The organism is Flavobacterium sp., assembly GCF_039930565.1.
Lineage (GTDB): Bacteria > Bacteroidota > Bacteroidia > Flavobacteriales > Flavobacteriaceae > Flavobacterium.
The window spans coordinates 57,672-115,342 of sequence record NZ_JBDTTP010000005.1; the positions used below are offsets into that span (position 1 = coordinate 57,672).

The 57,671-nt window shown below is 33.8% G+C and carries 45 protein-coding genes and 1 tRNA gene (2 of these 46 cut by a window edge); 28 read left to right on the forward strand and 18 right to left on the reverse strand.

Going from position 1 to position 57,671, the window contains the following annotated elements; all coding sequences use genetic code 11:
* From ABI657_RS02800 to ABI657_RS02860, 13 genes are all read left to right on the forward strand, one after another.
* On the forward strand, positions 1-334 hold the 3' portion of the coding sequence (locus tag ABI657_RS02800) for a SusC/RagA family TonB-linked outer membrane protein (protein WP_348095718.1). It extends 3,233 nt beyond the left edge of the window; only the last 334 of its 3,567 coding nucleotides appear in the window; its start codon lies off the left edge, out of view; it ends in the stop codon at positions 332-334.
* Between the two features lie 17 nt (positions 335-351).
* Positions 352-1,707, forward strand: coding sequence for a RagB/SusD family nutrient uptake outer membrane protein (locus ABI657_RS02805; RefSeq protein WP_348095719.1), 1,356 nt, complete (start codon positions 352-354; stop codon positions 1,705-1,707).
* A 10-nt stretch (positions 1,708-1,717) separates the two neighbouring features.
* The gene (locus ABI657_RS02810) at positions 1,718-3,700 is read left to right on the forward strand and encodes a TlpA disulfide reductase family protein (RefSeq protein ID WP_348095720.1); all 1,983 of its coding nucleotides are present in this window, start codon (positions 1,718-1,720) and stop codon (positions 3,698-3,700) included.
* 22 nt (positions 3,701-3,722) lie between these two features.
* Positions 3,723-6,317 (forward strand): prolyl oligopeptidase family serine peptidase, encoded by a 2,595-nt coding sequence (locus ABI657_RS02815; protein WP_348095721.1) that lies wholly within the window; start codon positions 3,723-3,725, stop codon positions 6,315-6,317.
* A 282-nt stretch (positions 6,318-6,599) separates the two neighbouring features.
* On the forward strand, positions 6,600-9,416 hold the full coding sequence (locus ABI657_RS02820) for an insulinase family protein (RefSeq protein WP_348095722.1): 2,817 nt from the start codon (positions 6,600-6,602) through the stop codon (positions 9,414-9,416).
* 1,175 nt (positions 9,417-10,591) lie between these two features.
* Complete coding sequence (locus ABI657_RS02825; protein WP_348095723.1) at positions 10,592-13,303, forward strand: substrate-binding domain-containing protein; 2,712 nt, start codon at positions 10,592-10,594, stop codon at positions 13,301-13,303.
* Between the two features lie 230 nt (positions 13,304-13,533).
* On the forward strand, positions 13,534-14,892 hold the full coding sequence (locus ABI657_RS02830) for a sugar porter family MFS transporter (protein ID WP_348095724.1): 1,359 nt from the start codon (positions 13,534-13,536) through the stop codon (positions 14,890-14,892).
* Positions 14,864-16,462, forward strand: coding sequence for a glycoside hydrolase family 32 protein (locus ABI657_RS02835; protein WP_348095725.1), 1,599 nt, complete (start codon positions 14,864-14,866; stop codon positions 16,460-16,462). The genes ABI657_RS02830 and ABI657_RS02835 overlap by 29 nt, the downstream gene beginning before the upstream one ends.
* Before the next feature lie 37 nt (positions 16,463-16,499).
* A complete protein-coding gene (locus ABI657_RS02840; protein ID WP_348095726.1) occupies positions 16,500-19,601 on the forward strand; it encodes a TonB-dependent receptor in 3,102 nt (1,033 codons plus the stop codon).
* Positions 19,602-19,618: 17 nt separating this feature from the next.
* A complete protein-coding gene (locus tag ABI657_RS02845) occupies positions 19,619-21,310 on the forward strand; it encodes a RagB/SusD family nutrient uptake outer membrane protein (protein ID WP_348095727.1) in 1,692 nt (563 codons plus the stop codon).
* 21 nt (positions 21,311-21,331) lie between these two features.
* Positions 21,332-22,729 carry a DUF4960 domain-containing protein gene (locus tag ABI657_RS02850; protein ID WP_348095728.1) on the forward strand — a complete coding sequence of 466 codons (1,398 nt, stop codon included), beginning with the start codon at positions 21,332-21,334 and terminating at the stop codon, positions 22,727-22,729.
* Between the two features lie 19 nt (positions 22,730-22,748).
* Complete coding sequence (locus ABI657_RS02855) at positions 22,749-24,305, forward strand: glycoside hydrolase family 32 protein (protein ID WP_348095729.1); 1,557 nt, start codon at positions 22,749-22,751, stop codon at positions 24,303-24,305.
* A 23-nt stretch (positions 24,306-24,328) separates the two neighbouring features.
* Complete coding sequence (locus tag ABI657_RS02860) at positions 24,329-25,234, forward strand: carbohydrate kinase (protein WP_348095730.1); 906 nt, start codon at positions 24,329-24,331, stop codon at positions 25,232-25,234.
* 527 nt (positions 25,235-25,761) lie between these two features.
* Here ABI657_RS02860 and ABI657_RS02865 read toward each other — a convergent pair.
* Positions 25,762-25,835 (reverse strand) — tRNA-Met (locus ABI657_RS02865).
* A gap of 153 nt (positions 25,836-25,988) precedes the next feature.
* Between ABI657_RS02865 and ABI657_RS02870 the strand changes: the two genes are divergently transcribed.
* Both ABI657_RS02870 and ABI657_RS02875 read left to right on the forward strand, forming a co-directional pair.
* Positions 25,989-26,381, forward strand: coding sequence for an START-like domain-containing protein (locus tag ABI657_RS02870; protein ID WP_348095731.1), 393 nt, complete (start codon positions 25,989-25,991; stop codon positions 26,379-26,381).
* 55 nt (positions 26,382-26,436) lie between these two features.
* Complete coding sequence (locus tag ABI657_RS02875; protein WP_348095732.1) at positions 26,437-27,279, forward strand: aminotransferase class IV; 843 nt, start codon at positions 26,437-26,439, stop codon at positions 27,277-27,279.
* Here ABI657_RS02875 and ABI657_RS02880 read toward each other — a convergent pair.
* The 5 genes from ABI657_RS02880 to ABI657_RS02900 form a co-directional block, all read right to left on the reverse strand.
* Entirely contained in the window at positions 27,276-27,836 is a 561-nt protein-coding gene (locus tag ABI657_RS02880; RefSeq protein WP_007804468.1) for a YqgE/AlgH family protein, read from the reverse strand. The two genes, ABI657_RS02875 and ABI657_RS02880, sit on opposite strands and share 4 nt — an antisense overlap.
* 128 nt (positions 27,837-27,964) lie before the next feature.
* Positions 27,965-28,237, reverse strand: a complete 273-nt coding sequence (locus tag ABI657_RS02885; RefSeq protein WP_310282683.1) for an HU family DNA-binding protein — start codon at positions 28,235-28,237, stop codon at positions 27,965-27,967.
* Between the two features lie 181 nt (positions 28,238-28,418).
* Complete coding sequence (fmt, locus tag ABI657_RS02890; protein ID WP_348095733.1) at positions 28,419-29,366, reverse strand: methionyl-tRNA formyltransferase; 948 nt, start codon at positions 29,364-29,366, stop codon at positions 28,419-28,421.
* Positions 29,366-31,261 carry an ATP-dependent DNA helicase RecQ gene (locus ABI657_RS02895; protein ID WP_348095734.1) on the reverse strand — a complete coding sequence of 632 codons (1,896 nt, stop codon included), beginning with the start codon at positions 31,259-31,261 and terminating at the stop codon, positions 29,366-29,368. The genes fmt and ABI657_RS02895 overlap by 1 nt, the downstream gene beginning before the upstream one ends.
* A gap of 64 nt (positions 31,262-31,325) precedes the next feature.
* Complete coding sequence (locus ABI657_RS02900; RefSeq protein WP_348095735.1) at positions 31,326-31,859, reverse strand: ATP-binding protein; 534 nt, start codon at positions 31,857-31,859, stop codon at positions 31,326-31,328.
* Between the two features lie 415 nt (positions 31,860-32,274).
* Between ABI657_RS02900 and ABI657_RS02905 the strand changes: the two genes are divergently transcribed.
* From ABI657_RS02905 to ABI657_RS02920, 4 genes are all read left to right on the forward strand, one after another.
* Positions 32,275-32,571 (forward strand): DUF493 family protein, encoded by a 297-nt coding sequence (locus tag ABI657_RS02905; protein WP_348095736.1) that lies wholly within the window; start codon positions 32,275-32,277, stop codon positions 32,569-32,571.
* Between the two features lie 2 nt (positions 32,572-32,573).
* Positions 32,574-33,296 (forward strand): DUF4290 domain-containing protein, encoded by a 723-nt coding sequence (locus ABI657_RS02910; RefSeq protein WP_348095737.1) that lies wholly within the window; start codon positions 32,574-32,576, stop codon positions 33,294-33,296.
* A gap of 99 nt (positions 33,297-33,395) precedes the next feature.
* Positions 33,396-34,709: a UDP-N-acetylglucosamine 1-carboxyvinyltransferase gene (murA, locus tag ABI657_RS02915; protein ID WP_348095738.1), complete on the forward strand. Its 1,314-nt coding sequence runs from the start codon at positions 33,396-33,398 to the stop codon at positions 34,707-34,709.
* A 16-nt stretch (positions 34,710-34,725) separates the two neighbouring features.
* Positions 34,726-35,601, forward strand: a complete 876-nt coding sequence (locus tag ABI657_RS02920) for a cation diffusion facilitator family transporter (RefSeq protein WP_348095739.1) — start codon at positions 34,726-34,728, stop codon at positions 35,599-35,601.
* A gap of 240 nt (positions 35,602-35,841) precedes the next feature.
* Here ABI657_RS02920 and ABI657_RS02925 read toward each other — a convergent pair whose 3' ends face one another.
* The 4 genes from ABI657_RS02925 to ABI657_RS02940 all read right to left on the reverse strand — a co-directional run bounded on the left by ABI657_RS02925 (position 35,842) and on the right by ABI657_RS02940 (position 39,885).
* Entirely contained in the window at positions 35,842-36,117 is a 276-nt protein-coding gene (locus ABI657_RS02925) for a GIY-YIG nuclease family protein (RefSeq protein ID WP_348095740.1), read from the reverse strand.
* A gap of 162 nt (positions 36,118-36,279) precedes the next feature.
* Positions 36,280-38,769 (reverse strand): DUF5686 and carboxypeptidase regulatory-like domain-containing protein, encoded by a 2,490-nt coding sequence (locus ABI657_RS02930; protein ID WP_348095741.1) that lies wholly within the window; start codon positions 38,767-38,769, stop codon positions 36,280-36,282.
* A gap of 69 nt (positions 38,770-38,838) precedes the next feature.
* A complete protein-coding gene (gene aroQ / locus ABI657_RS02935; RefSeq protein ID WP_348095742.1) occupies positions 38,839-39,252 on the reverse strand; it encodes a type II 3-dehydroquinate dehydratase in 414 nt (137 codons plus the stop codon).
* 75 nt (positions 39,253-39,327) lie between these two features.
* A complete protein-coding gene (locus tag ABI657_RS02940) occupies positions 39,328-39,885 on the reverse strand; it encodes a porin family protein (RefSeq protein ID WP_348095743.1) in 558 nt (185 codons plus the stop codon).
* A 347-nt stretch (positions 39,886-40,232) separates the two neighbouring features.
* On the opposite strand from ABI657_RS02940, the gene ABI657_RS02945 reads away from it, so the two are divergent.
* Positions 40,233-40,826 (forward strand): outer membrane beta-barrel protein, encoded by a 594-nt coding sequence (locus ABI657_RS02945; RefSeq protein WP_348095744.1) that lies wholly within the window; start codon positions 40,233-40,235, stop codon positions 40,824-40,826.
* A 78-nt stretch (positions 40,827-40,904) separates the two neighbouring features.
* Positions 40,905-41,801: a site-specific tyrosine recombinase XerD gene (gene xerD, locus ABI657_RS02950; protein ID WP_348095761.1), complete on the forward strand. Its 897-nt coding sequence runs from the start codon at positions 40,905-40,907 to the stop codon at positions 41,799-41,801.
* A 148-nt stretch (positions 41,802-41,949) separates the two neighbouring features.
* Here xerD and rny read toward each other — a convergent pair whose 3' ends face one another.
* From rny to ABI657_RS02965, 3 genes are all read right to left on the reverse strand, one after another.
* Positions 41,950-43,512: a ribonuclease Y gene (gene rny, locus ABI657_RS02955; protein ID WP_348095745.1), complete on the reverse strand. Its 1,563-nt coding sequence runs from the start codon at positions 43,510-43,512 to the stop codon at positions 41,950-41,952.
* Positions 43,513-43,721: 209 nt separating this feature from the next.
* Positions 43,722-44,015 (reverse strand): cell division protein ZapA, encoded by a 294-nt coding sequence (locus ABI657_RS02960; RefSeq protein WP_348095746.1) that lies wholly within the window; start codon positions 44,013-44,015, stop codon positions 43,722-43,724.
* 4 nt (positions 44,016-44,019) lie between these two features.
* Complete coding sequence (locus tag ABI657_RS02965) at positions 44,020-44,310, reverse strand: hypothetical protein (RefSeq protein ID WP_348095747.1); 291 nt, start codon at positions 44,308-44,310, stop codon at positions 44,020-44,022.
* Positions 44,311-44,488: 178 nt separating this feature from the next.
* On the opposite strand from ABI657_RS02965, the gene ABI657_RS02970 reads away from it, so the two are divergent.
* From ABI657_RS02970 to ABI657_RS02985, 4 genes are read left to right on the forward strand one after another with little or no spacing between them, the layout of a single operon-like run.
* The gene (locus ABI657_RS02970; RefSeq protein WP_348095748.1) at positions 44,489-46,183 is read left to right on the forward strand and encodes a M23 family metallopeptidase; all 1,695 of its coding nucleotides are present in this window, start codon (positions 44,489-44,491) and stop codon (positions 46,181-46,183) included.
* Between the two features lie 12 nt (positions 46,184-46,195).
* Positions 46,196-48,661, forward strand: a complete 2,466-nt coding sequence (locus ABI657_RS02975; RefSeq protein ID WP_348095749.1) for a TonB-dependent receptor plug domain-containing protein — start codon at positions 46,196-46,198, stop codon at positions 48,659-48,661.
* Between the two features lie 38 nt (positions 48,662-48,699).
* Entirely contained in the window at positions 48,700-49,287 is a 588-nt protein-coding gene (locus tag ABI657_RS02980) for a hypothetical protein (protein WP_348095750.1), read from the forward strand.
* Positions 49,288-49,333: 46 nt separating this feature from the next.
* Entirely contained in the window at positions 49,334-50,056 is a 723-nt protein-coding gene (locus ABI657_RS02985) for a hypothetical protein (RefSeq protein ID WP_348095751.1), read from the forward strand.
* 86 nt (positions 50,057-50,142) lie between these two features.
* On the opposite strand, the gene ABI657_RS02990 is transcribed toward ABI657_RS02985, so the two are convergent.
* The 5 genes from ABI657_RS02990 to ABI657_RS03010 all read right to left on the reverse strand — a co-directional run bounded on the left by ABI657_RS02990 (position 50,143) and on the right by ABI657_RS03010 (position 56,146).
* Entirely contained in the window at positions 50,143-50,844 is a 702-nt protein-coding gene (locus tag ABI657_RS02990; RefSeq protein ID WP_348095752.1) for a hypothetical protein, read from the reverse strand.
* A 34-nt stretch (positions 50,845-50,878) separates the two neighbouring features.
* Positions 50,879-52,708 (reverse strand): ABC transporter ATP-binding protein, encoded by a 1,830-nt coding sequence (locus ABI657_RS02995; protein WP_348095753.1) that lies wholly within the window; start codon positions 52,706-52,708, stop codon positions 50,879-50,881.
* A gap of 78 nt (positions 52,709-52,786) precedes the next feature.
* Positions 52,787-54,514 (reverse strand): phospho-sugar mutase, encoded by a 1,728-nt coding sequence (locus tag ABI657_RS03000; protein ID WP_348095754.1) that lies wholly within the window; start codon positions 54,512-54,514, stop codon positions 52,787-52,789.
* Positions 54,515-54,644: 130 nt separating this feature from the next.
* Complete coding sequence (locus ABI657_RS03005; protein WP_348095755.1) at positions 54,645-55,592, reverse strand: glycosyltransferase family 2 protein; 948 nt, start codon at positions 55,590-55,592, stop codon at positions 54,645-54,647.
* A 20-nt stretch (positions 55,593-55,612) separates the two neighbouring features.
* Positions 55,613-56,146 (reverse strand): DUF4199 domain-containing protein, encoded by a 534-nt coding sequence (locus ABI657_RS03010; protein WP_348095756.1) that lies wholly within the window; start codon positions 56,144-56,146, stop codon positions 55,613-55,615.
* Positions 56,147-56,391: 245 nt separating this feature from the next.
* Between ABI657_RS03010 and ABI657_RS03015 the strand changes: the two genes are divergently transcribed.
* From ABI657_RS03015 to ABI657_RS03025, 3 genes are all read left to right on the forward strand, one after another.
* Positions 56,392-56,643 carry a type B 50S ribosomal protein L31 gene (locus tag ABI657_RS03015; protein WP_348095757.1) on the forward strand — a complete coding sequence of 84 codons (252 nt, stop codon included), beginning with the start codon at positions 56,392-56,394 and terminating at the stop codon, positions 56,641-56,643.
* Positions 56,644-56,785: 142 nt separating this feature from the next.
* Entirely contained in the window at positions 56,786-57,361 is a 576-nt protein-coding gene (locus tag ABI657_RS03020; protein ID WP_348095758.1) for a Crp/Fnr family transcriptional regulator, read from the forward strand.
* 52 nt (positions 57,362-57,413) lie between these two features.
* Positions 57,414-57,671: the 5' portion of a hypothetical protein gene (locus ABI657_RS03025; protein ID WP_348095759.1), read on the forward strand. Its footprint extends 165 nt past the window's final position; 258 of the gene's 423 nt are visible here — the first part of the coding sequence; it begins with the start codon at positions 57,414-57,416; its stop codon lies off the right edge, out of view.

A 57,671-nucleotide genomic window follows, 5' to 3' on the forward strand; every position in this document is an offset into this window, starting at 1 on the left:
TTGGCAAGTAGCTGGAGACGAATCTAGTACAAATGTTCCTGGTTTATCCAACGTTAGTTTTAATAGCGTAAATCGTTTTCAGAATGCAGACATTAATGTATTGCCTGCAGACAATATTAGACTGCAGCAAATTTCTTTAGGCTATAACGTTCCTTCTAAATTTTTAGAAAGAACCTTTATAAAGTCTTTGACTTTCAATTTTGCAGCCAGAAATTTAGGATTATTGTGGGTTAAGAATGATTTAGGTATTGATCCGCAATTCTTGTCAACTAATAACTATAATACGCTTGCACCGCAACGCAATTACTCTTTACAATTAAATTGTAGTTTTTAATTTTAAAAAACAGACTTATGAAATTTCTAAAGTTCACACTATATATTTTCCTACCAATACTTTTATTAAACTCTTGTAGAGATTATGTTGAAGTAGAACAGGTTGGGAACAACAGAATATTAAAATATACTGCTGATTACAGAGGCTTGGCTAATAATTACACAACATTGAGCTCTTTTGGAGGAATTCATTTATTTGCCAATGCTGATACTGAATTTCCTATCGCATACCAAAATGGAGTTTCTACAATTTGGGCTAATAGTTATTCATGGCAAAAAATAATATATGATCCTTCTCAAAGCGATGCAGACTGGAATGGTTTGTATCTCTGTATTTACTACAGTAATACTATTATAGACGGGGTAATGAGTAGCCAGAGCGGATCAGATGCAGAAAAAAAAGAAATTTATGCCGAAGCATTAGTTCATAGAGCATTTGCTTATTTACAGCTAGTTAACACTTATGGGCCACAATTTGACCCTACAACTAATAATTCAGAAAAAGCGGTGCCTCTATTATTGGAACCACTCTTATTTTCTTCTTTAGAAAGAAATACAGTTGGGGAAGTGTACGACCAAATTATTTCTGATTTAAAGAATGCCTTGGCTAATGATATTCAAAATGTACCTCAATTTAATGTTTTACCATCAAAAACAGCAGTTTATGCTTTATTAGCCAGAACGTATCTTTATATGGGAGAATACCAATTGAGTTTGGATAATGCACAGAAAGCACTTGAACTACAAAAGGGTCTGATTGATTTAAAAACATTTACCACAGGTTTTAATTATCCAGCTTTAACAAAAAATCCAGAAATCATATTTTCTAAAACCTTATTATTTGGCTATAGAGGAGCTCCATTATCAAATGATTTACTAAACAGTTTTGAAAGTAATGATTTGCGTTACAATTATTACACCATGGCAGGAACTAGCTTTAGACCAGGTTTTGTAGGTAGAGGTTTTGGAATTGCAAATTATAGTCCGACAACTGGTATCAATATTGGAGTTTCGGTTCCAGAGATGTATTTAATTGCTGCGGAATGTAATGCAAGACTTAACAAAACTCAAGAGGCAGTTGATAATCTAAATATTTTAAGAGCTAAAAGGTACAGTGCAGGTTCAGCTTATCAAATCACTGCAGCAAACAGCACAGAGGCTTTGAATCTGGCATTAACAGAAAGACAAAAAGAATTGATAGGAAGAGGATTCCGTTGGTTTGACCAACGCAGATTAAATCTGGATCCTGTTTATAAAAAAACATATACCAGAGTTTTTAAAGGGGAGACCTATACATTAGAACCAAACAGCGCTGGATATGTATTCCCTATTAATCAAAATTACATCGATTTAAACCCTGAACTGGGAAAATAAAACACATATAATGTTAAAAAAAATATCAAATATCAAATTACTGGTATTGGCATTTTGCGCCTTTACCTTACAAGTTACAAGTCAGGAAACAAAGCTTAGATTAACCGGAATGGCTGATACGCCCATTCCGGGATCAGCTTTAAATATGACTTATGATGCAAAAGGTGGCCCACTAGAAAACATAAAAGATATAAACGGTTACGTGTATGTTTTTAATGATTACAAATGGGAAATTGAAGATCTTAAAATGAAGAAAAACGGCGCTTTCTGGAATGTAGAATATACCGTTCCCAAAAACTGTGCTTTTATGGCTTTCAAGTTCTATGGCAATACAGATAATGGTATTTTGACAGATACAGGACAAGACACAGGATACATTTTGGTGGTTTTTAAAGAACCAAAAGTGAAAATGCCAGGAGCCGATTTGGCTTGGGCAACCTTTAGAAATAAGGATTTTAATGGCCAGTTTGGTGATTATTTTAAAGATTTCACGATAAATGGAGATGCCACTGAATATTGGTTAAAAAAAGAAGTGTCCGATCACGGAAACAGGTTTCCTGAGTTTTTTGACACTTATTTTAAAGTGTTAAAGGTGCAAAAACCTGAAAAGTTTCAGGAGTTAGGTAGTCGTTTTTTAGGAGATTTTACAAAAAAAATAACTGGAATGCCAGAGGAAGTCTATCTAAAAGTGCACAACATATATTTAAACGAACTAAAAGACAAAACAAAAGCAGATTCACTAGAAAATGTAATTCAGAAACAATTTCCAAAAGGGGCCTTTTTACGTTTTAAAGCATATCAAAAAATTATGCCAATTGCAGATGCTGCAGAGAGAAATAAAGTTATAACGCAATTTTTAGCTGATTTTCCATATACTGTAGATGTGCCTGATTCTCAAAAGTATTTTTATGATAATATCGTAAAAACGCAATTTGGCTATTATTTTGAGACCACAGATTACAAGAGTATTTTGGCTATGATTCCAACAATGAATTTTGCTAACCTGAATGATGCTTATCATCAGAATATTTCTAAAGGATTGTATTTAAAAGTGGTTGATCCCGCAGTTATAGAAACTATGGCGGTTCCTGTCATTAAACAAATGCAGCAAAAAGTAAATGATTTGTCCTATATGCAGGGCATTTACTGGTCACCAAATCAAGCAACTGAAAATGCAAAAACACAGCTTAATAATGAGTTAGTGATCCAGATTCGCATGTATGATATGTTGAAAAAGTATAAAGAAGTTTTAGAAACTTTTGAATTACTACCCTTTCAAAAACGTTATGAAAAAGCAAGTATCAACGATATTCATGTAAGAGCGTTGGAAACTTTAAACAAGCCAATTATTGAGGTATTGAAAAATGCAGCAAGAGTAAATGCTTTATCTGAAGATTCAACAAATAAATTAAAAGAAGCTTATTTAAAAGAAGGGAAAAAAGAAACTGATTTCCCCGCTTATTTAGAAAAGTTAAAAAAAGAAAACAATTCACAAGAGAAAATCGTTCTAATGAATCCTGTTCCGGCACCAGCAATTAAAGTGGAGACAGCAGACGGAAAGCCAAAACAACTGGTTTTAGACAGCGGGAAAATTATCATAATTGATTTCTGGGCAACCTGGTGCGGACCATGCAAAAAAGCCTTTCCGGCGATGCAGCAATTGGTAAATAACTTCAAAGAAGACAAACAAGTTGAGGTATATTTTATCAGCACTCAGGAGACCAAAGAGGGATATAAAAAAGAAGCATTGGCTTACTTAAAAGAAAAAGAATTAAAACTGGATACTTATTTTGATTTAGTTAAAAAAGGCGGAGGAACCAATAACGAATCATTTGCAAAATATGCCGCTATTTTTAAATCAAGCGGAATTCCGAGAAAAGTAGTGATCAAAAACGGTCAAATCCGCTTTACATCAGAAGGTTTTTCGGGAAATCCGGGTCAGTTGGTAGATGAACTTACTGAAGTTATTAATGCTTTAAAAAATGAAAAATAGATTTTCAAAACCCAATAGCGTTATGAAAAAAACAATTATACTGTGTATACTCGGTTTGAGTATGCACAGTTTATCGGCACAGAAAAAAGCTGTTGATGAGTCTGCGTATCAAACATGGCAACGAATTAACAGTAAATCATTATCTTATAATGGAAAATGGATGTCGTACAGCACTGTTTTTCAGGATGAACAAAAAGAAAACAAAAAGCAAATCATTGTTCAGGGAGCTCCAAAGGGAAAACGTTTCGTATTTGACAATGTGAGCGATCTGAAATTCATCGGAAAAAAAGACTGGGTTCAGTACACTAAAAAGGATACTACGCTTTTGCAAAACCTAAAATCAGGTTTAAAAAGAGTATGGAAAAGCAAGCATTATACAACGATTCTTGAAGACACAGATATTTTATATTATACACGACCGGAAGCTGAAAAAGGAGCCTTTTTTCTACAGCGTTTGGTTTGTTATAATGTAGAAACCAACGACAGTTCATTTGTAAATAATATTAAGTCATTTCGTTTTTTAAAAAACAAATTCATTTTTTATCTTCAGATAGAAAAAGATCAGGCATTCCTGAAATACGGAATCCCAGGTGGAAAACAACAAACGGTTTATAGCGGAAAAGCAACAGATTTTGGAGATTTTCAATTGAACGGAAAAGAAGATGGGGGCAGTTTTACACTTCGTACCAATGAGAATTCAGGTTTTAATATGTTGTATTATTTTAGCCTGAAAACCAATTCAGTGAAACCCATTTTCAATTATGATGCTATTTCGATAGATGATCCTGATTATTCTATTTCAAAAGTAGCTTACGGACTCAATGAAAACACGAATCTCATTTCGTTAATGCTTAATGGCAAAAACCGTCCTGAAATTACCCAGATCCCAAGATCAGAAATTGAAATATGGAAATCAGGTCAGGGTACTATGGAACGCAGACAGGAATTGCTTAGGAATTCTAAAACGTTGCCAAGTGAACAGAAATATTTTTACGATATCAAAAATAAAAAATGCATTAAACTGGCTGCTGCCGGAGAGTTTGATCAGTTACTGGTTCCGGAATCCGGTAATTTTAAAGGTGTTTTTGCTATCGATAAAAAACCGTATACGGTAGAAGTAGACTGGACTTTTAACGAGCGTAACGATATTTATTGGATTGATGCTGCTACAGGAAAATCTACAAAAGTACTAACAGGAGTTTTTGGCGGTATATCCTGGAATCCGCAGGGAAGTTTTGCTGTTATGTATGATGAAAAACAAAAAGAATGGATGGTTTTTGATGCCGGTTCAATGCAGTTTAAAAACATAGGTTCACAAATTTCTTTTCCCGTTTTTGATGATAATGTAGATATGAAATCTTCTAATACGGCTTTCGGAATAGCAGGCTGGTTGAACAACGGAAATTCTGTAGTTATATACGACCAATTTGATATGTGGGCTATTGATCTTACGAATCAAAAAGCACCTTATTGTATTACTCAGGGTTATGGCAGAAAAAATAAAGTGGTTTTAAGATTGGATGGAGTAAGTTATGGTGGAGATCTAACAGACAGAAAAACAATAATCTTAACAGGTTTTGATGTAGAACATAAATCGAAAGGAATTTATAAACTAAGCAATAATACTGTTACCAAAGTATTTGCCAATCCTGATTATGATGTAAAAATAGAAGCCACTTCACAAGATAATTCAAGCGTTTTATTTTCAAAAGAAAGCTATACTGTTTTTAATGATCTTTGGTGGGCAACCTCAAATTTTGGATCCCAACTGCGACTTACAGATATTAATCCGCAGCAAAAAGAATATGCGTGGGGAACCTCAAAATTAGTGAACTGGAAAGCTTTTAACGGAAAAGAAAATCAAGGTAATCTGTATCTTCCAGAGAATTACGATCCTAAAAAAACATATCCGGTACTAGTTCATTTTTATGAAAAACATACCGAAGAGTTAAACCAATATCAATTGCCGGAAACCAGTACTTCGAATATTAATATTCCGTCGTATGTAAGCAGAGGTTATATCGTTTTTCAGCCGGATGTGCATTATACGTATGGCGATCCGGGAAACAGTGTTTATAATGATGTCATCAGCGGTGTTGAGTACTTAATAGCGCAAGGAATCACTGAAAAAGGTAAAATTGGGATTCAGGGACATAGTTTTGGAGGTTACGAAACCTCATTTCTTATTACTAAAACTGATGTTTTTAGCTGTGGAATTGTGGGTTCCGGAGTAAGTAATTTTACAGCAAATTATCCTGTTATGAGATCTAATGGTCTTTCGACGATGTTTAAATATGAAGTCGATCAATACCGTATGGGAAGTTCTTTATTTGATAATTTAGAAGGGTATATTAAAAACTCGCCACTTTTTTCGGTTAAGAATAGTACAACACCAACACTTATTTTTCATAACGATGGTGATCGTGCAGTACCGTATCAGGAAGGACAATCTTTGTTTTTTGCACTTCGGCGTTTAGGAAAACAAGCCTGGCTGGTCAATTACAAAAAAGAAGGACACACTTTAGATCAGGCGGGTAATAGAAGAGACTGGACCAATAAAATGCAGCAGTATTTTGATTTTTACTTAAAAGGTTCAGCACGCCCAAACTGGATGTAATTAATAAAATAATTGAAACACATAGAAACATAGTTTTTTCTTTAAAGATTAAATAACAATCCAGTCTCAAAAAAAATACCAAATCTCTATGAACTGATGTAAGAGAAAAGGGCTTTTTCAGCAGCTTTAAACTATGTTCTATGTGTTAAAAAAGACTGTCATTTGAAGATTTTTCATAAGTCTTCAAATCGACAGAAGGGACTTCTTACACTATTTGTAAAATTTATTTTTCAAAAACAAACTTTACAAATCAATCAAAAAAGAACATTAACTATCAAAAAAATGAAAATAAAATTATTTCTTGCGTATTTTATAATGCTGGGTTTAACGCAGGTTTCAGCGCAATTTAAAACAACAATTCCGTTACGGAAAGACGTTGTTCATGGGACTTTAAACAACGGAATGCACTATTTTATTCTGCATAACGAATGGCCAAAAGAAAGAGCCGATTTTTATTTTGTACAGAATGTTGGTGCAATTTTAGAAGACGACAATCAAAATGGTCTGGCCCACTTTTTAGAGCACATGGCTTTTAACGGAACAGAGCATTTTAAAGGAAAAGCGATGATCAATATGTTGGCAAAACATGGCGTTACTTTTGGACGTGACATTAACGCTTATACAGCACATGATGAAACGGTTTACAATTTAAGTAATGTACCGGTTAAAAATCCAGTTTTATTAGATTCCTGTTTATATGTTTTACACGATTGGTCTGGTTTTTTATCTTTAAAGGATGCGGAAATTGATGCCGAAAGAGGAGTAATTCACGAAGAATGGCGCACCAGAAGAAATGCCGATTTAAGAATTGGATCGCAGTTAGAACCGTTCATTTACAATGGTTCAAAATACGGAGAAAGAGATGTTCTGGGCAATATGGATCTTATCGACAATTTCAAATACAAACAATTAAGAGATTATTATAAAAAATGGTATCTGCCCAATCATCAGGCTGTAATTATTGTTGGAGATATTGATCCTGCAAAAATAGAACAGCAGGTAATGAAAATAATGGGTTCAATTCCAATGCCTTCCAATCCTGCAGAGCGTACTTATGAAGCAATTCCGGATAACGATAAATTGTTGTACAAACTGGCTTTGGATAAAGAAGCTCAGAAAACATCTATTTCATTAAACTTTAAAAAGAATAAACCGCTGGTTGAGGATTTTGCAGCATTTGAAAATAGTATTGCAGAACAATTGACTTTACAAATGATGAATAATCGTTTTAGAGAATATACTGTAAACAATGAAACGGCTTTGTTGGGTGCAGGTTTAAGTTATTCTGGTTTAACCCGTTTGACTTCCTTTTTTACTTTAACAGTAAATCCTAAAAACGGACGATTGCTGGAAGCTTTTCAGCAGGCATATACAGAATATGAGCGAGCAATTCAAAATGGTTTTACAAAAGAAGAACTGGATCGTGTAAAAGAAAATATGCGTACAGGTTATGAAAATCAGTTAAAAAACAAAGATAAAATTAGCAACGAAAACTGGGCTTCGCAATTGCAAAACTACTTTTTAGAAGCTTCGCCTGTAATGAGTTTAGAAGACGAAGTGGAATTTGTAAAAACGACTTTGGCAAAAATAGACGTTAATGGAATCAATAAAGTATTTCGTGCATTTCAAACAGAAAAAAATCAGGTTTTGACCGTTTCAGGACCAGAAAAAGAAAATATTACCTATCCAACAGAAACTGATTATACAACGGTAATTAAAAAAATAAAAGAACAAAAGTTAGAACCTTATACCGAAACAGTTACAAATGCTGATTTGGTTACTGATAAACTTACGATAAAACCAATTGCCAAAAAATTTGAAATTAAAGGAATCGAAGAAGCAAAAGGATATGTTTTAGATAATGGGGCTAAAATAATTATCTATCCAACCACTTTGGCTCAGGATCAAATTCTTTTTTCAGCTTTTAGTCCCGGTGGAATTTCGTTATTGCCACAACAAGATCTTCCATCGTCGCAAATTGCAGCAGTTTTAGCTAAAAATTCAGGATTAGGAGATTTTAAAGTTACCGATTTACAAAAACAGCTTTCAGGAAAAACAGTTAAAGTGAGTCCCTTTATTGGAGAACATTACGAAGGCTTTAGCGGAAGTGCTGTAAAAAAAGATTTAGAAACACTTTTAGAACTGACATATTTATACTTTAAAAATCCAAGATTTGAAAATCAGGCCTACAAGCGAATCATTGATTATTACAGCAATGCACTTGAAAATGTAAATGAAAATAATAATAAAATTTTTGGTGATACAATTGCTTTGTTAGATACTAATCACAGCAAAAGAACTTTTCTTTTAAGCAAAGAAAATCTTGGAGAGCTAAAGTTTGATGAAGCTTCTAAAATCTACAAACAGCGTATTTCAAACGCAGCTGATTTTACTTTTGTTTTTGTTGGAAATATTGGTGAAAGTGACCTTGAAGCAATCAATAAATATTTAGGGAATGTAGCAGGAAATAAAACTCAGGAAAAGTTTATCGATCATAAAACTGGAATGGCTAAAGGATTTTTTAAAGAAAAACTGATTAGAGAAATGAGCGTTCCTAAAACAAGTATATATGTGCATCTTGAAAACAAAACCGCTGTATTTTCAGAGAAGAACCAAATCATGGCGTACATGCTTTCACAATTATTGAATAAGCGTTATTTGGAAAAAATCAGAGAAGACGAGGGGGGAAGTTATGGTGTTCAAACTCAGATCTCATTAGCTAAAAATCCGACACCAGTTTTTTCTTTGACAGTAAGTTTTGACTGTAATCCCGAAAAAGATGGTAAACTCCTTCAGATTGTATATGACGAACTTAATAGTATTGTGAAAAATGATGTGCCAGAAAAAGATTTATCAGACATAAAAGAAGATTTGATTAAAAGCAATCAGCAGAATATTAAATCAAATTCTTATTGGATGAACACGATTGTAGATTACTTAAAAACAGGAGATAAATTTGTTAGCAGTGATGCTTATGAAAATTTAATCAAAAGTATTTCTGTAAAAGACATTAAAAAATACGCAGGCGAGGTATTGCCAAAAGCTGACAAAGTAGAAGTCGTGATGCATCCTAAAACTCATGAAAGTCCTTCAAAATAGAGCTTTATCAATCTAAGAACGGCAATTCTTTATTTTAATTTTAATAGTCTTTAAAAGAAAAAACTTGTGTTTTTTTTAAATTTTGAATTAGTAATAGAAATTGTAGACTATAAAGAGCTGTTTTGCCGGGCAGCTCTTTTAATTTTTACTCAACAGAAAGAGCAGTATTTTGTTCCTGCAATAATCATTCAGATTTACCGTAATTAGCCATTGCAAAACAGGCATCATAATCATAATGGAATTCAACTATCTTGTTAATATAATTCCACCTGTTAAGGTTGTTTTCAAACAGGAGACATTTCTTTGGAATTGAATGGCGCACTATCAAAGATATTAACATCAAAAAACAAACAAAAAAGCAATATTATGAAAATTTTATGGATAGAAAGGTTTCAGTTAATTGGGCAATAGCTCTGTTAGCGAAAAATGGCATCGAGATGGATGATAGGAGCGGCTATTATGCTAGACTTTCTTATCTTATATCGAAAAATCGCAATAAGCCTGCAGAAAGGAAAAACGCAGAAATCCCTAAAGAGAAATCGAACTTTGGAAAAATGTCATAAAACCACCGTAAATTAAGGTTTTTGACTAGTCTTTACGAGAGTAAAGATTTTGGGCAGTAAAAAAATAGAACTTAAATGACCAAGCATTAACTGTTTGTGTTATAGATTTTTATTGCCAAAAAAAAAGGAGATAGCTGCTAAGCATTATCTGCTTAAGTAGCGAGGACGGGAGTTGAACCCGTGACCTCAGGGTTATGAAAATTGAAATTTAGTCATCTGTATTTTGTAATGGATTCATTTTAAGGCACTTATTCTTTTTGTGAAAAATAGATTTATGGCGTTTTTTGTCTTTTCCTCACTTGTTTTCCTCACTTCAGCTTATTTACTCAAAGTTCTACAATTTCTGATTTTGAAGAGCGAATAATAGTGATTTACATTTAGTAACTGGCATTTTGTTGTTGGAGTATGATAATCTTCATATTTTTCAAAGTTAAAACTCAGTAAATAAAAGTTTAATTTTATCTTTACAATTATTTATCCTTCTTATTTGTCAGAACAAAATAATCCTTCCTAATTATTTTTGACAAGTCATTGATTCAAGAAGATATTTTCGAAAATCATTTATTTACATAAACTTATAATTTCATGTATCAATTTGTAAAATATATTTTGATGTTTTTATTAGCATCATTAAGTTTTGTTTCCTGTAAACAAAAACAGGACGATAAAATAAAAGTTGGATTTTCTCAGGCTATGACAACTGATGATTGGCGTAAACAAATGAACAGTTCGATGAAGATTGAAGCTTCGCTGCGACCTGAAATTGATTTAAAAATTAGTGATGCCAATAATAATATCGAGAAACAAATCGATGATATTGAAAGGTTCATCTCTAATAAGGTAGATGTTATTATTGTATCGCCAATTCAATCCAAGCCCTTAACAGCAGTAGTAGAAAAATCCATAAAAGCAGGAATTCCGGTTCTTGTTGTAGATCGAAAAATAGATGGCGAAAATTATACTGCTTATTTAGGAGCAGACAATATTGAAATTGGAAGAATTGCCGCCCGATATATTATTTCGCACAGTAAAGGTTCGGGCAAAATCATCGAAATTACCGGAGCAAGCGGCTCATCCCCTGCATATGAACGGAGTCTGGGATTTGATCAGATAATAAAGGAGAACAAACCTTTCAGAGTAATAAACACTATTCACGGAAATTGGGAAGGAGAGTCGGTTAAGGCTCTTCTAAAAATAATTCTTTTACAGAATTCCGATATTGAATATATTTTTGCCCATAACGACCGCATGGCTCTAAGTGCATGGGAAACTGCAAAAACTCTGGGTTTAGAAAAGAAAATCAAATTTCTCGGAGTTGATGGACTCAATACGGTTAATGGCGGAATTGAATTGGTAAAAAGTGATGTTTTAGACGGTACCATTTTATATCCGACAGGAGGAAACGAAGCTTTGAAATTGGCTATGAAGATCTACAATAAAGAACCAATTTCTAAAAATAACATACTTAATACGATTGTTATTGATAATAATAATGCCGAGATTATCGAAAACCAAATGGATAAGGTTGATCAACAGCAAACTGTTATTGAGTCACAGCAGGGAGCAATAAAGGTTCAGGAAACAGAATATGCCTCACAGAATAATCTGGTCAGGCTGCTGAGCTTTTTCTTAGTAATCATTTTAAGTCTGACTATTTACAGTATTTATTCAACAATTTCTATTTCAAGAAAGAAAAAACAACTCGAAAGGATTAATCAGACCGTAATTGATCAAAATAATGAAATTCAGGAAATGGCAAAAATTGCAGAGAAAAGCAATGAAGCTAAATTGAATTTCTTTACAGGTCTTTCCCATGAATTTAAAACACCTATAACTTTGATCATGAGTTATGTGGAGTCCTTAATTGAAAATGAGAAAATTAAGGGAACTGCACTTATTGATGAAGTAAAACTGATTCATAAAAATTCCAACAGATTACTGCGATTAATAAATCAGCTGCTTGATTTTAGAAAAATAGAAGAACAAAAATTTACTTTAAGGGCTTCAAATACTAAAATCTATGATTTTACAAATGAGGTAATAACCAACTTCAATGGCGAAGCAGTCCGCCGGAATATTGATTTTCAGCTGTTTTGTAAAAATAAAAATTTGGAATTGTTTATAGATAGGGGTTTGATGGATAAAGTGTATTTCAACTTGCTTTCGAATGCTTTCAAGTTTACACCTGATAACGGGAGAATAACTATTTCGATTATTGAAAATCAGGATAATGAGGTTAAAATTAGTTTTAAAGATTCCGGGATTGGAATACCTGAAAATGAATTGTCTAACGTATTTAATCCTTTTTTCAGAGCTTCAAATAATAATAAGAACAGTTCAGGAATAGGACTTCATCTTTCAAAAGAATTTGTACTTCTGCATCAGGGCACTATCGAATTAAAATCGAAACAGGGAAGTGAGTTTGTAATAACTTTATTAAAAGGAAACAGTCATCTACAGCCTTCTGAAATTGTAAATAAAGCCGAAAAACTAAATATAACGCCAAATTTAATAACAGATAATTTAGATATCGAATCTGATTTAAATGATGTAAATTTAATTTCTGATTCAGAAAAGCATACGCTTTTGGTTATAGAAGATAACATCGATTTGGTTACATTCTTAAAGGCTAAATTATCAAATGAATATGCTGTTCATTCATCAGACGGAAGTGACGCTATTGAAAAAGCAATGGAAATTGTTCCGGATATCATCATTTGCGACATTAATCTAGTTGATAAAGATGGTTACGAAATTAGCAAAGAGCTGAAGAAGGATTTGCGTTCCTCACATATTCCAATTATTATTTTAACGGCTCAAAGCAACAAGGAATCTGTTTTAAAAGGATTGCAGAGTGGTGTTGATCAGTATCTTACCAAACCTTTTAGCCTTGCTATTTTAAAGCAATCTATTGCGAGCCTGCTTTTTAACAGAGAAAAATTACGTTATTATTATACCAATAATATTTACCGTATTGACCCGGAATTGAAATTTGGCAACCAGGAACAGTCATTTATTGCCAAAATGAATGATATCATTAAGAAGAATGTTGAAGATCCTCAATTCTCTGTTGAAGATTTAGCCGATAAACTTGGAGTTTCCAGAGTTCAGTTGTATCGAAAAGTAAAAGCCATTATTGGAATTAATATCAGCGATCATATTAATAATGTAAAATTGGAGAAGGCTGCGGAGCTTTTAAAGTCAAATGAGATGAATATTTCTGAAATTGCATACGCTCTTGGATTCTCTTCTCCAAACTATTTTTCTACATCTTTTAAGAATAAATTTGGAATTTCACCAAAGGAATATAAATCATCCAATTAAGATTGGTATAAAATAGAAACTAATCAGGTATCAATTTTGAACCTAATGTAACAAAATCGAAACTACACGGTTTTCGTAAATAAATTTTAAATTGTGTAAAGCCTTGTAAACAAAGGTTTTGTTGTTTAAATATCAAACCTTCAGTATTTATAGGATTAAATTGTAACATCATTAAAAATAAGTTGTTTTTTTTGCGGATATCTTAGCAGTAAGTTTTTAATACATCTACAATGAACAAGATATTGATTTGGTCTGTTACTGCTGCACTGGCAGGTTTTCTATTCGGTTTTGATACCGTAGTTATTTCTGGAGCTGATAAACAATTACAGCTTCTCTGGCATTCATCTGATGCTTTTCATGGATCTGTTGTTATGGCAATGGCACTTTGGGGAACTGTTGTAGGTGCTATTTTTGGAGGAATTCCAACCAATAAGTTAGGTCGTAAAAAAACACTGTTCTGGATTGGGATTTTATATTTCATTTCAGCTGTAGTTGCTGCCTTTGCAAATGATCCGTTTGTATTTGCCGCTTTCCGGTTTATTGGAGGTTTAGGTGTTGGTGCTTCAACTATTGCTGCTCCTGCTTATGTTTCTGAAATTGCCCCTGCAGATAAACGAGGCCAATTAGTAGCTTTGTACCAATTCAATATTGTACTTGGAATTTTAATTGCTTTTATCTCCAATTATTTTTTAAAAGATATCGGAGAAAATGCATGGCGTTGGATGATTGGAGTTCAGGCTTTCCCATCTATTATCTATATTCTTTTCATACTTACAATTCCGGAAAGTCCAAGATGGTTATTGTCTAAAAATCGCGATGAAGAAGCTCGTAAAGTGCTGTTTCAAATTGATCCGACTGCTGATCTTAAAGACATCATGGATGATTCCAGGGAAAATGGAGTTACCAGACATGAAAATATCTTCATGAAAAAATACCGTTTCCCCTTAATGCTGGCTTTTTTAATTGCGTTTTTCAATCAGTTTTCGGGAATCAATGCCTTTTTATATTATGCGCCAAGAATTTTTGAAGAAGCAGGTCTGGGACAAAATACCGCCTTATTGAGCAGCATCGGAATCGGAATTACGAATCTTATATTTACTTTAATCGGTGTAGCATTAATCGACAAATTAGGAAGAAAGTTGTTGATGTACATTGGTTCTGTCGGATATATTATTTCCTTAGGATTGGTCTCTGCTTCGTTTTATTTCAATTGGGGAGGATTATCAGTACCCATTTTCCTTTTCTTATTTATTGCTTCTCACGCCATTGGTCAGGGAGCTGTTATCTGGGTTTTTATCTCAGAGATTTTCCCAAATCATATTCGTGCCTCGGGACAGGCTTTTGGAAGTTCAGTGCATTGGGTTTTAGCAGCGATAATTCCGTCACTAATTCCGATGTTATTTTCAGAAATCGGACCTGAAGTTGTATTCTTAATTTTTACACTGATGATGGTGCTTCAATTGCTGTTTGTCATTTTTATGATGCCGGAAACCAAGGGAATTTCTTTAGAAGTATTAAGCGAAAATCTAACTAAAAAAAATATCAAAAACCATGAAATCAATGAAACATCTACCGCTGGCATTCTTTAGTGCTCTTCTGTTTTCAATATCGGGCTGTAAACCATTTTCTGCTGCAGCACAAAATACTCAGGTTTCGGTTGTAAATACAGATGAAGAAAAAATGTACCGCCCAAATTTCCATTTTACACCAAAAAAAGGATGGATGAATGACCCGAACGGAATGTTCTATGCTAACGGAAATTATCATTTGTTTTATCAATATTATCCTGATGGAAATAAATGGGGACCAATGCATTGGGGTCATGCCATAAGTAAAGATTTAATCAAATGGGAAGAACAGCCCATTGCGATTTATCCGGATAAAGACAAATATATTTTTTCAGGAAGTGCGGCAGTCGATGTAAACAATACTTCGGGTTTGGGTACAGGAAAAACAGCTCCAATTGTGGCAATCTATACGCTGCATGATATGACAAAAGAGAAAGAAAAAAAAATTGATGTTGAGCAGCAGGATATTGCGTATTCGAACGACAATGGTTTTACATGGCAGAAATTTGAGGAAGGAAATCCTGTCATCAAAAATCCTGGAATTCGTGATTTCCGTGATCCAAAAATGACCTGGGATGAAACGCATCAACAATGGATAATGGTTTTGGCTGCTCAGGACAGATCACAGTTTTACAAATCGAAAAATCTTAAAAACTGGGAATATTTATCGGATTTTGGAAAAGATATCGGTGCTCACGGAGGTGTTTGGGAATGTCCGGATTTCTTTGAAATAAAAGTAAAAGGAACTAACGAAACCAAATGGGTTTTGATTCAGAGTTTAAATCCGGGAGGAGCTAATGGCGGTTCAGGTACGCAATATTTTATTGGAGATTTTGATGGAAAAACGTTTACGATGGATTCTAATTTTGCTAAAAAAGTAGAAAAGGAAAAAGCAGTTTGGATCGATTACGGAAAAGACAACTATGCAGGAGTAACCTGGAATAATGTTCCGAGCGAAGACGGGCGAAGATTATTCATCGGATGGATGTCAAATTGGGATTATGCCCAAGATGTACCTACTAATGCCTGGAGAAGCGCGACGACAATTGCACGTGAAATAGAGTTAATAAAAAAAGGAAATGACTATAGTTTAATTTCTAATCCGGTAAAAGAAATTAACAAATATGTTTCTAAAAGTATTAAAGGAAAAAACCTTAAAGGGAAAGGAAAACTTTCAATTCCCGAAGCAGGAAATGTCGATTTAACACAGGCCATTATCAACTTTAATTTAAAAAATTTAAAACAAGACACGTACACTTTTGCACTTTCAAATGCAGGCGGAGAATCTTTGACTTTCGGAATCAATAATTCAGAACACTATTTGTTTTTGGATCGTTCGAAGGCAGGAAAAAATGATTTCTCAGAGAAATTTGCTTCAACAATTACCAAAGCAGCTTTAGATGGAAACCAAAAAGAGGGTCTTTTTAAAATCATTTTAGACAAAACATCTATTGAAATATTTTATAACAATGGCGAAAAAGTAATCACCGAAATCTTTTTCACAAACCAGCCTTTTACTTCTATATCGGTTTCTTCGAACGAGGGATTTGAGATGAGCAATATCATAATGAATCAATTGAATGCAAACTAATACTAATACTAACACTAATATCTAAACCACACTAACAATGAAAAGTAAAATTATTTATTTTCTATTTTTCTTCTTTCCAATGCTCATTGCAGCTCAGGAAGGCGGAATTAAAGGAACAGTAATTTCGTCAGATGACGGAATGCCTCTTCCGGGAGCAACCTTAGTTATTTCCGGAACTAATATAAGTACAGTAACAGATTTTGATGGGAACTTTTCTTTTCAGCAAATAAATCCGGATGCTACAATTGTCGTTTCATTTATCGGATACGCACCAGAATCTATCTCTGTTAAAGGACAAAAAACACTTAATGTAACTTTAAAAGTAGACAACAATCAATTAAATGAAGTTGTCGTAACCGGATATTCCAAACAAAAGAAAACAGATATTACGGGAGCCGTTGCCGTTGTAAACATGAAAGAAGTCATGAAACAGCCGGAGCCCAATCCAATTAAAGCGCTGCAGGGAAGGGTAGCGGGGGTAAAAGTTTCGTCTGACGGTTCTCCAAGCGGAGGAAATACAAAAGTAGTCATTCGTGGTGTAGGAACTTTTGAAAACACAGATCCACTTTATGTAATTGATGGAATGCCGACTAAATCTGGAATGCACGAATTAAACCCAAATGATATTGAAACCATTCAGGTTTTAAAAGATGCTTCGTCAGCCAGTATTTATGGTTCACGCGCTTCAAACGGAGTTATCATTATTACGACCAAAAAAGGAAAAGCTGGTAAAATGAGAATTAATTTCAGCACCTATGCTTCTTTTTCTGATTATTCACGAAAACTTGATGTTATGAATGCCAATCAGTTTGGTCAGGCGTTGTGGCAGGCCAATATCAATGACGGGTTGAATCCGAACAATAATAACTTACGCTACCAATTTGACTGGTCGGTAAACAATAATAAGCCTCAGTTAAATAAAGTTTTGGTTCCTGAATATTTGGATGCTGATCAGACAATTAAAGCTTCAAACACAGATTGGTATGATGCCATATCGCAAACAGGTATTGCCAATTCTTATGATTTGTCGGTTTCGAATGCTTCAGACAAAGGAAACTATGTTTTCTCATTGGGATATTATGGAAATGAAGGTGTTGTAAAGACAACAGATTTCGAAAGAATTTCAGCCAGAATGAATGGTTCTTATAAATATTTTGACGGTAAATTAGTAATCGGAGAAAATTTCAGTTTTAATCGTACCAACGAAGTTACTGACCCGGGAGTTTTAGATCCTGCACTTCGTGCCCTGCCAATTATACCAGTGCATACTGTTGACGGAAAAGGCTGGGGTGGACCAGTGGGCGGAATGAATGACAGGCAAAATCCGGCACGTCTTTTAGCTTATAACAAGGATAATAAATACAATTATTTGCGTCTTTTCGGAAATGTATATGCCGATTTAGAGATTATCAAAAACCTGCATGTCAAAAGTAGTTTTGGTATTGATTATGGTTTTTTTAAAAAACGTACACTACAAAGAAGTTACCAATCTGGTTATTTGCAAAACGATCAGACATCAGTTACAATAGACCAATCGGTGAGCGATAAATGGACATGGAGTAATACGGCAATTTATAGTTTGAATTTTGGGAAAAGCAATTTGAATCTGCTGGCAGGAACTGAGATGAACAAAGATACTTTTGAAAACACAACGTTACGTAAAAATGATTTTTTGATCGAAACTCCGGATTATATGTATCCTGATGCAGGAACTGGAGAATCGTTTACAAGCGGAACATCAACCGGATATTCTTTGCTTTCTTATTTCGGAAAAGCAGATTATGAATTTGATAATCGTTATTTGCTTTCAGCGACAATCCGTCGTGATGGTTCTTCACGCTTTGGTAAAAACAATAAATACGGAACTTTTCCAGCGGTTTCTGCGGGATGGAGAATGAGTAATGAAAACTTCATTAAAGACAATATCTCAGTAATTTCAGATTTAAAATTAAGAGCAGGATGGGGGCAAACAGGAAATCAGGAAATTAGTAATACCGCCATTTATTCTCTTTATATAGCAGATTATGCAGGCGGAAGCCCTACTTGGGCAACCTCTTTTGGTACCGCTTATGATTTTTCAGGAAACGGAAAAGGAGTGTTGCCATCAGGCTTTAGAGCTACTCAAACTGCTAACAATGATTTAAAATGGGAAACCACGACTCAAACCAATATAGGTTTAGATTTTGGATTATTCAAACAAAAATTAAGCGGTTCTGTTGATTATTATAAAAAGAAAGCAACTGATATTCTAGTATTACCACCATATTTAGCAGTCAAAGCAGAAGGTGGAAATCGTTGGGTAAACGGAGCATCGATGGAAAATGAAGGATGGGAAGTTACTTTAGGATATCAAGATGAAACGTCATTTGGATTGAAATATGATATCTCTGGAAATATTTCGGCAAACAAAAACAAGATTACACATTTGCCAGATGAGGTAAGAAATAATTATGGAGGAGACGGATTAGATGATAATATTTTAGGACGTCCGATTAACTCTATGTACGGTTATGTTACAGATGGATTGTTTAAAAATCAGGACGAAGTAGACAACTCAGCTATTCAGGAAGGAAAAGGCCTTGGAAGAATTCGTTACAAAGATTTAAACGGAGACGGAACGATAACAGATAAAGATCGTACGTGGATAGGAAATCCAAATCCGGGATTGACATACGGATTTAATTTAGGATTAGGCTATAAAAATTGGGATTTCACCACTTTCTGGGAAGGAGCAAGTGATGTTGATGTAATTAATAATACCAAATACCAGACCGATTTCTGGAGTGTGGATGATGTAGGTTCAAACAAAGGAACCCGCTTGCTTAATGCCTGGTCTTTGGACAATCCAAATTCTACAATACCTGCATTAACTACTGTAGATAGAAATGCAGAATCAAGATTTTCAACTTATTATGTAGAAAATGGAAACTATCTTAAACTTAGAGTTTTACAATTTGGATACAGTCTGCCAAAAGAGCTGTTGAAAAAAATAAATTTAGAAAGCTTTAGATTATATATCAGCGGACAAAACTTATTGATTATTGATGCCAAAAGTTTCACTGGTGTAGACCCTGAAAATGCAGGATTTGGATATCCACAGCCTACGACTTTTACGGCTGGTATTAATTTTACTTTATAAAGATTAAATCAAAAAACATGAAAAAAATACTATATATAGCAGGATTTGTAGCATTGGGAATCTTTGGTTCCTGCTCCGATTTTCTTGAAGAAAACCCTCGTGGAGTATTGTCTGAGGATGATATTGTTACACCACAGTCAGTTGAAGGGTTTATGAATGCAGCTTATGCACAATTAGGAAACGACCATTATGATTCACCTTACAGTTTGTGGCCATTTGGGAATGTTCGTTCAGATGATGCCTATAAAGGAGGAAGCGGTACCAACGATATTCAGGACTTTCACTTTTTTGAGGTTTCCAATAATATCAGACCTGATTTTGGTGAACTTGACAATTTTTGGTACATCAGTTATGTTGGAGTTTCTAGGACTAACAAAGCTTTGAAAGCATTGGAGCAAATTTCAGAAGCTGATTATCCGCTTAAGAAAAGACGTATGGCCGAAATGCGTTTTTTAAGAGGTCATTTTTATTTCATGCTGAAAATTATGTTCAGAGATGTACCTTATATCACTGAAGGTATTCCGGTAGAAGACTATAAAACCATATCAAACAAAGCACTTTCTAACGAAGAACTGTGGAATAAAATTGCAGAAGATTTTCAGGCTGCAGCCGATAATTTACCGGAAGTTCAGCCACAGATAGGGCGTGCCACCCAAAAAGCAGCTTATGCTTATTTAGCCAAAACACGTTTGTATCAGGCGTATACGCAGGATGAAAAATTCAACGTTACCGGAATTAATCAGCAGCATCTGCAGGAAGTAATTACGGCTACTGATGAGGTAATCGGAAAAGCAAGTTTAGAGCCTGATTTTGCTAATAACTTTTTGCCGGGAACTTTTGAAAACGGAGCAGAATCTATCTTCTCCATCCAATTTTCAGACAATGACGGAACTTTATACGGAAGGCTAAATTTTTCAGATGTGCTGTCAACACCACAAGGTTTGGGATGTTGCGATTTTCATAAACCAAGTCAGAATTTAGTGAATGCTTTTAAAACAGGAGCTAATGGTTTACCTGAATTTGATACCTACAATGATCAGGATTTCGATTATAAAAATATTGATGCCAATACGGTTGATCCAAGATTGTATCATACGGTTGCTATGCCTGGTTTGCCTTACAAATATGATCCTGAATTTTTATATGTTGAAGCTTGGGTAAGATCACCTGGCACATATGGTTATTTTGCTTCGTTAAAAGAAAACGTAGCGCCAAACTGCAGCTGTGTAGTAAATATTGATCCATTTTATGGGAATTCTAAAAACAGAATCCAGATTCGCTATGCTGATGTGATCTTAATGCGTGCAGAAGCTTTGATTGAACTGGGAAGACAAGCAGAAGCTTTGCCACTCATTAATCAAATCAGGGAAAGAGCTGCTCAAAGTACAGGAAGACTTCCGTATGTAAACAATTTTAAAATCAATACGTATGTTGACGGAGTGAATTGCAACTGGACGCAGGATTTTGCCCGTAAAGCTATGCGTTTCGAACGTCGTTTAGAATTAGCCATGGAAGGAAGTCGTTTCTTTGATTTAGTAAGATGGGGAGTGACAGATGAGGTAATGAATGCGTTTTACACTAAAGAAAAAACAAAACGTACGTATTATCAGGATGCCTTCTTTGATGCCAATAAAGAAGAATATTGCCCAATTCCGTTGAAGCAAATTAATTTCAGTCAGGGATTGTACAAACAAAATCCGGGTTACTAATCTATTCTAAGAAATATTGATATGAAAAAATATATATATATAAATTGGACCAAAGTGTCTTTGATACTGGCAATGGTTTTTATGATCACTGCCTGCGAGAACAATTTTGAGACTGGTGGTTTTGATGTCGATTCACCTTCTAATGTTACTTCTTTTAAAATAAATGGAGTGGCGGGAGAAATTGATCAGAAAACGGGAAAAATTAATATCACGATGCCTTACGGATCAGATATTACAGCGGTAAAACCTGAAATGGTACTCGAAGCAGGAGCAACATCAAATTTAGATGTAATAGTGCCGGCTAATTTTACAAATCCTGTAAAATTTAGAGTGGTAAACGGTAATTTGTACAAAGACTATACGGTAACGGCTGTTGTTTTGAGTCCGATTAAAAGTTTTAAAATCAATGGAGTTGCTGCAACAATCAACGATGTGAGCAAAACGATTACCATGACTTTACCGGAAAGCACTGATTTGACAGCTTTAAAACCAGTTATTGAATTGACAGAAGGTGTTTCTATTTCGCCAGCATCTGGTGCGACAATTGATTTTACAAATGCAGTAACTTTTACAGTAACATCTAATGGAAAAAGTGTTAATTATACCGCTAATGTCGGTGTTCCTGTAACAGGATTAGTAGTTGCTTTTTTAGGAACAGCTGCTACAAGAGCTGAAATTACAAATATGGATGAAATTACAGCAGCCGATTGGTTCTTTTCAACTTTTAACGGAGCGAAATACATTTCATTTAGCAGTATTGAAAACGGGGCTGATTTAAGCGATGTTGATGTGATTTGGTGGCATTTTGATTCGGCTGCTAATTTACCGGCAATTGCTTATAAACCTGCAGTTACTACAGCTTTAAAGAATTTCAGATCTAACGGTGGAAATTTACTGTTGACTTCTTTTGCCTCTCAATATGTAGATGCATTAGGAATTGTACCGTCAGGAAAAGGGCCGAATAACGTTTTTGGAGATTTTCCTCCTAACGGATTTGTAGATGCAAATTCTTGGGGAATGTCATTTGTTGGGCATGAAAGCCATCCTATATTTGATGGGTTAATCACGTTTGAAACTGGAAAAGCGAATCTATTGCAAGGCGGAACTTTCAGACTAAATCATACCGCATGGTGGTTTGTACCGGAGTGGGGCGGATATGGTAACGGAGAAGGCTGGAGAAACCAAACAGGTGGAACTAATTTAGCAAGTGAAGCCTGGGACAATAATCTTGACGGAAGAGTTACCATTGCAGAGTTTCCAAATACATCTGCCAATAAAAATGCAGTCGTGATTTCAATGGGAGCTTATGATTGGTATAACGAAACCAACAGCAGCGGTGTTCCAAGTCAAGCCAACGAGTTTATAACCAATATTAAGCTTTTGACACAAAACAGCATCAATTATTTAGCTAAAGATTAACCCTTTCGAATAAACAAAAATGAAATATAAAAATATAATAACGATAGCTTCCATTTTCTTGTCACTTGTTTCATGCAGTTCTGACGAGGCATATGTTGGAGGTTCAATTTCAGGCGGTAATTCTGAAATGACAAGTGTTTTTCCTACACCGCCTTCTCAATGGATGGGAGCAAACGATCCGTATTACAGTGCGGGGTATACCGGAGATATAATGCCCTTTTTTGATAATGGAAAATTTCATATTTACTTTCTCCATGATGCACAAAATAAACCGGCGGGAAAAGGATTTCATGATATCCATGAATTTTTAAGTACGGATTTGGCTCACTTTACTTATGAAGGGCAAACGATTCCTTATGGTCAGACCAATGATCCAGATTTTGCAGTTGGAACAGGATCAGTTGTAAAAGTCGGGAATCTCTATTATTTTTATTATACAGGACACAATGGCTTACCTGCTTTTTTGCAATCCAACGCCAGAGAAAGTGTATTGTGCGCCACAAGTCCGGATTTGAAAAACTGGACAAAAATGCCTTCGTTTAAAATTACGGCACCGGCAGGTTATTACGATTTTGACTTCAGAGATCCGCATGTGTTTTATAATGATGAATTGAAAAAATATTCAATGTTGGTTAGTACACAGACTGATCCGGGAAGAAAAGCAGTTTTATTGCATTTTACAAGTGCTGATCCGGCTTCAGGAAAATGGGATGTACAATCACCAATTTATACAACAACTCCTCAGGAAAATTACTTGATGATGGAATGTGCCGACATCTTTAAAATGGGGAATTATTGGTATCTGGTTTTTTCTGAAAACTGGAGCGGTAATAAAGGAACACATTATAAAATGGCATCATCCATCAATGGACCGTGGACAACGCCACAAAATGACATGATTGACGGAGAATATTTTTATGCGGGAAAAACAGCTTCTGATGGAAATAAAAGATACGTCTTTGGATGGAATGCCAGAAAAACACCAGAAAATGATCTTGGCAATAAAGATTGGGCAGGAAATATGGTGATTCATGAATTGATTCAGAATACTGATGGAACTTTAGGAACAAATTCTCCAAAATCGGTAACAGATTTGTTTGCTAAGAAAAGCATAAGTGCAGAAGTTGACGTAACTTCGGGAAATGCAACAGTAAATAACGGAACTTATACTTTGTCAGGAAGTACAGAAAAAGCAATGGTAACGTTTAAAGCAACTGGCAAAAAAGCCAAAATAAAAGCAGAAGTTACTTTGGCAAATAATTCCGGTACAGCAGGATTTGTTTTTCATACTAATGATGCCGGAGCCTATTACAAAATAATTTTTGATAGTGCTCAGGGAAAAATTAAAGGTTTTAACTCCGCTTCTCAGGAAGTGACCCGAATTCCATTTCAATTTCAAGTGAATACAAAATATGATATTGAAATAATTGCTGAAGGAAGTGTTGTGGTGCTATATATAAATGGAAAAGTTGCCCTGACAAATCGTATTTACGGAAGGGATAAAAATAAATGGGGATTAATCGCTGAAGGACAAAATGCAGTATTTACCACTCTTCAGGTTACACAACCCGAATAACATTAATATAAAATAATTTTAGAATGAATAACGGAAAAACCCTTAAGGCAGTGGCCTACGGGGAGGTGCTTTGGGATGTTTTTGCCAATGAAAAAAAGATTGGCGGCGCTCCGCTAAATGTAGCTCTGCGTATGAAAACATTAGGCTGTGAAGTGGCCATGATCAGCTGTGTAGGAAATGATGAAGATGGAGAAGCAATTATCAATCAGGTAAAAAACTTAGGACTTGAAACCGATAGTATTGTAAAGTCAGAAGATTTTCCGACAGGTTTGGTAAGTGTTACCTTAAACGAGCGTGGTTCGGCAAGTTATGAAATCAGTTATCCATCGGCTTGGGATAAAATTGAATTGAATGATTTAGCCAGAAAATTAGCTATTGATGCTGATGTTTTAATTTACGGAAGTTTGGTTTGTAGGGACAAAGTATCAAGAGAGTCGCTGGAAGAACTGCTGAAAACAAAAGCCTATAAGGTGTTTGATGTCAATTTAAGAAAGCCTCATTATTCTTATGAAATTCTGGAACAATTAATGCATTGTGCTGATTTTATTAAGTTTAACGATGAGGAATTGCTGGAAATTGCGGCAGCCATGCAGTCGCCTTTCACAAGTCTGGAAGATAATATGCAATTCATTTCAGAAAGAACAAAGGTCAATGCAATGTGTGTGACTAAAGGAAAACACGGAGCTTTGTTAATGTGGGAAGGAAAACTTTATGAAAATGGCGGTTATCCTGTAGAAGTTGTTGATACCGTAGGAGCAGGTGATTCATTTTTAGCGACTTTAATTACATCATTGCTTATGGATAAATTGCCTCAAAGATCTTTAGATTTAGCTTGTGCAGTTGGGGCATTAGTAGCTGCAGCACCTGGAGCCAATCCTGAGATTTCTAATTCTAGAATTGAGAATATAATGTTGAAAATAAAAGCATAAATACTTTTTTTATCGTTTAATTTTATTAAGCTCTTGATTGTGGTTGAAAAACTAAAATAGTATTATTGGTTTTGAGCTACTTATATAGCAGTTTGTTAAAATAAAGCCTAATATCTTTTGATATTAGGCTTTTGCTATCAAGTAAGTTCTATTTAAAAGAAATAAAAAGAATAAATGCATGTATTCATAAAAAAGTGAAGTCTACAATTTTACTTATACTATTTCATATTACTAAGTCTTAATTATACAAAGTTCTGTTGTAGTAAATTTGCTTTCAAGTATGTATTTTTACTACTCCTAAATATTACTCTTTAGTATTTTTTCAATATATTTCACAATCATACTCCTATTATGGGTAGTTTTGTACTTTTATTAAGAAAGAAATGGCTGAGGTCTATTTTTTATTGTTCACACTTATAATGCTTTACAAATGTGTTTTATAATATTCCTCACTTGAGATAGAGCTCAAGTGAGGAATATTTCAAATAAAAACCCTTAAACATTTGATGTTTAAGGGTTTGTTTTTGTAGCGAGGACGGGAGTTGAACCCGTGACCTCAGGGTTATGAATCCTGCGCTCTAACCAACTGAGCTACCTCGCCAATAATACATAAGGAACCGAGCCTTCATTGCGGGTGCAAATATAAAAATTATATTTACGCTAACAAGTATAAATTAAAGAAAAAAAAATATTTTTAAAAAACACCTTTTTTTAGACAGATATTCTTATATTTCCAAAAAATTTAAAGCAACACATGGATTCAAAAATACGTTACGAAATAGAGTTTCCAATTAATTCTTCTCCACAACTTCTATATCAATATATATCAACCCCTTCAGGTTTGTCTGAATGGTTTGCGGACAATGTAAATTCAAGAGGTGAATTTTTTACTTTTATCTGGAATGACTCTCAGGAAAAAGCACGTTTGGCTTCTAAAAAGACTGGCGAAAAAGTAAAATTCAAATGGGTTGATGACAGCAGCAAGGATACTGAATATTTTTTCGAACTACATATTTTAGTTGATGAACTCACTAAAGATGTTTCCTTAATGGTTATTGATTTTGCCGAAAAAGAAGAAGTTGGTGAAGCAAAACAACTTTGGGAAAATCAAATTTCAGACTTAAAACATCTAATAGGCTCGGTTTAGTAAAAGTCTATTTTATAACTTATATTTGCCCTGAACAAAAATTCAGGGTTTTTTTATGATCAATTTTAATGGAAATTTAGTAGAACAAAACGATAATATATTAACACAAAATCGTGCGTTTTTATATGGAGACGGTGTTTTTGAAACATTCAAGATTATCAACAGCAAAGTATTGTTTCTTGAAGATCATTATTTTAGATTAATGGCTTCAATGCGTGTAGTTAGGATGGAGATTCCAATGAATTTCACAATGGAATATCTGGAGGAACAAATCTTAAGCCTGGTCAAATATAATGGAATTGATGCATCGGCCAGAGCCAGAATAACAGTTTTTAGAAATGATGGCGGATTGTATCTCCCAAAAACGAATGAGGTTTCCTATCTGATACATGCGATAGCTCTTGAAAACGTTAATTACCCTTTAAATACTGCTTCATACGAAGTTGATTTATATAAAGACTATTATATCTCAAAACAATTGTTATCGTCAATTAAAACGACTAACAAATTGATTAATATTACCGGAAGTGTTTTTGCTGATGAAAATGGACTTGACAACTGTATTTTGTTAAATGACACCAAAAATGTTGTAGAAGTATTACAGGGAAATTTGTTTATGGTTCTGGGTAATAAATTAATTACCCCACCAGTTTCAGAAGGATGTTTAAATGGAGTAATGCGCAAGCAAATTTTATCTTTGGCAAAAAAAATTGAAAATGTGGAAGTTTTTGAACAGATAATTTCAACATTCGATCTTCAAAAGGCTGATGAATTATTTATAACCAACGTAATTACAGGTATACAGCCCATAACAAAATACCGAAAAAAACAGTTTACAAGCAATCTGGCTCATTTGCTGTTGCAAAAGCTAAATGAATCCATATCTGAAATTAATTAATTCAGGTATGGATTTTCAGGTGCATTAGACCAGATAAGGTAATCACCTCCCAATTCGATAATTTGTTCTTTCCAAAAATGGGTTGTAGATTTTCCAATAATTTTATTTTTATAATTATTATCGGCAATAATCCACGAGTTTCCCTGCATTTCATTTTCAAGCTGATTCTCATCCCAACCAGTGTAACCTAAGAAAAAACGGATGTTGTTTTTGTTGATGGATCCATCATTAATCAAGTCTTTGGTTGACTCAAAATCGCCTCCCCAATAAATCCCGTTTGATATTTCTACGCTATTTGGAATTAGTTCAGGAATGTTGTGAATGAAATAAAGATTATCCTGCTCCACAGGTCCCCCGTTGTATATTTTGAAACTGGCATCAATCTCAGGAATTAAGTCATTAATAGTATATTTTAATGGCTTATTAATGATAAAACCTATTGATCCTTCTTTGTTATGGTCTGCTAATAAAATTACCGATCTATTAAATGATAAATCTCCAATTATAGAAGGCTCGGCAATAAGCAGGTGTCCTTTTTTTAATTTTTCTGAAATCATACGGTTACAATTTTTATTAAATTTAATCATAAAATTTTAAAAAACCCAAATAATTCGGAAAAACCGCATAAAAAAACCCTCCATGAAGAAGGGTTTTGATTATATTATAAGTTAGAGAACTTTCTTACTTAGTTCACTGCACCTTCTAATTCAGCTCCGGCTTTAAATTTTACTACATTTTTTGCAGCTATTTTGATAGTTTTTCCTGTTTGAGGGTTTCTACCGTCTCTTGCAGCTCTTGCTGATACTGACCAAGATCCAAAACCTACTAATGATACTCTTCCTCCTTTTTTCAAAGTTGCACCTACATTTCCTAAAAAGGATTCTAAAGCTAATTTTGCCGCAGCTTTTGTAATTCCTGCATCAGCAGCGATAGCATCGATTAATTCTGATTTGTTCATAATAATTAGTTATTAATTGTTGGTTAAAAAAAATTGTTAATACACAAATTTAATAGGAAATCCGTTCCTTGCAAGTCTTTTCTTTAAATTTAGCAAAAATTGTTAATAACTTATTTCTTTTGTTCATAAAGGTTAGTAGGTTATCACCAAAAACAGGTATAAAACCCTGTTTTCATTGACTTTAATAGACCTTTGCCACATTTGAAAAAGTCATTCCATTTAGTAATTCTGCTATATGCATCCTCTTTTTACCAGGTAACTGCAAGCTCAAAAGTTCTAAAAAGCCATCCTGAACAGCAATTTTAATTTCTTTTTTACTGCTGATTACGGTTCCAATTTCGAATGAATGGGATTCCAAAATCAGTTTAGCTTCATATATTTTGATATTTTGCTCTTCATTTTTATCTTTCAAAAAACACCATGCAGCAGGATATGGACTTAAGCCACGAATTAAATTGCTTATTTCTGATCCTGGTTTTGTCCAGTCGATCTTACAATTTTCCTTGTTTAGTTTATAAGCTGTTTTAATTTCAGCACTATCTTCCTGAATAGTGGTTGTTACATTTCCATTTTCAATAACCTTTAAAGTGTCAATAACAGTTTTACTTCCTAAATTCATTAATCTGTCATGCAGTTGTCCAGCGTTTTCTTCTGGTTCTATGCTAATTTCAGAATTTAAAATCATAGCTCCTGTATCAATTTTATCATCAATAAAAAAAGTAGTGACACCCGTTTTAGTTTCTCCATTAATAATGGCCCAGTTGATTGGTGCCGCACCGCGATAATTCGGTAATAATGAGGCGTGAAGATTAAAAGTTCCTAAACCTGGCATTTCCCAAACTACTTTAGGTAACATTCTAAAGGCTACTACAATTTGCAAATTAGCATTCAAAGCTTTTAATTCGGATAAAAAGCTTTCATCTTTTAAGTTGGTTGGCTGTAATAAAGTAAGATTGTTTGCCAGTGCATATTCCTTTACTGCAGAATATTTTATTTTTTGCCCGCGTCCTGCCGGTTTATCTGCAGCTGTAATCACGCCGACAACATCGTAATTGTTTTTAATGATGGTATCCAGAATGCCAACGGCAAATTCCGGTGTCCCCATAAATATAATTCTCAACTTTTCCATTATAATTTTAAAGTGTATTTATTATTCGCCTGAATGGTGATATAATTATTTTCTAATAATTCCTGAATGGCCAAAATTACGTCTTTCGTATCTAATTTTACCTGAACCTGAATTTCTCTTGAACTCAAAGCAACGGTTTTTAGTAAAAGCAAAATTTTATCCGCAATCGAATCGGCTTCGGTAATTTTTCCTCTTCGTGTAATGCAATAGGAGCAAATGCCGCAATTAGAAGTAGTTTCTTCTCCAAAATAATCTAAAATCAATCGGTTCTTGCAGGTTTTATTATCCTTAATATAGTGTAGGACTGATAATAGCTGGTCTTTTTTAAGCTGATTCTGCCTTTCTAAATATTTCGAAACTCTGTTTATAGTTCTGTCATCTTCCCGCACTTCATTAAATAAAATGATAGCATCATTATTTTTAGATTTGTATTCTATAATTTCTTTTTTACTGAGCTTTTCTAAAACAGCTGCAACCTGCTCTTCGGTATGATTTGACTTTTTTGCAATTAATGAAATATTAAATGGCGTTTTCATTTCGTAAATTCCTGGATAAGTCCTTAAAATCGCCAGAATGATTTCTTCATCATTCGGATTTAAACTCATATACCGAATCACTTCTTTTGATTCAATCAAAAACTGCATCGTTATCTTTTCTGAGAATTCCTGAGACATCGTGATAATTCCCTGCTGATTCAAAAACTGCAAAGCATTATATGTTTTGAGGGTTGGAAAATCATACTTTTGGCAAAAGTGATTCAGTTTAAATGAAAACGAATCGTCTAAACCTTCGCCATAAGCAATCTGAAAATAATTGCAAAGCTTGACATACATCAGATTCAGGAATTTTTTATCCGGCAAAATACTCAAAAATTGCTGTTCTGATTGGTTACTGTCTGAAGAATTCGTCAGGACTACCGAAAATGCTTTTTCACCATTTCGGCCCGCTCTTCCTGATTCCTGATAATAATTTTCGATATTTTCAGGAAGCTGGGTATGAATAACCGTTTTTACATTGTCTTTGTCAATTCCCATTCCGAACGCGTTGGTGGCTACAATAACCTGCGCTTGTTCCGACATCCACAATTCCATGTTTTTATCTTTTTCTTTAGACGAAAGTCCTCCGTGATAATAAGTCGCTTTAAATCCTAACGATTGCAATTGTGTCGACATATTAAGGCAGGATTTTCGGTTCCGTACATATATAATAGAAGGCTGAGGATTTTTCTTCAGGATTTGCTCTACACGATATAGTTTATCCTCAACTTCAAAAACCATGTAGGCAATGTTTTTTCTTTCAAAAGACTGCTGAAAAAAATTAGGATCTTTTAGTCCCACTTCTGTTTTAATATCTTCAATAACCCTTGGAGTTGCCGTAGCAGTCAAAGCTAAAAACGGAATCTTTGGAAAGAATTTTTTAAGTTCCGAAATTTTTAAATAAGCCGGACGAAAGTCATGTCCCCATTGCGAAACACAATGAGCTTCATCAATAGCAATTAAATTAATAGGAAGATTTTTGATGCGTTCCAGAATCCAGTCAGACTGTAAACGCTCAGGGGAAAGATACAGGAACTTATAATTTCCAAATTGGCAATTGTCCAGCAAATCTATGATTTCTTCGGTATGAATTCCGCCAGTAAGAGCTATGGCTTTAATGTCGCGTTTTTGCAAATTTGCTACCTGATCCTTCATCAGGGCAATCAAAGGCGAAATGACTAAGCAAATTCCTTCCTGCATCATCGCCGGTACCTGAAAACAAATTGATTTTCCGCCGCCAGTCGGCAGCAGGGCAAAAGTATCACGACCTTCTAAAACCGAATCAATAATTTCTTTTTGCAACGGTCTGAAACTGTCGTGTTTCCAGTATTTTAAAAGAATTTCCTGCGCTTCGGCCATTGATGTGGTTTTAAAGTTAAAAATTTAGAAATCAGTTTCTGGTTTTACAACTTTAAACAGATACCTAAATTTTATCTAATATATAAAGAATTCTGTTCTCTACAGTATCTTTAGGAACTTCAATTAACTCGTAGCCGTATTTTTTATAGGTTTCGATAAGGTGTTTCTGAATCGTTTCTGCCTGTTCAAAATTCTCGTAACGCTCCGTGTCACTTTCATAAATTTCTTCCCATGGAGGTAAAATAAAAGTTTTGGAATATTTAAAATCCCCGCAGGCCTTCGTGAAATGCTCGGGATATTCATCACCAATATAATCCATATAAGCCACAACATCAGGGATTCCGCGATCGATAAAAACTACATTATCAGGTTCTTCAAGAGCATTTTCAAACTGTTTAATCCGTCCTTGCAGTAACATTTCGCTAAACAATAAAGGCTGTTCCAGAAACAACTGGTCAATACCACGCTGCTGCGCTTCGAGGGTAACTTGTCGTGAAATTTCAGGATAACAGCAATAGCCACGAGCGACTAATTCGTTTAAAAGAGTAGATTTTCCGGTTCCGGGACCTCCAATGATAACTATGATTTCTTTTTGCACTTTCGTAAAATAAAGCGCAAATTTACCTAAAGTTATTGGTATTTGAAAAGATATTTTGTCCTGAGCAAGTGATTTCGCAATTTTGGAGGTATGCGTTCCTGCTTTCGGCTTTATCTTTTATGGCGAAAGCCGCCATAAAAGGATACCGCCTCAAACGAAGTTCACTGAACTCCAATTAAAATAAAAACAAAGTGAAGTAATCAGGCCTAGGAAGGAAGGATGTTTTTGTTTTTGGAATTATTAAAATAATCCTAAAAAAAGATTTGTGATTATGCGATTTTCAAGGAATTTCAATTTGAAATTAATTTTTAAAAATTAGCGCAATACTTCTCAAAAAAATTACAGGATAATATCTTTTTCCAATATAAAAAATCTGAAATCAAAACCGTATATTTGCGTTTATTTTTAATTACGAATGGAGAACGATAAAGAAAAAACCACCGCCGAATTTTACGAAAGACTAAAGGTAGAGTTAGACAATTCAAACACCTGGCCAGCAGAATATTTATATAAATTTATAATGCCCTCAGTAGGTGATAATGTCGAGCGGGTCGAAAAAGCTTTTGACAATATGGGTGCGGTTATCAAAACAACAAAATCTAAAACCGGTAAATTTACCAGTGTTTCTATAGATGTAACAATGAATAGTGCTGACGAAGTGATTAGCAAATACAAAGAAGTTTCTACAATAGAAGGTATAGTTTCATTATAATTATGGTCGAAAAATATAAAAAAGAAGTCGCGAATGACGTTGTTTTCAACTTAGAATATAATTCTGAAAGGCAGCGTTTACTTATTCCTGAATATGGTCGTCACTTGCAAAAACTGATCGATCAGGCTACCATTATCGAAGATGATGAAACGCGCAATAAAGCCGCAAAATACATTATTCAGGTTATGGGAAGCCTAAATCCGCATTTGCGTGATGTGCCTGATTTTCAACATAAACTATGGGATCAGCTTTTTATCATGTCTGATTTTAAGCTACATGTAGAATCTCCCTATCCAATTCCGTCCCGTGATGTGTTACAGTTAAAACCTGACGTTTTACAATATCCGCAAAACTTCCCAAAATACAGATTTTACGGTAACAATATTAAATATATGATTGATGTTGCCAATAAATGGGAGGATGGGGAAATGAAAAATGCATTGGTATTGGTAATTGCCAACCACATGAAAAAGTCATACTTAAGCTGGAACAAGGATACCGTAAAAGACGATGTAATTTTTGAGCATTTGTTCGAATTGTCGGACGGTAAAATCAATTTATTGCAAAGCACAGAAGAACTTTTAAACACCACTGATTTATTGCGTACTAACAAACGTATGTCAAATAAAATCACTCCGCCCGGACAATTGAAAATCCAAAGTAACAAAAACAGCAAAGTGCCCGGAAAACCAAAGCCTTTTCAAAAAAACAATAATCAGAAATAAATAAAGTTGCTAAGCAGCTAAGTTGCTAATTAACTGAGGTTAATCTCAAAAAAACTTAGAAAACTTAGAACCTCAGTAACTCAGAACCTAAATAGAAATATGGGAGTATTTAAAATCGAAGGAGGAATTCCTTTAAAAGGCGAAATCACGCCACAAGGAGCAAAAAATGAAGCATTACAAATTTTATGTGCTGTTCTTTTAACAGGAGATAAAGTAACAATTAATAATATTCCCGATATTATTGACATCAATAAATTAATCACTTTGCTGGGTAATTTAGGAGTTAAGATTCAACGCAACGGAGCGGGTTCGATTACGTTCCAGGCCGATGAGGTAAATATTGGCTATTTAGAAACCGAAGCCTTCAAAAAAGAGGGTGGAGCATTACGTGGTTCTATTATGATTGTTGGACCGCTTTTGGCTCGTTTCGGAAAAGGATATATTCCAAAACCAGGCGGAGATAAAATTGGACGTAGAAGATTAGATACCCACTTTGAAGGTTTTATTAACCTTGGAGCAAAATTCAGATACAACAGAGAAGATCACTTTTACGGAGTAGAATCTCCGGCAGAAGGATTGCAGGGAACCGATATGCTGCTTGACGAAGCATCTGTAACCGGAACAGCAAATATTGTCATGGCTGCTGTTTTAGCAAAAGGACAAACTACAGTTTACAACGCTGCCTGCGAACCTTATTTACAGCAGTTGTGTAAGATGTTGAACTCGATGGGAGCCAAAATTACCGGGGTTGGTTCCAACTTATTGACTATTGAAGGTGTTGAAAGCCTTGGTGGATGTGAGCACAGAATCCTACCTGATATGATCGAAATTGGATCGTGGATTGGTCTTGCAGCGATGACAAAAAGCGAAATTACAATCAAAAATGTAAGCTGGGAAAACCTAGGCTTGATCCCCAATACATTCAGGAAATTAGGAATTATAATCGAAAAAAGGGGCGATGATATTTACATTCCTGCTCATACAAATGGGTACGAAGTAAAAACAGATATTGATGGCTCAATCTTAACCATTGCAGATGCCCCATGGCCAGGATTTACGCCTGACTTGTTGAGTATCGTTTTGGTTGTGGCAACACAGGCAAAGGGCGATGTTTTAATTCACCAGAAAATGTTCGAAAGCCGTTTGTTTTTTGTTGACAAGTTAATCGATATGGGAGCAAAAATCATGTTGTGTGATCCGCACAGAGCGGTAGTTATGGGACATAATTTCGAATCTCAATTAAAAGCAACAGTAATGTCATCTCCGGATATTCGTGCCGGGATTTCATTATTAATTGCGGCTCTTTCAGCAAAAGGAACAAGTACCATTCAAAATATTGAACAAATTGACCGTGGATACGAGCGTATCGATGAGCGTTTAAGAGCAATCGGAGCAAAAATCGTGAGAGAATAAAAGTCTCAAATGGCAAATGACAAATGAACAAAAAGCTATAAAAGCTACTTATTTTAGTATAGCCGGAAACACCTGCTTAGCCGTTATAAAAGGCTTGGCAGGTTTTTTTGGCAATTCTTACGCCCTGATTGCTGATGCGATCGAATCGACTACGGATATCTTTTCGTCCTGTCTGGTTTTGTTCGGAATCAAATATTCGAATAAACCGGCAGATGAAAACCATCCTTATGGTCACGGTCGTGCAGAGCCATTAATTACCTTTTTGGTCGTTGGGTTTTTAATTACTTCAGCCACAATTATTGGGTATGAAAGCATTGCTAATATCCAGACTTCACACGATTTGCCTAAATCCTGGACACTTTATGTTTTAGGAGCCATTATTATATGGAAAGAATATTCGTTTCGTTTGGTAATGAAACGAAGCAAACAAACCAATAGTTCAGCATTGGCAGCTGATGCCTGGCACCATCGCAGTGATGCTATAACTTCTGTCGCAGCATTTGTCGGAATTTCGATAGCGCTTTTTATGGGAAAAGGATACGAATCTGCAGATGACTGGGCCGCACTTTTTGCTGCTTTTTTTATCTTATACAATAGTTATAAAATTTTCAGGCCTGCACTTGGCGAAATCATGGATGAACATCTAAACGATGATTTGGTAGAAGAAATACGTATCGAGGCCTTAACAGTAAAAGGGATTCTCGGAACCGAAAAATGCTTCATCCGTAAAGCCGGAATGAAATACCATGTTGATCTTCATGCCATTGTTTCGGCAAAAATTTCTGTAAAAGAAGGTCATGATTTATCGCACAAACTGCAGGATACTCTAAAGGAAAAAATTCCTCAATTGGGGAATGTTTTGATTCATATAGAGCCGGATGATTATCATTGAGTTTAAAGTTTTCATTACCAGCATTAAAAATAAAATCCGCTAATTCGTTAAGAGCAAGCGGATTTTTATTTGGGCGTTTCCTTCGGCCGGGCTATCCGCTGTATCTTTTGCTTTTTAAAGAAAAAAGCAAAAGGATGACGCTTCTATCCCTAACGCACTTTCAGGTAAGTTGACGTTTTTGAGTATATTTGTCACTTCGACGAAGGAGAAGTCACTGAGGGAGAGCATAGGTTCTTTTTTTTACTCAAAATGATAATTTAAAAACTCAAATTGAGGGTTAAATCCTTGAACTAAAGATAGTTTTTTATCTCTTCTCCATTTTTTTATTTCTTTTTCCCGAGCTATTGCTTCTTGAATCCAAACAAACTTTTCATAATAAATTAGAAATTCTATACCGTATTTTGAAGCATATGTTTTATTTCCAATTTCTAAATTATCTTTATGTTGTTGGAGCCTAATTTTTAAATTATTAGTCACACCAATATAAAAAGTAGAACGATTCTTATTGGTTAACATATAAACATATAACTATGAAAGCCTTTTTGCGGATTAAGCATAAAATTTGTATTAGTTAAATATTTGATTACTTAGAAAGATGGAATTCACATTATTAATAGTAGTTAAAAATTTCTCTCCCTCAGTGACTTCTCCTTCGTCGAAGTGACAAAGATGTGTAGTCTAATCCAATACATTCAAAATTTTCAAACCAAAAATAACTCCATTCTGTTGAATTCCGCTTTGATACGAGTGAACATAATCTACTCTGAACAGCTTAAATTTTCCAAAACCTAAATTGTCCAAGCCAACAGTAAATTCTGTATAAGGTCTTCTGTCTGGAAGTGCAAGAGAGTGAAAACCTAAATTCATTGTTGATTTTAATAAATTCAATAGCGGGATTTTATTCATAATAAATCCGGTATCATTGTATTCGGAATGCATTTCAAAATAACTGTCATTCGTACTGTTAGTATAGTAAGGCATTAAGTTAAAAACATTCAAATAACGGTCACTTGTTCCAATGTGGGTTTGATTACCGTTAAAATGCCTGTAGTCTATAAAGGAAATATTCTCCGCATTAAAAAACTTTCCGGCTTTTAGATTTATTCCTAAAAGCCCTTTGTTAGATAATGATAAATCGTAAATTACAGAAGCGCCAATTCTTTCGAACTCATATTTTTTCTCATTCACAGCAAATGCTTTTTCAAAAGCTAAAAGTAAGGTTGGATATTTTTCATTTCTTATATTAAATCTTCCATCAGGTCTTGAAATGTATTTGTTTCCGAAATTGATTCGGGCATTTAATGATGCTTTAAATAAGTGATGCTGATCAAATGCTGAAGTTATAAAATCAAACGGAGCTAATGGATTATTCGATGAATAAACATCATCTTTTTTAAACAAAGAATAATCCGTAGTATTAAAAAGCGGTTTTCTTTGTTCGTAAGCTGCTTTAGCATTTAAATTAATTCCGTTGGCAACATCTTGCGAATAGTTGATCTGAGCAAATTCTAAATTGTACAGTTTCATATAGTTGTCTTTAAAAAATAAAGAACTAATAGAATTGACAAATTTGGTAATGGGTTCAGCACTATTAAACTGCGCAACTTTTGTACCGCCCGAAATCCAAATTGTGGCAGAATTGATATTGTTAAAGCGATGACTGAAATCGCCGGTAACACGAAAGCGTTGATCTGAAAATCCATAATTAAAAGTAGTTTTTACAGATGTGCTTTTTCCATTTTCATCATTCCATTTTCTGAATGAAAATCCTGAATCAAAATTAAATCCCTGAACGGTATTAAAACTTAGAGAACCTAAATTTAATAAGCCTTCGTATCCAAGGGAATATTTTTTAGAGCTATTTTTATAATCGTAACCCGTTAAAATATCCCAAACTTTAAACTTGTTATGTTTTGTGTCTACAGAATCAAGGTATTTCTGAGACTTTCTAATGGTTAACAAACTGTCCTTTTTAGTATAATCGTTGCTTTCTTCAATAGTTAACGGAATTGGGCGAATCTCATTCCAGAAAGCATTATCTTTTTTGTTGGCATTGGCTTCAAAAGAAACGATTTCATTGCCGAAAGTTTTCTTTTCAAACGAATGCGGAAACTCATAATTCGAATAAATATAATTAAAGTTACCTGAAAATTTTATTCCGAAGCCACCCGCTTTAAAGAACAGCGATTGCGTGTTTTTTGCCCAAATTTTATTTTTAGGATTATAAGTAAAACTTTGTTTTAAGGTCATGATTTCGGTAAATTCATTTTTCATTCGATACCCTTTAAGATCTAATTCTACTGCATAAATAGCAAAACTGTCGTCTACTATATAAATGTAACCTTCAAAAACAGGCTCTTTATCGCGCTTTGGAATAACTTTGATCTTATTGATTTGTTGATTATGTTCATCTGTAAAAGTACTTTCGAGTTGGTATTTGTAATAATTAAAGGCATTATCCGCAATTGGGGAAATAATTTTCACATCAAAATCAATCGTGTTTTCATAAAAATCATAAGTAGATAAACTGGCTGTATTGTAGCTAAATCCGTTACTGTTTCCTGATATTTTTGAGGCAATAATTTTTTCCTTTAACTTGTTTGGCTTTTCGAAGGTAAGTTTAGAAATGGTTTCTGACAAATATAAGATTCCTGAACCAGTAGAATCCAAATTTGAAGCCATATCTTCTCCAAGGTCAACTTTTTGGCCAAGGATTTTTTTAGGTAAATCCTTAATTTTAAACATTCCTTTTGAATAAAAGTCGGCGGTATATCGTGCTGTTTTTTCAGAATTTTCTTTTTTGTTACGAATAGCGCTTTTTATAATAGCATTGGCAGGATTGTTTTTTGGATCAATCACCACTTCGTTTAATGTAAAACTTTCCTCCTGCATGGTTACATTTAGAAGTTGAGTTTTGTTTTCAGGAGTAATGCTTATTTTTTGAGTCTTAAAACCCAGATATTGAAAAACGATTTTGTTTTTGCCAATTTCTTTTACATTTAATTGGTAATCACCTTGTTCATTAGAGGTTGTGCCGCGGTAAGTATTATCTTCAAAAACCGATACAAATGGAAGAGGATTTCCCTTTTCATCAGTTATAGTTCCTTTGATTTGAGCAAAGTTAGCAATAGAAAAAAATAAAAAGGCAAGTAAGGTATAGTTTTTCATGAAAGTCTTTTCTCTCACAAAAATAGAATAAGTAAAAACCTAAGTATCTAAAAATATGTTAAATAATAATTATAGAAAAGATTGAATCGCGAGTTCATAGCTTTTTAGTCCAAAGCCTAAAATGACTCCTTTCGCATTTCCGGAAAGATAAGACTGATGCCTGAAACTTTCACGGGCATAGGTATTAGAAATATGTACTTCAATCACCGGAGTTGTAATAGCTTTAATAGCATCACCCAAACCGATAGAAGTATGAGTGTAAGCACCGGCATTTAAAATAATTCCGTCAAATGAAAAGCCAACTTCCTGGATTTTTCCAATTAGTTCACCTTCGATATTACTTTGATAATAGGAAAGTTCAATATTAGGAAATTTATGTTCCAATCTTTCAAAGTAATCCTCAAAAGTCTGACTTCCGTAAACTTCAGGTTCTCTTTTTCCTAAAAGATTCAAGTTGGGACCGTTGATAATGGCAATTTTCATAATTATAATTTTCGTAAAAATAAAAAAACCGTTCTAATTAACAGAACGGTTTTTATAAAACTATGTGATATATTTTTAAAATAAGAATCCTACAGAAAATTGTACTGTTGAATTTTTAACGTCTGCATCTTTTGAAGCATCCGTCAATCCTAAACCATAACGGCCCTGAACAAAAAAGTTCTCGGTAAGTTTAAATCCTAATCCTGCATTAACACCAAATTCAAAAGTTTCAGCATCCTCAAAATCAACGTTGTCTTTTTCGCTTAATAAGAAGGAAGCTTGTGGTCCTACTTCAAGACTAAAAGAGTCTGTTAAGTAAAATTTTGCCATTACAGGAATTGAGATGTATCCTAATTCATTTTTAAATTCTTCACCAGCATACTTATATGTTGCGCCTTGAGTTGAGTATAGAAGTTCCGGCTGAATAGCAAATTTATCCAGTAATTTGATTTCGGCAACTAAACCAGCATGGTAGCTGGTAATCCCTTCTTTGTCAATTTCAGGAGCATCAAAGGCATCTCCTGTCTGGTTCGCAAAGTTAACCCCTGCTTTAATCCCAAATTTCACTAATTGTGCCTGACTTGCTGTTGATGCTGCAACAAATAAAACTACAGCTAAAAGTATTTTTTTCATAATGTTAATTTTAAGATTTGATTTATTGCAAAATAATATAAATAAAAACTCATGCTTTTTATATTTATTGTTTTCGAAGTTTCAAAATTTCCATTTATACTAATATAACAAGATAAATATTATATTTTTTTACAAATGAAAGAAAATTATTAATAATTTATCATTTTAATTTTTCTAACTGTTTTTAGTGATTTTTTAATGGTTAATTCTTTGAAAAATAACATTTTGATGGTTTTAACAGGATAATTTATAACAAAATATAATAATTATTTTACAATATAATTTGGTTTATTGACGTTTTATGGCATAGATTTGTTCTACTAATTAACTTATTTAATTTAAAAAAAATGAAAAAAATTGTTTTATCAGCGGTTGCTATTTTAGCATTTGGATTTGCAAATGCACAAGACTCTACAGGAGGAAAAGGATTTGCTAACGGAGATGTATTTATTTCTGGATCTGTTGGTTTTTCTTCTATAAAAGAAGGAGATGTGAAAACTTCAGGATTTGTTGTTGCACCAAAAGTTGGCTTTTTTGTAACTGATAATATTGTTTTAGGTGGTGCTATTGGTTTTCAAGGAACTACTGTGGATGATGGAATTGGAGAAGACGTTAAGACTAATACAATTTCAGCTGGTCTATTCGGTAGATATTATGCTACTCCATCTTCTGACTTTTCAGTATTTGGAGAATTAGGAGTTAACTATCTTTCATCTAAAGAAGATGACGGAGTTACTGAAGACAAATTAAACGGATTTAATATCGTATTAGCACCAGGTGTTAGTTATTTTATTTCTGATCATTTCGCATTAGAAGCTGCTATTGGAGTTTTAAGTTATGAAACTGAAAAACCAGATGTTGACGGTGCTGAATCAAGAAATACTTTTAACTTAGGTTTAGGATTAGATGATATCACTTTAGGTCTTGTTTACAAATTCTAATTTGTAAATTAAATTTATATTAAAACCTTCCCTAACCGGAAGGTTTTTTTATGCCTTAAAATGTTTTACTTTGCAAATATGAAATGGAATACTTTTATAAAAGATTACCAATCGTATTTACGCATCGAACGTGGTTTGTCTAAGAATACTATAGAAAACTATGGGTTTGATATTGAGCGTTTATGTTTGTTTCTGGAAATAAATCAAATTGAAGTTTCTCCATTAAAAATAACGGATGAAACTATTCAGCAGTTTATTTATTCGGTTTCTAAGGAAGTAAATCCGAGATCTCAGGCGAGAATCATATCCGGACTAAAAAGCTTTTTTAATTATCTTGTTTTTGAAGATTACCGTACCGATAACCCTTTAGAATTAATCGAAAGTCCCAGAACGGGGCGTAAATTGCCTGATATTTTATCCGTTCCGGAAATTGATGCCTTGATAGCGGCCATTGATTTAAGTTCAAACGAAGGAGAAAGAAACAGGGCCATGCTGGAAACCTTATATGGCTGTGGACTCCGGGTTTCGGAATTGGTAACACTAAAAATCTCCGATTTGTTTTTTGAAGAAGGATTTATTAAAATTACCGGAAAAGGAAACAAAGAACGTTTTGTCCCTGTTGGTAGTTTAACTCAAAAATATATTCAAATTTATCAAAATGATGTTCGTGTTCATTTAAAAATAAAAAAAGGTTTCGAGGATACTTTGTTTTTAAACCGCAGAGGAAATCAACTAACACGCGCCATGATTTTTACCATAATTAAGGATTTGGCTGTAAAAATTAATTTAAATAAAAACATCAGTCCGCATACTTTGCGGCATTCTTTTGCTACTCATTTACTTGAAAATGGTGCCGACTTACGTTCCATACAACTTATGCTGGGTCATGAATCTATTACTACCACAGAAATTTATGTACATTTGGACAGAAGATTTCTGAAAGAAGTGATGCATAATTTTCACCCAAGGAAATGATTTTAATGTTGATCAGTAGATATTATTGAAATTAATCTATAAAATTATAAATGTTACAAAAGCTCATTTTTCTGTAATTTTGAAAAATGAAATCAAAAAAAGCTTCTCAGAAATGAGAAGCTTTTTTTGATGTAGTATTTCGAAGAAATTATTTAGCAATATTTACCGCTCTTGTTTCTCTAATAACCGTTACTTTTACCTGACCCGGATAGGTCATTTCTGTCTGGATCTTTTGTGATATTTCAAACGAAAGATTGGCAGCATTATCATCAGAAACTTTTTCACTTTCAACAATTACACGAAGCTCTCTACCTGCCTGAATGGCGTAAGCATTTTTAACTCCGCTAAATCCGTAAGCAACTTCTTCAAGATCTTTCAAACGCTGAATGTAAGAATCTAAAACCTGGCGTCTTGCACCCGGTCTTGCGCCTGAAATAGCATCACAAACCTGAACGATTGGGGATAATAATGATTTCATTTCGATCTCATCATGGTGGGCTCCAATAGCATTGCAAACTTCTTCTTTTTCACCATATTTTTCAGCCCATTGCATTCCTAATAAAGCATGCGGCAGATCACTTTCGGCATCTGGAACTTTACCAATATCATGAAGTAAACCAGCTCTTTTAGCTAATTTTACATTTAAGCCTAATTCGGCAGCCATGATTCCGCAAAGTTTAGAAACCTCTCTCGAGTGTTGTAATAAATTTTGTCCGTAAGAAGAACGGTATTTCATTCTTCCAACCACTTTAATCAATTCAGGATGTAATCCGTGAATACCTAAATCAATGACAGTTCGTTTACCTACCTCTATAATTTCATCATCAATTTGTTTCGCAGTTTTAGCAACTACTTCTTCAATTCTTGCCGGGTGAATACGACCGTCAGTTACTAATTTGTGTAAAGCCAAACGTGCAATTTCTCTACGAACAGGATCAAAACAAGAGAGGATAATAGCTTCCGGTGTATCATCAACAATAATTTCTACTCCTGTTGCGGCTTCCAATGCTCTAATATTACGTCCTTCACGACCAATAATCCTTCCTTTGACATCATCAGATTCAATATTGAAAACTGAAACGCAGTTTTCAACAGCTTCTTCCGTTCCAACACGCTGAATAGTATTGATTATAATTTTTTTTGCTTCTTGCTGCGCAGTAAGTTTAGCCTCTTCAATAGTTTCCTGAATATGTGACATGGCTTTGCTTTTCGCTTCGGCTTTTAGGCCTTCAACCAATTGTTCTTTTGCTTCTTCTGCAGAAAGCCCTGAAATTACTTCTAATTGTTGTAACTGGCTTTTGTGTAATTTTTCTACCTCAGCTTGTTTTTTATCTAAAATTTCGATTTTATTAGTATATTCAAGTGTTTTAGCTTCAAAATCGTCATTTACTTTTTTAGCTTTAGATAATTCATTAGAGATTTGAGATTCTTTATCTCTAATTCTCTTTTCAACTTCAGCTACTTTTTTGTCTCTGGATAAAATAACCTGTTCGTGTTCTGATTTTAATTCAATAAATTTTTCCTTTGCCTGAAGAATTTTATCTTTTTTGATATTTTCAGCTTCTAAATTGGCGTCTTTTAAAATAGATGCTGCTTCTTTTTTAGCGTTTTTGATTAAATTAGAAATATTACTTTTTTCAATAATTTTAGCTATTCCAAAACCTGCTGTAATACCTATAATGCCTGAAATAATGATTGTTATTATGTCCATGTTTGTTAAAATTTATATATAAAAAAAGCCTACATTAATTGCTTGAATAAACTCGAAAAGACAAGTTTTGAGCTAACTCACTGTTCAAGTTTCCTCGCCGGAGCGTGGCATGCTTTAGTAGTGATGATTTGCTCATTCTAAATTGTTAGTGTTGAGTTTACCAATTGTGAACTAATGTAGGCAGTATCTTAGTTTTTTGTAAAGAACGTTTAATTTTCGAGATATTGATCTAAAAGCAAATTTAATCTTTTAATCCTTTCGATGGTATCTTCGCCATCAATTGCGTTATCGATTTGTTTCTGTTCAACCTGAGATGCAAATTGTAAGGCACACATGGCCAATACATCCTGTTTATCACGAACAGCATAATTTTCTTCGAATTGCTTAATCATAGCATCAATTTTTTTTGAAGCACTTCTGAGTCCTTCTTCCTGGGATGGTTCTACCGTTAACGGGTAAACTCTGTCAGCCACTGATATTTTGATTTTAAGCTTTCCGTCCATTTTACTAATCTGATAATTGCGCTATACAGTAATCAATTTCGCGAATTAATGAATTTATTTTAAGCTTTGTCTCTCTCTTGTTATTGTCGCTGCCAAGCAACGAATTGGCTATTTTAAGTGTGTCGTATTGTTTTTTCAAAGCCTCTATCTCAGCATATTGTTTCTGGATGATTTGTGCAGCTTTGGTTAGTTCTGACTGTAAATCCTGATTTTTTTTCTCCAGACCTTTCGTTCTTACAAAAAGCTTTTCGACTTTATATTCAAGAGTATCAATTATTTCGACAATTACACTCATTATAAATCCTATTCATTACTTAATCATACAAAGTTAGTATTCCTTTTTATTAATGCAATTTTTTATCGCTTTTTTTGCACTAAAAATAGACAAATAAATGAATTTCAACGAATTGTATTTTTATACGTTTGTCTTCGCTTTTAGGTGCTTATTTTTTACCTTAGCAAAAATGTTACTCATGAGATTTTCTATATATTCCTTACTTTTTTGTCATTTTATTTTTGCCCAAACCAATTATCCAAAAGATTATTTTCGTTCTCCTTTAGATATACCTATGCAGCTGTCCGGAAATTTTGGTGAGTTAAGGCCCAATCATTTTCATGCAGGTTTTGATTTAAAAACGAATCAAAAAGAAGGTTTAAATGTGTATGCTGTCGGAGATGGATATGTATCGAGAATAAAAATATCCACTTTTGGAAACGGGAAAACTATTTATATCACGCATCCCAACGGATATACTTCAGTTTATGGGCATTTGCAGACTCCGCTTGGAAGTATTCTGGAGTATGTTCAGAAAACGCATTACAAGGAAAAATCTTTTGAGATCGAAATGTATCTTAAGCCAGATGAATTAATCGTTAACAAAGGCCAGGTAATTGCTCTTACAGGAAACACAGGTGCTTCAGAAGGCCCGCATCTTCATTTTGAATTTCGTGATTCCAAAACAGAATTTATTATCAATCCAATGTTTTTTGGGTTTGACAAGAATTTTACAGATACCAAAAAGCCAACAATTTCCAGTTTATACGTTTATCCAATTGACAATACAATTGTCAACCAGTCGAAACAGCCTTTGTTACTGAATCTTTCACTGCAGAAAGACGGAACATATCTGGCCAGTAAAGTAAAAGCAAATGGAAAAATTGGTTTCGGAATCAGTACGGTAGATTTTGATGATGTTTCGTTTAATAAAAATGGTGTTTTTAATGTTTCGACTTTTTTTAACGGAAATCAGAATTTCAACTATCAATTCAATACTTATTCGTTTTACGAAATGCGATATGTCAATGCGTTAATCGATTATTCAAAATATAAAAAAACAGGACAGCGCATTCAAAAACTATTCATGAAAACACCCTTTGCCTTAAGTATAATCAAAACCGATTCGTTAAGCGGAATAATTACAGCTGAGCCAAATCTGGCATCCAATTACCGAATTGAGGTTTCCGATTATTATGGGAATTTAAATTCGGTTACAATTCCGATAGAATACGATTCTGTCCTGCCAATTGTAAAGACTGAACCGGTAATATCAAAATATTTTATCCGTTACGATAAAGATTCAAATTTTGAAAAAGATAATATGTCGGTATTTTTTCCTGCAGGAACCTTTTACGAAGATTTTAATCTGAATTTTGATGTAAAAAATAACAGGATTTATATTCACGATGATACTGTTCCGGTACATTCTAATTTTACTGTCTCAATTCAGGACAGTAGTTATAATGAGGTAGTAAGGGATAAGGTTTTTATAGGAAGGATAAGTGGAAAAAGTGTCAGTTATAATTTTACAACAAGAAAAAATGATGTTTTTAGTATCAAATCCAAAACATTGGGGCAATATGGATTGTTTACTGATACTGCTGCACCAACTATTACTATTACTAAACCTATTCAGGATAAATGGATAAGTGATGTTAAGAAAATTCAATTCATTATTAATGATAATTTGTCAGGAATCAAATCATATAATGGGTATTTAAACGGTAACTGGATTTTGTTTGAGTATGATAATAAAACAAAAAGAATTACGCACAATTTTGAAGATAGTTTGTTGTTGGAAGGCGCCAACGATTTAAAAATTGAAGTAGTCGATAATGTTGGGAATTCTGCTATCTTTGAAACTCATTTTTTTAGAAGTCAACAAAAATAAAAACCTAAACGTTTGAATAATTTTAAGTTAATACTTGTTTTTCTTTTTTCATGTATCAGTTATGTTGCAACAGCTCAGGATGCTCGCGTTAAAGGAGTGATTTTAGATGATCAGAATCGTCCGGTTACAGATGTAAATATTTCAGCAGGAAGTAAGGTGGAACAATCAGATAGTAATGGTTTTTTTGAAATTACTATACCTTCAAATAAAAAAACGGTTTTGCTTTTTACTCATATTTCATTAAAGATGATGACATTAACAGTAAATTTGAAACCCAATGAATTATTGGTTTTTAATCCCGTTATGAATAATTCAGAAGAGCAGATGGGAGAAGTTTTTGTTACTTCAAAAAATAGAAAACGTGTTCAGGGAATTACTGTAATTGATCAGGCTACCATAAAAAAAATACCCGGAGCAAACGCTGGAATCGAGAATATACTCAAAACTTTACCAGGCGTTAATTCAAATAATGAACTAAGTACACAATATGCTGTTCGTGGAGGAAATTATGATGAGAATTTGGTATATGTTAATGAAATTGAGGTGTATCGTCCGTTTTTAATTCGATCAGGACAACAGGAAGGATTAAGTTTTACCAATACGGATCTTGTTCAGAATGTGGATTTTTCAGCTGGAGGATTTCAGGCCAAATTTGGTGATAAACTCTCTTCTGTGTTGGATATTACCTACAGAAAACCAACTCAGTTCTGTGCGGTTCTGGAAGCCAGTTTATTAGGAGGAAGTATAGCAGTTGATGCGGTTTCCAAAAATAAAAAATGGTCAGCCGTAACAGGAGTGCGTTATCGAAATAACAGTTTGCTGGTGGATAGTCAGGATACGAAAACAAATTATACACCTGTATTTGCGGATATTCAGACCAATATTAATTATGATGTATCTAAAAAATGGCAACTCAGTTTTCTTGGTAATATCTCCCAAAATAAATATTTGTACCAGCCTTTGACACGTGAAACCAAGTTTGGAACAATAGATCAGCCAATGGCATTGGCGGTATATTATGAAGGACAGGAAAAAGATCAATATGATACTTATTTTGGTGCATTAAAAACAACTTATAAGCCTTCTTCAACATTAACCTTCAAATTAATCGGTTCAATATTTCATACTATTGAGCAGGAACATTTTGATATTTTGGCTCAATATCGACTAGCAAATGTAAATGAAGAGGGAACAATCAATCCTGATGATGTTCAGTTTACACGCGGAATTGGTTCTCAGCTCAATCATGCACGAAATGATTTAGATGCCCTGATTGCCAATATTGAAATAAAAGGTTTTAAGGAATGGAATGATAGTCAATTAGAATTCGGTTTAAAATACACAAGAGAATCTATTCGGGACAGAATAGTAGAATGGGAGATTATTGATTCAGCCGGATTCTCAATTAATCCTCCAATTTTGGATTTGCCAAAAAATAACCAGCCATACGAACCCTACACTGGTCCGCTTTTGCCGTATCAAAATATTAGAGCGGTGAATTTTAATGACATCAATAGATTTTCAGGATACGCACAATGGAATAACAAAACCGAATTAGGATCAAGTCAATTTTGGTCTACTATTGGAGCTCGTTTTCAAAGCTGGCAGGTTTCGGGAGCAAGTGTAGAAGGAGATAATCAGATAGTTTTTAGTCCAAGAGCTCAATTTGCCTTAAAGCCGGATTGGGATAAGGACATGGTTTTCAGGATTTCGGGCGGGTTGTATTATCAGCCACCTTTTTACAGGGAACTTCGTGATGCTGATGGCGTAGTTAATCCAAACGTAAAAGCACAACAATCGGTTCATTTTGTAGTGAGTAATGATTATAATTTTAAAATGTGGAACCGTCCTTTTAAATGGGTCACAGAGTTATACTATAAATCCCTTTCGGATGTAAATGTGTATTCAATTGATAATGTCCGTATTCGTTATGCTGCAGATAACAATGCCAAAGCGTATGCAAAAGGTCTTGATTTCAGGCTCAATGGTGAGTTTGTTCCGGGAACGGAATCCTGGATTAGTTTTGGATATCTGAAAACAGAAGAAAATTATGAAGATAAAGGGTTTATTGCACGACCAACAGATCAGCGACTCAAGTTTGCTATGTTGTTCCAGGATTATATGCCCAATATTCCGAGTGTCAAATTATATTTAAATTTGGTTTATAATACAGGGTTGCCAGGCGGTTCACCGTCTTATTCGGATCCCTATTTATATCAAAACAGGCTTAATGATTATCGTCGCGTTGATGTTGGTTTTGCCAAAGTTTTCATTGATAGCAATACTAAAATAGCAAAATATAATTGGCTCAAAAACTTCAGGGAATTATCGTTGGGATTAGAAATTTTCAATCTTTTTAATAATCAGAATGCGATAACCAATACATGGGTTCGGGATGCTTACTCAAAAAACCAATATGCAATTCCTAATTATATGACGACAAGGGTTTTTAATATAAAACTGAATTCCAGATTTTGATTAAAAAGGGTAAAAGAAAGATTTTTTACGTTCCTGGAATGATCTCTTTGATTTTTATTCCGTTGTTTTGTCTTTGCTATTTTTATAAGATTGATGCATTTAAGGTTTATGGATGTCTAGCTATTTCAGTTTCAACCAAAGAAGAATTTGATAATTATAAGATTGAAAGTATTAGAGAATATAAAAATTTTAATTTTAAACAAGACAAGTCTAAAGAATTAAAGGAGTTGAGATTTTTTATTAAGGATTTAATAAAAAAATATGATACTATAAATGGCGCTAAAATTCATTTTGATTCAAAAAGTAATTATAATACATTTATTACTGTTATTAATATGCTGAATGAAGAAAAAGTAAGTACTTGGGCTTATTGTAAAGATGATATTTATGTTTTATCAAGTCCAAAGCCAAAGCCAAAGCCAAAGCCAGCTAATCTGGAATCAATAGAATATTTTTCTTGTGGATATTACGAACAGAATAAATTATATTTTTTGGAGCGGGAGAGAGAAAGACAATTTCAACATATTGTATCTCTCTATAAAAAATACTGGATAATTTTTTTAGGTTATTTTGGACTCGTGCTTCTAAACATCTTCGCTCTGGTAAAATTCAATAAAAACAGATAATACAATCAAAAATACTATATTTGATATTCTAAAATAATTTGCAGACATGAAAAATTCCTTAAAATATATAGCCTTAGTAATCATCACAACATTAGTGAGTTGTAAAGAGGAAGCTCAGAAGCCAAAAGTAATTTATGATACTTCAAATAAAACAAATGTTGTAGCTAAGTCTGATTCAACACAAATTGAAGTCGCTGATTTACCCATTCAAATGACAGGAACGGATTATTTAATTCATCCGGTTGGGGATCTAAGGGTTTTTGAAAGAGGAAGTAAGGCGCGTTATGGGTCTTCAAGTGTAAACGATTTAAGTTTTACAATTTCCAATTTAGGAGAATTCGAAATTACAGGTTATCTTCAGAATTTAAAATTCCAAAAAGTAGATTCGGATTCTATTCGTCCTTTATCCGATAAGCCGGTTTTAATTTTAACGGCTACTTATTTAAAGGCACTTGCAGATAAAACACTTAACCAGGTTATGGTGTATACTTTGACTGATTCAGATACCAATAAAGACGGTAAAATTGATACTGGTGATATTAAAACTTTATATTTAAGTGATATCAGTGGAGAAAATTTTACTAAAATTTCAGAAGATTTTCAGGAATTGGTAGACTGGAACGTCATTGAGTCCAAAAATCGCTTGTATTTCAGAACTATCGAAGATACGAACCAAAATGGGCAATTTGATAAAAATGATGTTTTACATTACAATTATATCGATCTGGCCGCTAAAAAATGGGAAGTTAAAAGTTATAAACCAATATGATAAGTTCTCAAAATTAATTGGAGCTGTTTAAATAAAAACCATCTGAAATTAGTATTTCCAGATGGTTTTTGTTTTTGATGAATTTTTTAGATCAAAATATCACTTTCCAAATCTGATTTTTCGATCTCGATACCAAACCCTAAACGTTCTACCAGTTCAATCACCAATTTTTTATACCAGTTTTCGGATTTTGGATGAATGTATATTTTTTCAATCAACTGATTAATATCTACATTGATTTTTAGCCCTTCGTTTAGTTTTAGATCACTTTTCGATGTATCGGTAATAATACGGACTTCACGCTCATATTGAAAACTTTTTCGCTTAAATAAAAAAGGAAAGAATAAATCATCAAACGGAATATACTCTTTTTTGTAGTCGATATAATTTACCTCGCCAATATACTGATCAAAATTAGTTTCAGGTTGTACGGCTTTTTGCAATCTCCCAATAGTGGACTGAATTGCCAATCCTTCGCTGTTTTGGGTAAAGATCTGCCACATGGCAAAAGATTCATATTCATTGATGTGCCAGCTGCTGACGGCAACTTTTTCTCGATGTGTTTTGTAATAGTTTAAAAATTCGGGATTGTCAGCGGCAAGTTTTTTAATTTCTTCAAAACTAGGTTCACTAAAGGTTCCTTCATACTGGTCCTCAAACTTATCAGATCGTGACATAAACAGTTGTTTGGAAAGCAAAAGCTCCAGAAATTTAGATAAATCCAGGTATTTCCAAACAATGGTATCCGGATCTTCAGGCAGTTTTATGTTTGGATTGTTAAGATACATTTTTCAAAATTTTATAACAATCAATAATCTTGAATTAAGATTCGAAAGACTGCATGGTTACAAGCTTATTATAAGTTCCGTTATGTGCGATAAGTTCATCGTGAGTTCCTTTTTCGACGATTTTTCCTTTTTGCATGACTACAATCAAATCTGCTTTTTGAATAGTCGAAAGACGGTGCGCAATCACGATTGAGGTTCTGTTTTGCATCATGTTCTCTAAGGCAACCTGAACGAATTTTTCGCTTTCCGTATCCAGCGCAGATGTTGCTTCATCCAAAATCATGATTGGAGGGTTTTTTAAGACTGCACGGGCAATTGATAAACGTTGTTTTTGTCCTCCCGAAAGTTTGTTTCCGCTGTCGCCAATGTTGGTGTAAATTCCTAAAGGCAAATCCTGTACAAATTCATAGGCATTGGCAATTTTAAGGGCTTCAATAATTTCATCATCAGTAGCATCTAGTTTTCCTAACGAAATATTAGCTTTTATGGTGTCATTAAACAGAATACTGTCTTGCGTAACCAGCCCCATCAATCCTCTAAGCGATTGCAGGTTCATGTCTTTGATGTTTATCCCATCTATGGAAATTGTTCCATCATTCACATCATAAAAGCGGGTTAGTAAGTTGGCTATCGTGCTTTTTCCGCTTCCGGATTGTCCTACAAGCGCAACAGTTTGTCCTTTTTTTACCTGAAAAGAAAAATCTTTTAAAACCGTTTCATCTTCATATTTAAAGTTAATGTTCTGAACGGTAATATTGTTATCAAAAGTTGCTTTTTCAATAGCATTGGGTTTTGATGTGATCGTGTTTTCCTGTTCCAGAATTTCCAAAACACGTTCTGCAGCCGCATTTCCTCTTTTTACTCCGTATGAAGCTTTAGAGATTGCTTTTGCAGGTGTCAGGATATTATAAGCTAATCCCATATAGGCAATAAATGATGGGCCGCTTAGCGTTTTGTCGATTAAAACCATTTGTCCTCCATACCACAATAAAATGGCTATAACAGTAATTCCCATAAATTCACTGGCTGGAGAAGCTAAGTTCTGGCGATTACCAATACTATTTGATAAGTTAAAAAAACGTTCTGTTGAATTTTGGAAAAGAGTGTTGAAATAATTTTCAGAATTATAACCTTTTACTACTTTTAATCCGCCAATAGTTTCTTCTATAGTAGATAAAAAAGTACCTTGTTCTTCCTGTGCTTTTGTAGATTGTTTTTTAAGCTGTTTTCCAATCAATGAAATGATGTAGCCTGAAATAGGAATAAAAATAAAAACAAATAATGTTAGTTTGGCACTAAGGATTAACATCATAGTTATAGTGAAAACTATGGTTAAAGGTTCTTTTACGATAAGCTCCAGTACGGCTAAAAATGAATTTTGTACCTCATTTACATCGGCAGAAATTCTTGAAATTACATCTCCTTTTCTTTTTTCAGAATAAAAAGCCAAAGGCAGATCAAGTGTTTTCTTGTACATTGCATTTCTCATATCTTTTAAAACGCCATTTCGTAAAAAAGTAATAAAAAACATGGCTAAATAATCAGCCAGGTTCTTTAATAAGAAAATTGAAATTATGATCGCAACCATTATTGATAAAATGTAGCCCGGATCATGATTGCCTTTTGTAGTTGTTATGTAATAGCTCAAATAATCTTCTCCATATTGCTGAAGTTTTAAAATTCCCTGATACACCGGTTTTATTTTTCTTGCCTTTGTCTGGTCAAATAAAACCTGAAGCATTGGAATTAATGCCACAAACGAAAGTGTACTAAAAAGCGCATACAAAACATTAAAAAATATGTTTAAAAATGCATATTTTTTATACGGGTATATAAAAGGAACTATTTTTTTGAAAGTACTCATTGAGGAGGTTTTTTACCATCAAAACCCGACAGTTGTTAAATAATGTCGGGTTTGATAAAAGAAATATTGTATCTGTTATTAATTCAATTGCATATCTGCAATGATATTTTGTATTTTCTTATCTAAAAAACTTTCTGCAGTGTCAAAATTCATAACCGAATCCAATTCTGCATTTACGCTGATGTAGAATTTAATTTTTGGTTCCGTTCCGCTTGGTCTTGCACAAATTTTTGAACCATCTTCTGTATAGTAAATCAACACATTTGATTTAGGCATATCCATAGTAGATTCTTCGCCTGTCAGTAAGTTCAAGGCAACAGAGGATTGATAATCTTCAACCATGATTACACGTTGCCCGTTGATTTCTTTCAAAGGATTTTTACGTAAATCAATCATCATTTGATTAATCTCCTGTAAGCCTTCAATTCCTTTTTTGGTTAAGGAAACCAAATATTCTTTATAAAAACCATTTTCGACATACAGCTGTAAAAGTTCTTTATAAACAGAGCTTCCGGCAGCTTTCGCCTGAGCTGCAACTTCACATATTAGTAACGTAGCAGCAACAGCATCCTTATCTCTAACAGCATCACCAACCATAAAACCAAAACTTTCCTCACCTCCGCCAATAAACTCAAGTTCAGGAAAATCCTTAATCATTTTGGCAATCCATTTAAAACCGGTCAAACCAACCTTACATTCAACACCGTAGCTGGTTGCTAATTCCATCATCATTGGAGTTGAAACAATAGTAGAGCCTACAAATTGTTTTCCGTTAATTTTTCCGGCTTTTTTCCATTGTTTCAATAAGAAGGAAGTCATCAGAATCATGGTCTGATTTCCGTTAAGCAGAATCATTTTACCTTCATTGTTTCTAACAGCAACACCTAAACGGTCGCAGTCAGGATCTGTGCCTACAACGATATCCGAATCGGTTTTGTCTGCCAAAGCTAAAGCCATTGTCAAAGCTTCCGGCTCTTCCGGGTTTGGGGATTTTACTGTTGGGAAATCTCCATTCGGCTCTGCTTGTTCCGGTACGATATGAACGTTTTTATAACCTGCCTGTGCTAAAGTCTCCGGAATTGATTTTATGGATGTTCCGTGCAATGAAGTAAAAACGATCTGTAAGTTGTCTTTGGATTCAGCCGGAGTATTAAAACTGGCGTTTTCAATAGACGATTTGATAAAGGCATTATCAATTTCCGTGTCGATATACTGAATTAAGCTTTCGTTGGCATTGAATTTAATTTTAGCATAATCCAGGCTTTCAATTACCTTAATAATAGCAGCATCTTCTGGTGGGACAATTTGACCGCCATCTTCCCAATACACTTTATAACCGTTATATTCCGGTGGATTGTGCGATGCCGTAAGTACAATTCCGCATTGACAGCCTAAATATTTAAGGGCAAAAGACAATTCAGGAGTTGGGCGTAAATCTGAAAATAAGTAAACCTGAATTCCATTTGCCGAGAAAACATCAGCAACAACTTTCGCTAAAGTATTACTATTATGGCGGCAATCGTAAGCAATAACCACTTTTAATGATTCATTTGGAAAAACTTCATGCAAATAGTCAGATAAACCCTGAGTATTTTTTCCCAGTGTATATTTGTTAATTCTATTGTTTCCAATACCCATAACACCACGCATTCCGCCAGTTCCAAATTCCAGGTTTTTATAAAAACTGTCTTCCAGTTCTTTTGGCGAAGTGGTCATTAATTCTTTAACAGCTGCTTGGGTTTCGTTATCAAATGTTGGCGTTAGCCATTCGTTTACAGCATCTAGTATGTCAGTACTTATATTCATGTAAAATTTCTTTTTAATGTTTTAATTAAAGATAATAATTTTTCAGGAGCTAATCCTGCTGTACACTTTATCTTTTATGCCGAACCCCGGCACAAAAGGATGCCGTTTCCATCAGGGCTAGGACTTTACGTTAAAAATTAACCTCTTTGGAAACTTTATAACGGGCTTCATTGTTTTTTGTCCGCAAAATAATTTCGCCAAGAAAGCCTGCCAGAAACAACTGAGTTCCAATTATCATGGAGGTAATCGATAAATAAAATTGTGGTCTTTCAGTTATTAACCTACTTGCCTTATGAATAAATAATTTGTCGATACCTAAATATAAAGCCAACAGAAAGCCAATAACAAACATAATAGAACCTAACAAACCAAATAAGTGCATGGGTCTTTTTCCAAATCGGGACAAAAACCAAATCGTAATCAAATCAAGAAAACCATTGATAAAACGATCCATTCCAAATTTGGTTTCACCGTATTTACGAGCCTGGTGAATGACTACTTTTTCACCAATTTTACCAAATCCGGCATTTTTTGCCAGGACCGGAATGTATCGGTGCATTTCACCTGAAACTTCTATGTTTTTTACAACCGTATTTTTATACGCTTTTAATCCGCAGTTAAAATCATTCAACTCAACGCCGGAAGTTTTTCTGGCAGCCCAATTAAATAACTTAGACGGAAGGTTTTTTGCAACAACAGAGTCGTAACGTTTCTTTTTCCATCCTGAAACCAGATCAAATTTTTGAGTTGTAATCATTTCATACAACCCCGGAATTTCATCCGGACTGTCCTGCAAATCGGCATCCATTGTAATGATGACATCACCTTTGGCTTTGGCAAAACCTGCGTGCAATGCCTGCGATTTTCCAAAGTTTTTCATAAAGCGAATCCCTTTTACATTTGGATTCTCATTAGAAAAGGTTTCAATAATATTCCAGGAATCATCTGTACTGCCATCATCCACAAAAATGATTTCATAAGAGTAATTGTTGGATTGCATCACTTCAATAATCCATGAATAGAGTTCTTTCAGTGATTCCTCTTCATTTAGAAGTGGTATAAGTATAGATAAATTCATTTAAATTTTTATTATAGACTTTATGGTTTGTCATTTTTAATGATCGCTCCAATAATTAGAGAATATATTAAGCCAATTAGTGCGTACATCACAAGAGTTACTGGGAAAACAATAAATGGATTCATGAATTTTCTAACCATTCCAAGCCCCATTTCTAATTCTTTGTCAGTTATATTTGGATTTTGAGTGATCATTTGGCTTTTTGTGATTTCCAGCATTTCATTTATAAAATCAGGAAATATAAAATTGAAAATAACACTAAATAATGCGTATATTAAACCCGCAACAACTGTAATAGAGACTCCTGTTTTTAAACTTTCAGAAAAAGATATGAATCCGTTGTTGATATTTTTTTTATAGTGATTACATCCTAAGAAGATGAATAAAATAGGTAAAACTAAATAATTTGCCACATTTACTATTGTGCCAACACTTGTGTCTACCAGTGATTTCATGCCAATTACATACATGATCACAAATTCTAAAATCATAATAACACCGAACAAAACGCCATAAAGCGTTCCTGACTTGGCAGGAGATATTTTTGCATCCATAAAGTTATATTTAATTAATCCACAAATATAGCAATTCCCAATATATTCGAAGATAAAAAAGCTTTTTGAATTTAACTAAAAAAAAGTGTACTAAAGATTTGTATATTAAAAAAGAATTGTAAATTTGCAAACTCAAAATAATTAAAAGTTTTTAAACAAAAAAGAGTATTGTTTGTTTACACCTTTTTCTAACCATGAAAAAGCTTCAAAATAAAAAATACTTTAAACAATAAATAAAAGAAAAGATGAAAAAAGGAATCCACCCGGAAAATTACAGATTAGTTGCATTTAAAGACATGTCAAATGACGAAGTTTTTATCACTAAATCTACTGCAGATACAAGAGAAACAATTGAAGTTGACGGAGTTGAGTATCCAGTTGTAAAATTGGAGATTTCAAGAACATCTCACCCTTTTTATACTGGTAAATCTAAACTTATCGATACAGCAGGACGTATTGACAAGTTCAAAACTAAATATGCTAAACACGCTAAATAATAAAAGCTGTTTTTATTTATACAAAAGCCTTCCAATTCGGAAGGCTTTTTTTATTCTGTAATTTTAAATTCTTTCAAAAAACAAAAGATTTAGGCTGATTAATAATCTTTATCTTTGAAATAATTATTTAATTAAAAAAGCAATGGAATTTCTAAAAGATATTTTTATTGACAAACTTGGATTGGAAGTACATCATTTTGAAAAGTTTAAAAGCCTGATTAAAACTAAAAAGTTAAAGAAAAAAGAATATCTGATACAGGAGGGTTCTGTTTGTGATTTTATAGGATTTGTTATATCAGGTAAACTCAGGTCTCATGTTCAAAATGACAGAGTTGAATTTAATAATGATTTTTATCTTCAGAATAGTGTGGTAACTGCTTATACAAGTTATTTAAACCAAGATCCAACAAATTGCAATATTGAAGCTTTAGCAGATACTGAGATTGCCTTTATAACGTATAAACATTTTACTATGTTAATTGACGAAGATATACATTTTTTGAAATTAGCAAAATACATCTCGGATATTTTCTTTATCAGAAAGTGCAAGCGTGAAACTTCATTTTTAAAAAATTCAGCTGCAGAAAGACTTGAGATGCTTTGTAAAACCTATCCAGGAATAGAACAGCAAATTTCGCAATATCATATTGCATCTTATTTAGGAATAAAACCAGAATCCTTGAGCCGTATTAAACTCTTAACATACATCAATAAATAAGTGCTTATTTAGATTGAATTTTGTACTTCAATAATCAATAAATATTTGAAGTATGCCAGCAATTCATCTTAAAGTTAGTGGTAACGAAAACCCCGCTTTAGCAAAACAGTTAGTACAGACTATTAGCAGCCTGACTAAGCAAATCTTAAATAAAAAACCTGAAGTTACAGTAATTACAGTATCATTTATTCCGGATTATTTATGGTTTATAAATTCAGAATCCTTAGCTGAATTAAAAATGAACAGTTTCTTTTTGACTATCAAAATTTCAGACTCAACAAATCTCAAAGATGATAAAGCAAAATACATA

Coding starts and splice junctions, on each gene's coding strand:
- ABI657_RS02985 (WP_348095751.1), top strand. CDS start 49,334: ATGAAAAATTCCTTAAAATATATAGCCTTAGTAATCATCACAACATTA.
- ABI657_RS02875 (WP_348095732.1), top strand. CDS start 26,437: ATGATCAATTTTAATGGAAATTTAGTAGAACAAAACGATAATATATTA.
- ABI657_RS02960 (WP_348095746.1), bottom strand. CDS start 44,015: ATGGACGGAAAGCTTAAAATCAAAATATCAGTGGCTGACAGAGTTTAC.
- ABI657_RS02945 (WP_348095744.1), top strand. CDS start 40,233: ATGAAAAAAATTGTTTTATCAGCGGTTGCTATTTTAGCATTTGGATTT.
- ABI657_RS02860 (WP_348095730.1), top strand. CDS start 24,329: ATGAATAACGGAAAAACCCTTAAGGCAGTGGCCTACGGGGAGGTGCTT.
- ABI657_RS02805 (WP_348095719.1), top strand. CDS start 352: ATGAAATTTCTAAAGTTCACACTATATATTTTCCTACCAATACTTTTA.
- ABI657_RS02820 (WP_348095722.1), top strand. CDS start 6,600: ATGAAAATAAAATTATTTCTTGCGTATTTTATAATGCTGGGTTTAACG.
- ABI657_RS02845 (WP_348095727.1), top strand. CDS start 19,619: ATGAAAAAAATACTATATATAGCAGGATTTGTAGCATTGGGAATCTTT.
- ABI657_RS02870 (WP_348095731.1), top strand. CDS start 25,989: ATGGATTCAAAAATACGTTACGAAATAGAGTTTCCAATTAATTCTTCT.
- ABI657_RS02815 (WP_348095721.1), top strand. CDS start 3,723: ATGAAAAAAACAATTATACTGTGTATACTCGGTTTGAGTATGCACAGT.
- ABI657_RS02920 (WP_348095739.1), top strand. CDS start 34,726: ATGACAAATGAACAAAAAGCTATAAAAGCTACTTATTTTAGTATAGCC.
- ABI657_RS02840 (WP_348095726.1), top strand. CDS start 16,500: ATGAAAAGTAAAATTATTTATTTTCTATTTTTCTTCTTTCCAATGCTC.
- murA (WP_348095738.1), top strand. CDS start 33,396: ATGGGAGTATTTAAAATCGAAGGAGGAATTCCTTTAAAAGGCGAAATC.
- fmt (WP_348095733.1), bottom strand. CDS start 29,366: ATGGAAAAGTTGAGAATTATATTTATGGGGACACCGGAATTTGCCGTT.
- aroQ (WP_348095742.1), bottom strand. CDS start 39,252: ATGAAAATTGCCATTATCAACGGTCCCAACTTGAATCTTTTAGGAAAA.
- ABI657_RS02810 (WP_348095720.1), top strand. CDS start 1,718: ATGTTAAAAAAAATATCAAATATCAAATTACTGGTATTGGCATTTTGC.
- ABI657_RS02910 (WP_348095737.1), top strand. CDS start 32,574: ATGGTCGAAAAATATAAAAAAGAAGTCGCGAATGACGTTGTTTTCAAC.
- ABI657_RS03015 (WP_348095757.1), top strand. CDS start 56,392: ATGAAAAAAGGAATCCACCCGGAAAATTACAGATTAGTTGCATTTAAA.
- ABI657_RS03000 (WP_348095754.1), bottom strand. CDS start 54,514: ATGAATATAAGTACTGACATACTAGATGCTGTAAACGAATGGCTAACG.
- ABI657_RS02835 (WP_348095725.1), top strand. CDS start 14,864: ATGAAACATCTACCGCTGGCATTCTTTAGTGCTCTTCTGTTTTCAATA.
- ABI657_RS02850 (WP_348095728.1), top strand. CDS start 21,332: ATGAAAAAATATATATATATAAATTGGACCAAAGTGTCTTTGATACTG.
- ABI657_RS03005 (WP_348095755.1), bottom strand. CDS start 55,592: ATGAATTTATCTATACTTATACCACTTCTAAATGAAGAGGAATCACTG.
- ABI657_RS03020 (WP_348095758.1), top strand. CDS start 56,786: ATGGAATTTCTAAAAGATATTTTTATTGACAAACTTGGATTGGAAGTA.
- ABI657_RS02855 (WP_348095729.1), top strand. CDS start 22,749: ATGAAATATAAAAATATAATAACGATAGCTTCCATTTTCTTGTCACTT.
- ABI657_RS02970 (WP_348095748.1), top strand. CDS start 44,489: ATGAGATTTTCTATATATTCCTTACTTTTTTGTCATTTTATTTTTGCC.
- ABI657_RS02980 (WP_348095750.1), top strand. CDS start 48,700: ATGATCTCTTTGATTTTTATTCCGTTGTTTTGTCTTTGCTATTTTTAT.
- ABI657_RS02925 (WP_348095740.1), bottom strand. CDS start 36,117: ATGTTAACCAATAAGAATCGTTCTACTTTTTATATTGGTGTGACTAAT.
- ABI657_RS02880 (WP_007804468.1), bottom strand. CDS start 27,836: ATGATTTCAGAAAAATTAAAAAAAGGACACCTGCTTATTGCCGAGCCT.
- ABI657_RS02825 (WP_348095723.1), top strand. CDS start 10,592: ATGTTTTTATTAGCATCATTAAGTTTTGTTTCCTGTAAACAAAAACAG.
- ABI657_RS02940 (WP_348095743.1), bottom strand. CDS start 39,885: ATGAAAAAAATACTTTTAGCTGTAGTTTTATTTGTTGCAGCATCAACA.
- ABI657_RS02905 (WP_348095736.1), top strand. CDS start 32,275: ATGGAGAACGATAAAGAAAAAACCACCGCCGAATTTTACGAAAGACTA.
- rny (WP_348095745.1), bottom strand. CDS start 43,512: ATGGACATAATAACAATCATTATTTCAGGCATTATAGGTATTACAGCA.
- ABI657_RS02885 (WP_310282683.1), bottom strand. CDS start 28,237: ATGAACAAATCAGAATTAATCGATGCTATCGCTGCTGATGCAGGAATT.
- xerD (WP_348095761.1), top strand. CDS start 40,905: ATGAAATGGAATACTTTTATAAAAGATTACCAATCGTATTTACGCATC.
- ABI657_RS02830 (WP_348095724.1), top strand. CDS start 13,534: ATGAACAAGATATTGATTTGGTCTGTTACTGCTGCACTGGCAGGTTTT.
- ABI657_RS02990 (WP_348095752.1), bottom strand. CDS start 50,844: ATGTATCTTAACAATCCAAACATAAAACTGCCTGAAGATCCGGATACC.
- ABI657_RS02930 (WP_348095741.1), bottom strand. CDS start 38,769: ATGAAAAACTATACCTTACTTGCCTTTTTATTTTTTTCTATTGCTAAC.
- ABI657_RS02965 (WP_348095747.1), bottom strand. CDS start 44,310: ATGAGTGTAATTGTCGAAATAATTGATACTCTTGAATATAAAGTCGAA.
- ABI657_RS03010 (WP_348095756.1), bottom strand. CDS start 56,146: ATGGATGCAAAAATATCTCCTGCCAAGTCAGGAACGCTTTATGGCGTT.
- ABI657_RS02995 (WP_348095753.1), bottom strand. CDS start 52,708: ATGAGTACTTTCAAAAAAATAGTTCCTTTTATATACCCGTATAAAAAA.
- ABI657_RS02895 (WP_348095734.1), bottom strand. CDS start 31,261: ATGGCCGAAGCGCAGGAAATTCTTTTAAAATACTGGAAACACGACAGT.